This window comes from Polyangium jinanense (assembly GCF_028435265.1).
GTDB classification, from domain to species: domain Bacteria; phylum Myxococcota_A; class Polyangia; order Polyangiales; family Polyangiaceae; genus Polyangium; species Polyangium jinanense.
On sequence record NZ_JAGTJK010000004.1, the window covers coordinates 57672 to 115342 of the forward strand.

Below are 57671 nucleotides of genomic sequence, written 5' to 3' on the forward strand. Positions count from 1 at the left end.
GGAACCACTTTGCATCGAGCAGAAGCGTGCTCGTCGCAGGCCGCGCGCGGCGATTGCCGGCCGTGAGGCATTGGATGGTTTGCCGTTTGGCAAGCGCGCCGGGGAAGGACGCGCATTCGGAGACGCGGGACACAAGGCTGATCCTGGCATATTCCTGCACCATGGACGGATGCTTCGTGTGCATGATCCAATGAATGCTCGCTTGACCCGGACCCCGGACCCGTGCGTATTTTTCGATACATGCATGAGCCGCCGCCCCCGAAAGTGCTCGTCGTGGACGACAACGAGCCGAACCGCGTCCTGGCCGAGGAGACGCTGCGCCTCGAGGGCTACGATGTCGTGATCGCGACGACGGGGGAGCAGGCGCTCGAAGTGTTCGTCCGCGAAGCGCCCGATCTCGTGCTGCTCGACATACGTATGCCCGGGCTCGACGGGTTCGCGACGTGCGCGCGGCTGCGCGCCCTGCCGCGCGGGACGGAGACGCCCGTCGTGTTTTTGACGGCCCTCCGAGACCTCGAGACGTTCGACCGCGCGAGCCGCGCCGGCGCCGACGATTTTCTCACGAAGCCGGTGCGCCCCGCGGAGCTGCTCTCGCGCGTGCAGACGCTGCTCCGCATCCGGCGGCTCAGCGTGGAGCTGCACGATCACTTCCGCGTGATCCGAAAGCAACGCGACGACCTCGTGCGGCTGCAGCTCCAGAAGGAGCAGCTCGTGTCGTTCGTCGTGCACGACCTCAAGAACCCCGTGAGCTCGATCGAGCTGCACGCGCAGCTTCTCACGCGCGACGCGTCGCTGTCCGAGGACGCGAAGGAGAGCGCGGTGTGGATCATGCGCGAGGTGCAGATGATGAAGCGGCTCGTGCTGAACCTGCTCGATATCGGCAAGGCCGACGACGGCAAGCTCGCTCTGCGCCGGAGCTCCGTCGACGTCGGTGCGATGGCCGTCGCGGTGGCGAACGCGGCCGGCGTGCGAGCCGCCGAGCGCGACCAGCGGATCCTCGTGCAGGTGGCGAGTGGGCTGCCCGCGATCGAGGCCGATGCCGATCTCGTGCGCCGCGTCTTCGAGAACCTGATCGACAACGCGCTCCGCTACGCGCCGCGCGGCGCGCCGGTCTCGATCGACGTGTCAGCCGGCGAGGGGCCGTTCGTGGTCGTGCGTGTGGCCGATACGGGGCCAGGGATTCCGGAGTCGATGCGCGAGCGGATCTTCGATCGGTACGTGCAGCTCGACGCGCATACGGCGAGCGATTCGCGCCTGGGTCGTGGGCTCGGGCTCGCGTTCTGTCGGCTCGCGGTGGAGGCGCACGGCGGGTCGATCTGGATCGATCCTTCCGCGCAAGGCACGGTCTTCTGCTTCCAGTTGCCTCATGGACGTTGACGCGCTGCTCGCCCGCGTGCTCCGGCAGAGCGCGGTACTGCTCGTCGCGGACGCGCGCGGCGTGGTGCTCTACGCGAGCGAACGTTCGTCCGAGGTGATGAGCAACGCGCTCGTCGGAGAGTCGCTCGAAGCGCTGTTCGCCGGGGAAGGCGGCATGATGGACGAGCTCTGGCCGACGCTGCGCGCCGGCGGGACGTGGACCGGGGCCATCGCGCGCAAGGATCCGAGCGGAGGCCTTTCGTGGCTTCGTGGCGCGGTGTTCCCCGTGCGTGACGAGGCCGGCGAGCTCCGGTTCGTCGCGACCGCGACGCCGGTCTCGCGGGCGGCGCATCTGGAGGGCGATCTGCGCGACGCCGCGAGTTTTTACGAGCAGGCGCCGTATGCGCTGCAGTCGCTCGACGAGGGCGGGCGCATCCTGAGGGTGAACACGACGTGGCTCACGTGGATGGGGTACACGCGGGACGAGGTCGAGGGCGTGCTCTCGTTCAAGGACGTGATCACGAGCGAGTCGTACGCGCTGTTCCTCGAGGCGTTTCCGGTGTTCAAGGAGCGCGGCTCGGCGCGGGACATCGAGTTCACGTTCCGGCGCAAGGACGGCTCGACGTTCCCGGGGCTGCTGAGCTCGACGGCGATCAAGGACGCCTCGGGGCGCTTCGTGCGCAGCCGCGCGGTCATCCTCGACCTCTCGGCGAGGAAACGCGCCGAGTCCGAGCTCGCCGAGGCGAAGCGCATCGCCGACGCGGCGAACAAGGCGAAGAGCGAGTTCTTGTCGTCGATGAGCCACGAGCTGCGCACGCCGCTCAACGCGATCCTGGGCTTCGCGCAGCTCCTCGGGCGCGACAAGAGCCCACAGCTCACGGCGCGGCAGCTCGGGTACCTGAAGCACGTGCTGCGCGGCGGCGAGCATCTCTTGCGGCTGATCGACGAGGTGCTCGATCTCGCGCGGATCGAATCCGGTCACGTGCCGATCTCGGTCGAGCCCGTGGACGTCGAGGCGGTGCTGCGCGAGGTGTCCGTGACGCTCGACCCGATGGCGCAGAGCCGCGGCGTGACGCTCGCGCTCATGCCGCTGCCGCCCGATCTGCCGCAGATCTGCGTGGATCGGACGAGGTTTTCCCAGATCCTCCTGAACCTCGGATCGAACGCGATCAAGTACAACCGCGCGGGCGGACAGGTGTCGTTCGTCGCGAGCGTGACGGCGTCCGGCGAGGTGCGCGTGACGGTGTCGGACACGGGCATCGGGATCCCCGCGGAGCGGCAGGCCGAGCTGTTTCAGCCGTTCCATCGGCTCGGGCAGGAGACAGGTTCGATCGAGGGGACGGGGATCGGGCTCGCGATCGTGAAGCGGCTCGTCGAGCTGATGGGCGGTCGGGTCGGGGTGCACAGCACGATGGACAAAGGTTCGGAGTTCTGGGTGGAGTTTCCCGCGGCCGCGATCACGCCCGAGGAGCGCGTGTCGTCCGTGCCGCGCACGCCCGCGCACCGTGAGCTCGCATCGTCCGAGGGGCGCAGATACAAGGCGCTCTACATCGAGGACAACCCCGCGAACCTCGCGCTGATGCAGGAGCTGCTCGCGACGCTGGAGTCGTTCGAGCTCCTGACGGCGCCGACGGCGGAGATCGGGATCGAGCTCGCCCGCGCGCATCGGCCCGACATCGTGGTGCTCGACATCAACCTGCCCGGGATGAACGGGTTCGAGGCGATCGAGCACCTGAAGAGCTCGCCCGAGACACGCGCGATCCCGGTGGTCGCGCTGAGCGCGTCGGCGATGGAGCGAGATCTCAGGCGCGCCGAGCAGGCGGGTTTTTCCCGGTACCTGACGAAGCCGGTGAAGATCGAGGAGCTCGAAGGGGCGCTGTCGGAACTCGTGGCGAGGCCGCGGGCGTGATCGGGAGGATCCACGGCAAAAGGAGGGGATGGCCCGAGGAGGGCCCCGGCTGGTAGGCTGCGGACGCACGCATGAACATTCGCGCCTCCAGGATCGTTTTGGTCGTCGCTGCTTGCCTGCTCCCCGCCTGTGGCGGCGAGAGCGCATCGTCCCCGCCGCCGGAGATGCCGCCATCGAGCGGCGCCGCGGAGCGCGAGGAAGCGCCGCCCCCGCCGCCCGAGGCCGATCACGGGCCGGAGCCCGGGGAGGGTCCTGCGGCGAGCGAGGACACGAAGAGCCCCAAGCCGTCCGCGACGAGCGAGGACAAACCCGCGACGGCGGCGTCGGACGTGCCGGGCGCGAATCTGTCGATCGGGCAGCTCGAGGCGGACGGGCTCATGGCGAAGGACATTCAGTGCAAGACCGAGGGCGGCGGAATGGCGCTGCTCGGGGCGGTGCTGGTGACGGCGTGGATGTCGCCGCAAAAAAAGGCGCTCGACGCATGCGCGCCGGCCGGGACGGAGACGCGCGTGGTGTGGAAGGCGCGCGGCGGGAAGGTGACCGATGTGCAGGCGGCAGGGAGCCCCAAGGTGAAGGCGTGCGTCGAGCGAGCGCTCTCCGGGGGAAAACCCGTGCTCGAAGGGCATTGCGCCGCGACGGTCGTGCACGGAAAGTGAAGGGGAGGACGAAACGATGACCCGCCGCGCATTTTCCGTTGCCGTGTATCCGCGATATGAAGGGCGCATTCTCTTGATTCGTCATCGGCGGCTCGGCATCTGGCTGCCGCCGGGCGGGGAGATGCTGCCGGACGAGTCGCCGCTCGAAGCGGCCGCGCGCGAGCTGCGGGAAGAGACGGGGCTCGTCGGTCGGTTCCCCGTGGTGAGCGATATCGACGGGACGCCGCCCGGGTTCATCGGGTACGAGGAGCACCCGGCCGGGAGCAAGGGGATTCACCTCAATTTCGTGTTCGTCGCCGATGTGGACACCGACGTCGTGCAGCCGAACGACGAATTCGAGGAGTGGCGCTGGGTGACGCATTTCAACGACGTCGGCGGGCCGCCGAACGTGGCCCAGCTCGGGCGGATCGCGCTCGCGGCGCGGGCGCGCGGGTGAAAGGCGCGCGGGGCGGCGATTGCGCGCCCCGCGCGTCGGTTCGGTGGAAAGGGGGGAGCGTCAGTACACGGACTGGATCCAGTCCTTCATGGCGCTCGGGCTGCAGCCGTGCTTCTTGTGGCCGGCGCCGAGGCTGAGCTCCTGGATGATCTGCGTGCAGGAGCAGCCAGCGGTGTCCTTCATGGTGAAGGAGAGCTTGGGGCTCTTCGACTCGCCGACCGTGAACGACGCGCCGCCTTCCCAGATGGAGTGATTCGGGTTCAGGCCCTCGGTGGCATCGTCGTACGTCGAGTACTTGCACTCGTCGACGTTGTCGCAGACGCCGTCGTAATCGCTGTCGCCCGTGCAATCGTACTCGCAGGCGTTCCCCATGCCGTCGTAGTCTGCGTCCTTCTGGGCGGGGTTCGCCACGTAGACGCAGTTGTCGCAGACGTCGCCGACCTTGTCGTAATCAGCGTCTTCCTGGTAGGAGTTCGGCTTGTCCTTGCAGTTGTCGCAGACGTCGCCGACCTTGTCGTAATCAGCGTCTTCCTGGTAGGGGTTCGGCTTGTCCTTGCAGTTGTCGCAGACGTCGCCGACCTTGTCGTAATCAGCGTCTTCCTGGTAGGGGTTCGGCTTGTCCTTGCAGTTGTCGCAGACGTCGCCGACCTTGTCGTAATCGGCGTCTTCCTGGTAAGGGTTCGGCTTGTCCTTGCAGTTGTCGCAGACGTCGCCGACCTTGTCGTAATCGGCGTCTTCCTGGTAAGGGTTCGCCTTGGAAGGGCAGTTGTCGTAAGCATCGCACACGTAATCGTAGTCGGCGTCCACGCAATCCAGACGACCCTCGGTCGTCCCGAGCTCCTGCTCCTCGTCCTCGGGGGTCGCGGCTTCCATGCAGCCCACTGCGATGAGCGTCGTCAAGACGGCGGTCAAGGAGTAGAAGGCATTCTTTCGTTTCATGCGAAACACACCCCTCTTTGTGCGAAATCGACATGCAAGTGCGCTGTTTGCCCCGACGCACGGGACAGACGCGCAGCGCAGGTCCGGTGACGGCAAAACCCCTCCGTGTGCGGCATTCGTTGCCCACACGAGGGCCGGGCATCGTGAAGGACCCGACCCGCGTCGAATTCGTGCGGACACTATTCACCACGACGGGGTGACCATCAAGGTGAATTCGAGAGGTGAAGGCGAGGGAGGGGAAGCCCTTCTCGATGGAGGGATTTCCTGGAGGGGGACGCTGGACGATTCCCATTGATTCGTCGAATCGCGGGACGATGAGGGCGACCGCTCGCCGTGGCGGCAGTTTGTCGGCGGAGGCGGTGGCCGCGTTATCGGCGAATCACTTGTTCACGAGATTGATCCAGTGCTGCATGACGCCGGGGGGGCAGCCGAATTTGTCGAGGCCTTTGCCGTTGATGCCGAGCTCATCGCGGATCTGCTTGCAGGTACACCCAGCGGTGTCCTCCAAGGTGAACGAGAACTTGGAGTCGTCGCCGTTCCCCAGCTTGCCGACGTCGAATGCCGTACCGTTCTTCCCCGTGAAGATGGCGTGATTCGGCTTGAGGCCGCCGGGCGCCGTGTCGAGCTCCTTGTCCGTGTTGTCACATCTGTCGTCGTCGTTGCAGATCGTGTCGTGGTCTTCGTCCTTGCAGGGACCGCTGCCGCCGCCGCCGACAACGTCGCACGCGTCCCCCTTGCCGTCGCCGTCCGAATCCGTTTGACCGGGGTTCGGGTCGTTCGGACAGTTGTCGCAGACGTCGCCTCTGCCGTCGCCATCCTTGTCCCCCTGCCCGGGGTTCGGGTCGTTGGGACAGTTGTCGACGTTATTGCATACGCCGTCTTTATCCGAGTCTGCGCAGGAGACGATTTCACACGCGTTCCCGACGCCATCGTTGTCGTCGTCCGCCTGGCCGGAGTTCGCCGTGTTCCGACAGTTGTCGCAGGCGTTGCCGACGCCGTCGTTGTCGGCGTCCGCCTGATCCTCATTGTAGTCGTTCCGGCAGTTGTCATCGGAGTTGCAGACGCCGTCATTGTCGTTGTCCGCGCAACCTGCGATGAGCTGCTCCTCCGCGGTCTCGACGATTTCGTCCTCGCGACGCGAAGAATCCATGCAGCCTACGGCGACGAGCGTGGCGAAGAAAGCAGTCACGTAGTGGAAGCCATTGGTTCGTTTCATGTTGAGACACACCCCTCTTGTTCGTACAGGAACGCTCATGGCCGAGCCCGGCGCCTCGCTTCGGATGAAGGCGTTCGCTCGACCCTCGAAATCGCCATTGCGCTGTTCCCCCCGATGCTCATGGGCGGAACGCACGACGCGTGGGGACGGTGGCGGCAGAACCCCCTCCATGCGCGGCTTTCCCCACCCGCACGGAGGCCGGAACAATCAGGAGCACCGCTCCCGCGCCGAATTCGTGCCGCACTATTCACCACGGATCGGCGGTCATCAAGGAGAAATCGGGAGGCCAGGGCGAGGAGGGAACACGCCGCTGGATTGACGGATCACCCGAACCAGAGCGCAAAGTCGCGACGAACCCGCTCCGTCGGCGAAAAGCCGCGGTCGTCGGGAACGCCGGGGTTTTTCCCGTTGCTTTGGTGATTGTCTGGAGGATCGGGAAGGGGGCCCGCGATATGGAGCGGGCGGTGGTCACTGGAGTGACCAGGCGAGCGCACGGGGCATTGCAGCGATTACTTGTTCACTTGGGAAATCCAGAATTCCATCGTGGTGATGCTGCAGCCGTGGTTGATCATCCCCTGGCCGAGGCCGAGCGCCTGAATGATCTGCTCGCAGGAACAGCCGCGCGTGTCCTCGAGCGTGTAAATGCGCGGCGCCGGCTGGCCCTTCATGCCGCCCGTGTCGAAGATGGGGTCGCCGTCGACGAGAGCATAGCGGTTGTACCAGAGCGAGATGGCCGGCACGGACACCTCCGGGATGACCGTGAACTTGCAGAAGTCGTCCTGGTCGCAGATGTAGTCCCGGTCCTTGTCGACGCATTCGCACGTGGGGCTCGGGTTCTCCGGGCAAGCGTCCTCGAGGTCGCAGATGCCGTCGTCGTCGATGTCCGAGCAAGGAGGCGGGGGCGGCGGTGGAGGCGGCGGAGGCGGAGGCGGCGGCGGAGGCGGAGGCGGCGGCGGAGGCGCGTCGCAGGCGTCGCCGAGCCCGTCGCCATCGCTGTCGAGTTGATCGGGGTTGAAGACGCCCGGGCAGTTGTCCTGGTAGTCGCAGAGGGAATCGACGTCCGCGTCGGCGCAGGCGTCACAGGCGTCGCCGAGGCCGTCGTGGTCCACGTCTTCCTGGCCCAGATTCGCGTGGTGGGGGCAGTTGTCGTCCGGGTCGCAAATCGTGTCCTTGTCGGCGTCGGCGCATTCGCAGACGTCACCAATGCCGTCGCCGTCGGTGTCCTTCTGGTCGGGATTGCCCCACGCCGGGCAGTTGTCGTCCTCGTTGCAGATCTTATCGCCGTCAATGTCGGGACACGCCGCGTCGCAGACGTCACCAATGCCGTCGCCGTCGGTGTCCTTCTGGTCGGGGTTTTTCCAGGCGGGGCAGTTGTCGACGGCGTTGCAGATGAAATCGCCATCGATGTCCGGACAATCGCAGACGTCGCCGACGCCGTTGCCGTCGCTGTCCTTCTGATCCGGGTTCTCGTGATCGGGACAGTTGTCGACGCCGTCGCAGATTCCATCGAAATCGCGATCGGGGCAAGTCACGGGCGGCGCGACGAGGTTGTCCCGGGAAGTCTCCACGTCCTCGCCGTGGCCGAAATCCATGCAGCCGGCGAGGATCATCACCGAGACGAGGCCCGTCGCATACTTGAAGCCATTCCTTGGATTCATGGAAAGTATCCCTCGCTTCCGTGGGGCGATTGCCATGGGCGGGACGGAGTCGCGCCGTATGCGACGGCGCGCTCCGATGCACGAGCGGTAAGCGACGCGGAAGCTCGCGCGGCCCTTCGCGATCGATGGAGAGGCTCGGCCACGCGCGCGCCGATGCGGGAGCACACGCGTGTCCGCGACGCACCGGGCCACCTGCCCCCGCGTCAATTCATACCGATACTATCTAGCCGGGGAAGTTTGGCTTTCAAGCCGATTCCGCGATGAGCAAGGCCGCGTCATTGCGGCGAATATCCAGGCGACGAGGAGACCTGGAGACCTGGCGGCGGCGCGAAAGGAGGGGAGGGGAGCGTGATTCTACGCCCAGGACGTGTCTTCAGGAATGCGGCGTCGAGGAGGAGGCGGAGTCGGCCGTGCGCAAGGAAGGCACAGGCCCGTCGGGCGCGGCGGCGAGCAGGAGTTTCGGCTCGACGCCCGTATGCGTGGTGATGAGCCGCGCGCCGCGCTTCCACGTGAAATATTGCCAGATCCAGTTGAACATGACGAGGAAGCGGTTCTTGAAGCCGATCAGGAAGAAGACGTGGACGGCCATCCACGCGAGCCAGGCGAGGAAGCCCGCGAGCTCGAGTTTTCCCATCATCGCAATGGCGCGCTTGCGGCCGACCGTGGCCATCGTGCCCTTGTCGAGGTAGGCAAAAGGCTCGCGCGGTTTTCCCCGGAGCTCGGCGCGAATCGCGCGCGCGACGTATTTGCCCTGCTGAATGGCCGCAGGGCAGAGGCCGGGGACGTCGACGCCGTTCTTGTCGCGACAAGCGGCCATGTCGCCAATCGCGAAGACCTCGGGGTGGCCAGGGACAGCGCAATCCGCGCCGACCTTGACCCGGCCGCCGCGATCGAGCTCGATGCCGAGCGCGCGCGAGAGCTTGGTGCCGCGGACCCCCGCAGCCCAGACGACGGTGGCCGCGTCGATGCGCTCGCCATCCCCGAACGCAATGCCATTGTCATCGATGCGCGCGACGGGTCTCCCTTTTTCGACGGCGACGCCGAGGGAGGCGAGCTGGGCCTCGGCGCGTTTTCCGAGGTCCTCGGGGAACGCGGCGAGAATGCGCGGGCCAGCCTCGACGAGGACGACACGGGTCGACGACGGGTCGATGGCGCGAAAATCCTTGGAGAGGACGTGCGTCGCGAGCTCGGAGAAGGCGCCGGCCATTTCAACGCCGGTGGGGCCGCCGCCAATGACGACGAAGGTGAGTAGACGTTTGCGCGCCTCGGGGTCGGTCGTGCGTTCGGCGCCCTCGAAGGCGAGGAGCATGCGCTCGCGAATGCGCAGCGCCTCGTCGAGGGTTTTCAAGCCGAGCGCGTGCGTGCCCCACTCGTCGTGGCCAAAGAAGTTGTGCGTCGCGCCGACGGCGAGGACGAGGTAATCGTAGCGGAGCTCGCCCTTGTCGAGCAAAAGCCGCTTGCCCGGGAGGTCTATGCCGGTCGCCTCGGCGAGCAGGACGCGCACGTTCCGCTGGCGAGAGAAGACCGAGCGGATGGGGACGGCGATGTCGGCCGGCGAGAGGCCCGCGGTCGCGACCTGGTAGAGCAAGGGCTGGAAGAGGTGGTGGTTCGTGCGGTCGACGAGCGTGACGCGGACGGGCGCGCCCGCGAGCGACATGGCGGCGTTGAGCCCGCCGAATCCTCCCCCGACGATCACCACATGAGGCATGTCCTTGCGATCGGCCATGCGGCACCTCCCAGGCGGCCCGGGTTCGAGTAGACCCCGGGCACGCCGCGAAACGGAAGTCTTTTCGACGGCTCCGTAGGGAAGGGGACACGTGAAGGCGAGAGGGTACGCGTCGCGCGCGGAGGTGATGGGCGTCGTCCCGATTCATGACTTACCATTTCCCTCTTGGGGGGCGGCGCGCCCGCTCGCGAGCGCCCGATCGTGCATGATCAAGAAAACACGAAACGAACGTCGCGTGTCGGGGGGCACGGCGAGGGCGCGGCCTTCGCGTCGCCGCGCGGCCTCGTCCGAAGAGCCTTCGGGGTGGACGTTCCTGACGAACCACGCGCACGTGCTGTTCTGTCTGGCCGAGGATCCCGAGGTGCGGCTGCGCGACGTGGCCGAACGGGTGGGGATCACGGAGCGCGCGGTGCAGCGGATCGTGACGGACCTGGAAGGAGAGGGGTTCGTGACGCGATCGCGGGTGGGGCGGCGGAATTTGTACGAGGTGCATCCCGACAAGCCGCTGCGGCACCCGATCGAGGCGCACCGCGACGTCAAGTCGCTCCTCACGTTGATCCTCCGCGGCCGGGCGCCGAGGGCCGCGCGCTGACCGGGAAACCCCATCCAGGACAAAAAGCACCGGAAACGCAGGGCCCTGCCCGTTTGGGGTTGGCTCGGGACGAGGAGCCGTGCTACCTCGGTGGCGCTTTGGGCGCGCGTCCAAGGCCGTCCGACCAAACGGTCGCGGCCGATGGGCACGTCGTCTGGAGGCTGGAGAGATGGCCGAGTGGCTTAAGGCACACGCTTGCTAAGCGTGCGATCGGGAAACTGATCCGAGGGTTCGAATCCCTCTCTCTCCGCCAGCCACGAACGAACAGGAACGAAGAGCGCGTCAGGGCGCGCGCCGTCCCTGGATCAGGTACACGAGCTCCGCCAGCGCGTGGACGTCGAGGCACAAGCGCACGGCGTCGCCACGCACGATCGCGCCGTTGTACGGGCCCGCGAGCGCCACGAGCGGCGGCGCCGGATGCAGCGAGGCGTCCTCGATCTCGCCGACGGACGTGACCGAGATGAAGAAGGAAGGTTCGTCCTCGCGGCCCGGATCAAGCTCGAGGAGGTAGGAAGGTCCATCGTCGGGGCCGAGCGCTTCGCCGGTCTCGAGGGCGCCGAGGCCACGCACGCACGCCGCGAGGGGGAAGGCGAGCGTGTTCGGGAGGTCGACGCCGAAGGAGATGCGGCGGACGAGGCGCGCAGGGATCGCATAAACGGCCTCGCCCGCGCGGACCCAGAGGACACGCACGAGGCCTCGTTCGAGCGGGACGTCGAGGGTAGCCGTGAGGCCCTCGGAAGGGCGGCTCGCGAGGCGCACGGTGCCGCCAAGGCGCCGCACGGACTCACGCACGAGGCCAAGGCCAAGGCCACGGCCCGCGAGGAGGTCGACGTTCTCGCGCAAGGTGAAGCCCGGGACGAAGAGGAGGCCGAGGAGCGCTTTGTGATCGGCCGAGACAGCACGCGCTGACGCGATGGCGCCACGCGTGACGGCGCGCGAGCGGACACGCTCGATGTCGACGCCAGAGCCGTCGTCACGCACGACGATGCGGAGCGAGGCGCCGCGTTGCTCGGCGGAGATTTCGACGCGGCCGGCGAGAGGTTTGCCGAGGTGCGCGCGCGTGGTCTCGGGCTCGATGCCGTGGACGATGGAGTTCTGGACGAGCTGCAGGAGCGGGTCGAAGAGGCCCTCGGCGACGCGGCGATCGACGAGGGTCTCGCCGCCACGCGCGAGGACGCGGACGTCACGACCGAGCCTGCGCGCCTGCGCGATCGCCGCGGAGACGACACGATCGAAGAGGGTGGCGACGGGCGTGGTGCGCATGAGCGCGATGTCGGCGTGCGCGGACGCCGCCTCGAAGCGCGAGCGCTCGGCGATGCCGAGGAGCGTGGCGGCCTCGGCGTCGAGGGCGTCGGAGAGGGCCGCGACGGCGGCGGTGGCCTTGCGGAGGCGTCTTTCGCGGCGAGGGAAGGCGTCGTGCGGGCCGCGGGTCTCCGCGAGCGAGCTGCGGACACGACGGGCGCGGGTGGCGAGGACGCCGAGCTCGCGGCCGGCCGCAGCGATGGCGGATTCGGCGCGTTCGAGGGAGCGGACACGATCGAGGAGGCGATCGAGAGCCGCGGTGGAGACGCGGAGGGTTTCGCCGGAGAGGCGCGCAGCGTGAGGATCGAGCGAGGGCTCAGGGGCGCTGTGCGGGGCCGGCTCGGGAGAGCTGTAGGAGGGCGGAGGTTGCGTGCTCGAACGAGCGCCGTACGCGAGGCGGCGGAGGACCTCGACAGCGCGATCGGGCGCGGCGACGAGCTCGCCGAGCAGGCCCCGCCAGCGCGCGATTTCGGCGATGGCACGGCGCGCCTCGACGTCGCTGCGGTTGGCGTCGCGCGCGCGATCTTCGAGGCCGTGGCAGAACCACGCGGTGGCGTCGTCACCGGCCGCGAGCGCGGCCGCCTTCATGGCGTGCACCTCGCGGAAGATGCCGGCGATGATGCGGGGCTCGGGGAGCTCGCCGGAGAGGAGCTCGTCGACGCGCGCGAGGCGATCGGTCATCTCCGCGGCGTAACGCGCGCGTTTCTCGGGCGGCGCAGGGCGGCCGCGGAGATCCCACGGAGGCTCGGGCCAGGCGGGCGCGGGGATGGCGCGGCCCGCAGCGAGAGCTTCGCCCGCGATGGAGAGGACGGCGCGCGCGTCGACGAGGGCCGTCGTGTCGCCGTCGACGAGGCGCCGCTCGATCCGCGCGAGCGATTCGAAGAGCGCGCGCTCGCCGGCTACGCCGGCCGAGCCTTTCAGCGCGTGGATCGCGCGGCGCGGGGCGTCGTCGAGCGTGTCGCCTTCGAGCAGAGGGGCGTGGCGCTGGATCTCTTCGAAGAGAAGGCGGGTGAGCTCGCGATCCGCCGTCACGGCGAGGCCCCACCGTCGTCGCCCTGCGGCGATCCGGGCGAGGCTTCCCCTGTGCGACCTTCGTCCCCGAGCTCGCCGAGCAGGCGCGAGAGAGGCGCGAGCACGGGACGAAGCGCGCCGAGCAGGAGCGGGCGCGCAGGGGTCGTGGCGCGGAGCGTGGAGAGCGCAGAGAGCAGGCCACGCGCATGTTCGGCCGCGAGCGTGACGGCCCGCGCGATCTCGGGATCGATGCCGGTGGCGCGGCGCAGGTGACGCTCGACGTCGGCGAGCGCGAGGCCCGCGCGTCCGGCCGCGTCGCCGAGCGCGCGCGCGGATCCGCCGGTCTCGTCGGCGGCCACGAGGACGTTCGCGAGCTCGCCGCGGATGAGGCTCGTCTCGGCGGCCATCTCCTCGACGACCGCGACGAGGTCGCGCGTGGCGTCGGCGCCGCGCACGGCGTGCGTGCGGATCTCCTCGGAGAGCAGGAGCAGCGCCTTGCCTTGTGGCTCGGGGGTGCGCGCGCCTTCGAGGCCCGCGTTGAGCGCGACCACGCTGAGGCGCTCGAACAGGTCGGCGACGCGCGTGGCCGCGAGCGTGAGGCCCTCGGCATGTGCGGCCATCGCGCCGGCGCGCTCGGAGACGCCCTCGATCGAGGCGCGTTGCCGCGTGACGGCTTCCATCAGGCGCGGCGTACCCTCGGCGGCCTCGGTCACTGCGCGTTGCGCCTCGCCGTGCGCCGACCAGAGCGCCGTGTCGATGTCCGCCGATGCCTCGGGCGCGCTCGCGGGCTCGGCTGCGCGCCGGAGCACGTCGATCCACCTGCGCCTGCGCGGCGCGCTCACGACGCGGCCTCCGGCGAGCGGAGCACCGCGGTGCGCGCCGTCCAGATCGCCTCCTCGGCCTCGCGACGGAGGGCCGCGACGTCGAGGATCGCGGCGTCCGTCTCGCCTGCACGCACGAACCCGGTGCGTGCTTCTTCGTAGAGCCCCGACGACTCGATGGCGCGTCCCACGATCGCGACGGGCTCGCCGCCGAGGTCGCAGAGGACGGCCGTGGTGCGTTCGTTCTGCGCCGACGGCGAGAGCCCTTCTTCGTCGATGCAGAGGACCGTGACGACCTCGCCGTTCGCGAGCGCGACGCCCGCGGCGGGCTTGCGTAGGCCCTCGACGGGCGTGATCGAGGGGAGCACGAAGACGCCGCGCACGACCTCCGCCGGCACGAGCACGAAGCGCCCATCCTTTGCGACCGAGACCCTCACGAGCACGCCTCCGCGTCGCACACGTCTCTCTCCCCTGCCGCGCGTCTACCTCGTGCGAAGGACGCGCGACTGCAAGAACTGGTAGATGATCTTCACCGCGTCGAACGAGCCGACGGTGCTCTCCTTGACGACCTCGCTCACGGTGCGCTGCCCGTTCACCGCGTCGAGCACGAGCCGCTCGGGCCGCGCGAGCTGGCCGGGCGAGAGTCCTTCGAGGGCAAACTGATCGATCACGAGCACCTGATCGAAGTGGATCGTGCCCTCCATGAGCCGCCACTCGTCGACGCGGCGGAAGCCTTCGAGCACGAGTGCGCTCACGCCGAGGGTGAGCTTCGCCATGTCGGCCTCGGGGCGGAACGGCTCCTTCGTGAAGGAGAAGCGCCCGTACGGCCAGCGGAGCATGTCGTAGATGAGCTCGCTCGATTGCTTCGTCAGGATGTCGACGAGCTCCTCGCGCGTGACGATGCCGCGGGCCACGACCTCCTCGCCGAGCAGCTTGTTCGAGCCGCGCAGATCGGCGAGCAGCGCGTCGAGCTGGTCACGCGTAAGCGCGCCTTTCTCGAGGAAGTACCGGCCGAGGCGGTACTCTTCGGTCGCGCCGCGCGACTGCACGAAGTCGATCTGCCCCTGCCGCATGGAGATCGTGATCGAGGTGCGATTGTTCGTGACGTGCAGGACGCCCGTTTGGCGCTGCATGCCGAGCACCTGGAGGATCTCGGCGAGCGCCACGACCGAGAGGTCGCCGCTCATCGCCTCGCGGACGCCGTCGCCCGGGTCGAGGTCCTTCACTGTGAGCGAGAGGGTGGCGAGGATGTCGGGCGTCATGGCGCGCGCGACGGCGGCCATGACCGCGGCCTCACTCGCGCGGTCCTGCGGCGAGATGGCGAGGATCGCGGGGACGACGGCGTTCGCGACCTGCTGGGCGAACTCGACGCTGGCGCGCTGCCGCGCGTGCCGGATGTGCATGCTCGGGCGCATGCTCTCGGCCGGCAGAGGCTCCTCCTCGGGCATCTTCTGGCCCTCGGGGACGGGGCGCGGCGAGCGGCCCTCGGCGGTCTTGGCGAGCGCGCCCTCGACCACGGTGACGAGCGCACGCGCGTCGAACGGCTTCGTGATCGCGTCGACCGCGCCCGTTTGCTGGACGAAGGTGCCGCGGATCTTGTCGCCCTTCGCGCTCATCAGCACGACGGGCAAGGTGCGGTGCGTCGCGTCCGAACGAAGCTCGCGGCAGAACTGGTAGCCGTTCATCCGCGGCATCACGAAGTCGAGCAAGACGAGGTCGAACTTCGGGCCTTTGCGGATGAGCTCGAGCCCCGCCACGCCGTCGCGGGCGGTGGTGGGCTCGTAGCCGTTGCGGGCCAGGATGGCGCTGACGACCTTCAGGATGGTCGGGCTGTCGTCGATGACCAGGACACGCGCCGCGCTTGCCATGTGGGCGGCGCAAGCCTAACTCGGGCTGCCGGAGATTCGCGCAGCGAAAAACCGTAAATCGTACCGCTCCGTCCAGCGGTCAGGCGAGGCGGGGCACGCCGGCCCGAAACTTGGCCGTCTCCGGTGGTCCCTGGCACGAGAGACGGCTGTGCCGAAGCCTCGTTCGTTCCCCGCGCCCGCCGAGACCCGCCTCGCATGGCACGAGCGCGCCTTGCGTTTCGTCGCCGTGGCGCTGCCGTTCGGACTCGCGCTCACGCGAGCCACGGGCAGCGGGCAGTGGAGAGACGATTTACCAGCGCTGCGCGATCTCGGCCTGCTCGCGGTGGGCGTCGGAGGCGGCGCGTCGACGCCGCTGACGCAAGCGCTCGGCCTTTTGCCGCTCGGGCCACGGACGTTTCGGGCCGCGCTCGGCGGGGCGATCGCGCTCGGGGTCGCGTCGATTCTGCTCTTTGGTCTCGCGCGGCGGCTGTTGCGGGCGCTTGGCGCCGGGCCGACGCTCGCATCGGGGCTCGCGGCCCTCGGGACGCTGACGGCCGCGCTCTCGCCGGTGTGGCAACGCGAGGCGACGGTGGGCGGCGGCGCGATGATCGCGGTCGCGCTCGCGCTGGGGACGCTGCTCGCGGGGACCTCGATGCTCCGGGCGGAAGGCACGGATGCAGCGCGCGGCGCCGCGCTTTTTGGCGCGCTCGCGGGGGCGACGCTCGCAGAGAGCCCGCCGTCTGCGTTCGCGGCGGTCTTCGCGGTGCTCGCGACGCCGATCGCCGAGCGGCTGCCGTTCGGCAAGTCAGCAGGGATCACGCCGTCGCCGATCCCGTCGCGTAAGGTCGTGGCCATCTCGTTCGCGTCGATGGCGGCCGTCGCGCTGCTTTTGCTCGTGCCGCTCGCTGTTCGGCCGCTCGCGCCGCGGGCGTTCGCCGACGTCGGCCGCGCGCTGTCGGCCGCGGATCTCACGGGCTTCGACGTGGCCGGGCCGCGGCTCTCGAGCCTCGCGGCGTGGGCGCGCGAGGTCGGCGTGGCGTCCTTGCTCATCGCGCTCGGCGGCGTGGTCGTCTCGCTGCTCGCGCCCCGCGCGCGTGGGCTCGTCGCGCCGCTCGTTGCGTTCGTCGCGTTCGACACGTTGATCCCTGCGCGCGCGTTCGCCGCACTTTACGCGGATCCGATGACGCCGGTCCGCGCGCTCGCCGTGGCCGCGCTCGCCGTGTGCTCGGCGCTCGGCGTCTGCTGGGTGACGCACAAGCTGCTCGAGCTGCGCCTGCCGATGGCGAAGAGCGGCGCGGTGCTTGTCGTGGTTTTTCACGTGACGCTCGTCGCGCTCTCCTCGGAGGAGGCGGGATACGTCGCGGATCGTGGCAAGCAGCTCGCGGCCGAGGAGTGGACGGACGGCGCGCTCGGCAGGCTCGAGCCGAGCTCGGCGATCCTCGTGCGCTCGCCGGCGCTCGCGTTCCGTCTCTGGGCGGCGCGGCTCCTCCGCGGCGAGCGGCCCGATGTGCTGATCGTGCCGGAGCGGCTTTTGCATCGCGGGCGCGTGGCGCTCAGCCTTCTCGCGGTGGAGCCGGAGATCGAGCCGCTCCTGCGGGATTACGCGATCTCGGGGCAGCCGAGCGAGTACGCGCTGTCGAAGCTCGCCGACATGCGGCCGCTGCACGCGGAGATCGAGCGGAGCTGGCCGCGGCGGCTCGTCTCGCACCTGACGGTCGACGGATGCTGGCTGGAGTATGCGCCGCAGCCGCTCGGGCCTTCGGACCGCAAGCTCTCGACCACGGCGTCGCTGCAGCCGATCCAGCGCGTGATGGCGGCGATCGCCGCGCCGATCGTGCCGGACACGGCGACGTCGACCGTGGTGGCGGGGACGCTCCGGGATCAGAGCGCGGTGCTCTCGATGCTCGGCGAGCACGACGCGGCGCAGGCGTTCCTCGACGAGGTCGGTCGTCTCGCGCCGGGCGAGGTGGGCCTGACGGGCGCCTCGGTCAAGCACGTGATCCTGGCGAAGGCGATGATGGTCGCCGCGAACGCGCGCGCCCCGCGCCGCCCGGGTCCTTCGGCGTCACGCGTGCCCTGACGGAACGATCGGCTCAGGACGCAGGCAACGTCATCACCTGCTGGCTCGGTCGTTCCGGCTGACGGATCGCCTTCACGCGCCGCTCGAAGCTCCGCCGATCCTCGTCGGAGATCGTCACGCCGCCGAACCGCGCCGCGAGGTAGATCTCGGTGAGCTCCAGGATCTCCTCCGCGAGCGGATGCGACATCGACACGAGCGCCTGCGCATGCCGGAGCGGCGGTACGCTCGGCGAACGGCCCACGCCGCGTGCGCCCATCGCCATGTCGAGCCCCTCGTAAAGCGACGTCGCCAGCACCGCGCTTGCCGAGCGAGGATCCGCCGCGCGTGAGGCCGCGGCCGCGCGTTGCTTCTTGCGCCGCAGCCAGAGCGCCGCGCCGCCGGCCGTCGCGACGATTGCCGCCACGACGAGCAGCCCCGCGCGACCTCGCGGCCCACCCGTTGTCTTCGATCCGCCGCGACGATACCGCGACGTCAGACTGTTCAAGAGCCCCACCTGCTGGCTCAGATCGTAGCTCACCACGTGCCGATCCCAGCGCTGGCTCGTGGCCTCGATGAGGTCGCGCAGGTAGGCCCACACGCCCACGATCTCGCTCTTCGGCGCGGCGTCGGCGGGCGGGGTCGGGTCGAAGGTGAGCCAGCCGTACTCGTCGATCCACGCCTCGACCCACGAGTGCGCGTCGCCCTGGCGCACGGCGTAGAACCGGCCGAAGCGGTTGTAGCTGCCGCCGACGAAGCCCGTCACGTTGCGCGTCGGCACGTCGAGCGTGCGCAGCATGATGGCCATCGCGGTCGAGTAGAACTCGCAGTGCCCGCGCTTCGACTCGAACAGGAAGTGATCGAGCGGCTGCGGATCCTTGCCGGACGGCGAGGCGAGGTCGTACCGATACTCGGTCCTCAAATGATTTTCGATCGAGCGGGCCCGGTCGAGCGGCGTCTTCGCGTCCTTCGTCCAGTCCGCGGCGAGGTTGCGGATCCGGTCCGACATGTTCCGCGGCAGCGTGAGGTATTTCCAGCGCTCACCGCTCGGGAGCTTGCGGAACGAGGGCGTCTTCTTGCGCGAGAGGAAGACGTCGTACTTGATGCCGCGGTCGTCGATGGGCTGGTAGCGAAGCTCGCCCTCGGGGCCTTTGAAGGCCATCGCCTGCGGCTCGGGCGCCACCGTCGCGCGCGTCCGCAGCCGGAGGCCCGAGGCGTACGGCGGCAGGAACATCACGGGCGGATCGATCGGCTCGAGGTCGACCCGCATCACCGGATCGAGCGCCGAGTCCGGCCAGTGATCGTCGATCGGGATGATCCCCGCCTCGGTCTCCGTCGCGCGCTTCCACGACTCGCTTTGCGTCCACGTGCGACCGTCGTACGCGTCGAGCGCCGCGCCGCGCAGGTGCAGCGGGATCCGCGCGGGCGGCGGATCGGGCAGGTTCGGCATCTCGATGCGCATCACGAGCGTCGGGTCGCTGCGCAGGACGCCCACCTCGCCGAGGTCGACGCGGCCCGAGAACCCGATCACGCGGCCCGAATGCCCGCGGTTCAGGAGCAGGAGCGAGAGCCCGACGCGCGGGAAGAGCACGAAGAGCAGCGCCGTGAACACGAAGATTGGCACCGAGAGCAGGCACGTCACGCCGAGGAACGTGCGACCCACGACGCGGCGCGAGCGCAGGATGCGCGGCACGTCGACGGGCAGGCCCGTGCGGTCACGCGCGCCTTGCCGGTAGTTGCCCTCGACCTCACGCCGGAGGTGGCTCAGCACGAGCGCGCCCGGCGCCACGATGATCACGCCGAGGAAGCAGAGCCCGTAGCCGAGGCCTCCGCCGAGCACCGTGCCCGAGATCAGGTGCAGGAGCGCGAGCACGATCACCTGCTGGTCGTGCGCCGCGCCCTTGCGCGTCGCGAGCCGGATGATCTGCAGCGCCGCGGCGAACTCGATCACCACGTCGAGCACGTTCGCGTTCGCGTCGAAGAGCAGCCGCCCGATCTGCAGCGCGAGCACGCCAATCAGCGTGATCGCGTCGAAGTGCTTGAGCGCCGGGTACTTCTCCCAGACGTCGCGGATCAGGAGCGCGATGACGAGCCCGCCGATGAGCGAGCCGCTCACCCAGGGCCCGAACTGCCCGCTCGCGAGGAGCGCGAGGATGCCGAGCACCGCGAGCGCGTCGGTCATCACCCGGTGAACGAGCCCGAACCTCATGCGTGCCCTCCGCTCGTCCGCCCAGGACCGCCTCGCGAAAGCCCGCGGCGCTCCTGGATCTCCTGCACCCGATCCTCGTCGACGGCGTCGAGCAGCGCGAGGAACCTGAGGATCCGGTCGGATCCGATGTTCCTGTCGCCGCGCGCCTCCTCGCCGAGGTTCGTCGCGACGACCACGCCGTCGCCGCGCTTGATGTGGGCCACGGCGCGCGAGGCCACCTCGCGGATGCGCTTCTCGAACTGCTGCGCGAACGCGTCACCCGAGCCCTTCGGCCGCACCACGTCGATCACGAGCCGCACGTCGGGCCGCGTCTCGCGCGCCCGCTCGCGCAAGACCATCTGGCTCGTGATCGCGCTCTTCCGCCAGTAGATGTCGCGCGGATCGTCGCCCTCGCGCATCGGCCGGAGCGCGTACGTCTCGTCGCTCGTGCCGCGCCCCGCGGTGCCCACGCCGCCGAGCGCGCGGCCTCGATCCTCGGGCGGCAAACGCACCGGATCGACGGCCGGATAAATCACGAGCTCGCCGTCCGCCATGACCTCGCGCGATTTCTCGAACAGCCCGAAGGGGAAACGCGTCGCGATGCGGAAGCCCGTGTGCCGATCGCGGCCGCGGCGCGCGGGCGTGCGCCGGTAGGCGGCCACCTGCGCGCTCGACGGGCTGATCTTCAGGAAGAAGCAGCGTTTGTCCGCGGGCTGCCCGGCGCGTAGATCCTCGACCTCGATCGCGTACGAGGGGATGCGCTTCTTGTGGTTGTAGACCTCGATCTCCACGAGGTGCGCCCGCCCCACCTGCGCCCGCGTCGGCAGCCTGCGCGTCACCGTCAGCGTCCGCAGCGACAGCTCGCTCATCACGCTCGACACGACCATCAGCGACAAGAGCATGCCGAGCAGCAGGTAGAGCAGGTTGTTGCCCGTGTTGATCGCCGCGAAGCCCACGCCGAGCGTGATGCCCACGAAGTATTTTCCTTCGCGGGTGAACTTCAGCCGCCGCGGCATCTTGAAGCTGAAGAACGAGCGCCAGAGCCGCGTGAGCGCGTTCTCCGGGCGCGGCGCCCCCGGGGTGCCAGGGAGCGGCGCGAGCGGGTGCGGCACGGGCAGCGGCGTGGCCTCCGGCCGCGTGACGCGACTGTCCCGGGGCGGTTTGTCGCCTCGAACGGCGAGCGACTCGGCCTGCCTCCGGTCCGCCACCATGCGCGCCTCGCTCAGAGCGGGACCGGCACCCGCGCGACGATGTCCCGCACCGCGTTCTCGCACTCGTCGCGGCTCGGCATGTAGCCCTCGGCGTGCGCGGCGAGGCGGATCCGGTGCGCGAGCACGGGCACCGCGAGGTCGTGGATGTCGTCGGCGATGCAGTAGGTTCGCCCGTGCAAGACGGCGCGGCTTCGCGCGGCGCGGGCGAGGTTCATCCCGGCGCGGGGCGAGGCGCCGAGCGAGAGCGTCGGGCTCGCGCGCGTCGCCGACAGCACGGCTTGCAGGTACGTCGCGAGCGACGCGTCGAGCTCCACCCGATCGACCTCGCGCTGCAGCGCGACGAGGGCCGACGGCTCGAGCACCTGCGGCACGGCCTTGATCCGGTCGCCGTCGCCGCCCTGCAGCAAGAGGCGCATCTCCACGTGCGGCGGCGGATACCCGAGCCGGATGCGCACCATGAACCGGTCGAGCTGCGACTCCGGCAGCGGGAACGTCCCTGCGAAGTCCTGTGGGTTTTGCGTGGCGAGCACGAAGAACGGGTCGGGCAGCGGCGTCGTCACGCCATCGACCGACACCTGCCCTTCGTTCATCGCTTCGAGCATCGCCGACTGCGTCCGCGGGCTCGCGCGGTTGATCTCGTCGGCGAGCAGGATGTTCGCGAAGATCGGCCCTTGCCGGAACACGAACTGCCCCGTGCGCTGATCGAAGACGCTCACGCCGAGCACGTCGCTCGGCAGGAGGTCGCTCGTGAACTGCACGCGCCGTAGCTCGCCGCCCACGGCCTTTGCGAGGGCGCGCGCCAGCGTCGTCTTGCCGACGCCGGGCACGTCCTCGATCAGCACATGGCCGCGCCCGAGCAGCGCGATGAGCGCGAGCTCCACGGCTTCGGGCTTTCCTTCGAGGGCCTGCTCCACCGCGGAGCGGAGCTCCTGGAGCACGGGCGTCGTTTCCCGCGCGATCGAGAGCGCCGACGTCATTGGGGCTGATGCTAGCACGATCATCGGAGGCGCCTCGGGTAACCTCCTGATTTCTGGAGCGTGGGGTACCGGGGCGCCGATCCTTCCCGGCTCTCGGCCCCTGCCGCCCTTCCTTTCGGCGAGGCGTGTGGCCCGACCCCCGGGCCGCATGTATGCTCCGCCGTCGTGGCCGTCCCCGGTCCTTCTCGGGCCCCTTCAAACGATGACGACGAGCGTCGGAACGCCTCCTCTGGAGAGGCCGACGCGCTCGCCTTGACCCCGTCTCCGGGCGGCGCTGCCCTGGAGTTACCCGGGACGAGCGCGCCGCTTTCGGAGCCGACACCGCTCATCCCGCCCTCCAAACAGGGCAGCCTCTTCTGGCGGATTCGCGGGATGATCCGCACGGTTCGGCCGAGCCAGTGGGTGAAGAACCTCTTCGTCCTGGCGCCGGTCGTCTTTGCCAAGCACCTGACCCACCCGTCGATCATCAAGAGCGCGATCGGCGCGTTCGGCGTGTTTTGCCTGCTCGCGGGCGCGGTCTACACGATGAACGACATCGTGGACGCGAAGGCCGACCGGGTGCATCCGGTGAAACGCTTCCGGCCGATCGCGAGCGGCCAGGTCCCGGTCTCGCTCGCCAAGACCATGGCGATCGCGCTCGTCCTCACCGCGCTCGGCGGCGCGCTCCTCGGGCCGATCAAGTTCTTCATCGTCGCGCTCGCGTACTTCGCGCAGAACGTCGCTTACTCCTTCGGCCTGAAGAAGATCGCGTACGTCGACGTCGGCCTCATCGCCCTCGGCTTCGTGCTGCGCGTCCTCGCCGGCGGCTTCGCGACGAACACGCCGATCTCGGGCTTCATGGTCGGGTGCACCGCGCTCCTCGCGCTCTTCCTCGGCTTCGGCAAGCGCCGCCACGAGCTCGCCTCGGCGGCGAACGCCGGCAAGCAGCGCGCCGCGCTCGAGGCGTATTCGCCCCGCGCGCTCACCTTCGCGCTCGCGGCCACGGGCATCGCGACGATCGCGACGTACCTCGCGTACACGCTCGACCACGACACCCAGCGCTTCTTCGAGAACCCCTGGCTCTGGGCGACCACGATTCACCCGCTTTTCGGCGTCGTCCGGTTCCTCCAGCTCGTCGTGAGCCGCCCCAAGGCCGAGAGCCCGACGCAGGAGATCCTGCGTGACGTCCCCTTCATGATGAACATCATGATCTGGGTCGCGGAGGTCGTGTTCATCGTCTACCGGCTGAGGCCCTCCTGATGGCGGACGAGGCGAAGGCGAAGGAAGAACCGGGGAAAGTCCCCGAGAAAAGCGACGCCTGGACCGACCTCGGCCTGACGCTCCCCATCTTTCTCCTCTACCACCTCGGCGTCGTCTTCCTCCCCGTGCGGAACGCTGCCGATCCCGTCACGGCCGAGCTCTCGGCCCTCGCGAAAAACAGCCTGCCCACGTACGCGGGGCTCACGGTCGCGATCGGCATCGCGTTCGTCGTGGTCCTCGCCGCCACGGGGCAGAAGCGCGCGCTCGAAGGGAAACGTTTCGCGCTGATCGCCCTCGAAGGCACGCTGTACGCGATCCTCATGCGGTTTGCCGCCTCGTACATCGTCGGATCGCTCACGCTGGGACCGAGTGTCGAGACGCGCGGCGTCTTCTCGGGCGTGGTCATGTCGATGGGCGCCGGTTTTTACGAAGAGATCGCCTTCCGCGCCGGGATCTTCGGCCTCGGCGCGCTCGTCGTGAAGGCGATCTTCGGCCCTGGGATCCGCCGCCTCGTGCTCACGCTCCTCTGGGCCGGCGTCGCGGCGGTCGCGTTCTCAGCCTGGCATTACGTGGGCGCGCTCGGCGACTCGTTTGACGTCCAATCGTTCGTCTTCCGCGCCGTCTGTGGCCTGGTCCTCACGGCGATCTACGTGTTCCGCGGCTTCGCGCCTGCGGTCTGGACGCACGCCCTCTACGACGTCTGGGCGATGGTGCTTCACGGATGAATCGAACAGCCCGCTCGCTCGCCCTCTTCTCGAGCTTCCTCCTCGCGGCGTGTGTCGCCGGCACACCGGAGACCCCGGCGCGGGGTCAGGGCGCGCCTCCGCCCTTGCCGGAGGTCAAGACGGCGCCGCCTGCGCCGGGCATGCTCTGGATCCCGGGCGCCTGGCATGACGACGGCGTCCAATACGTATGGATTCCAGGTCGATGGGAGTCCCCGCGGCGCTCGACGCAAAACCCTGACGGGTAACAGAGGCCACGACGGGTTGCTTCACCACCAGCGCCGTGCTTTCTCCGCTTATGTGACGCTCGCCGAGGAGATCGCTGCCCTGCCGCCGGCCCTGCTCGCTCGCCTTCGAGCGCGGGGCTTCGATCCCGACCGTCTCGCCGCCTGGGCCGCCATGATCGGCCAGGATCGCGACAAGCGAAACCGTTTCGCGGGTTCCGTTCTCCCACCCGCCGAAGGGGACGTCGTCGACGCACCGGCGCCGGGCGGCCCCGAGTACGCGCGTTTCGAGGCGCTCGGCCGCGAGGCGCTCGCGCGGGGCGAGGTCGCGCTTTGTGTGCTCGCGGGTGGCATGGCGACGCGCATGGGCGGCGTCGTCAAGGCGCTCGTCGAGGCTCTCCCTGGAAAAACATTCCTTGATCTCCGCCTCGCCGAGATGGAAGCCCTCGCGCGCGGGACGGGCGCGACCTGTCCGCTCTGGCTCATGACGAGCGAGGCCACCGAAGGCCCGATCCGCGCCGCGCTCGGCGCTCGTCTCGACACGGGCGACGTCGCCACGTTCGAGCAGTTCGTCTCGCTCCGCCTCACGCACGAGGGCAAGATCTTCCGGGACGAACACGGCGAGCCGAGCGTCTACGCCACGGGCCACGGCGATCTGCCCGACGCGCTTCGTGCGAGCGGACTTCTCGATCGGTTCATCCAACGAGGTGGCAAGACCGTGTGGATCGCGAACCTCGACAACCTTGGCGCCACCGTCGATCCGGTGATCCTCGGCCTCCATCTCGCGCACGGCGGCCCGCTGACCGTCGAGGTCGTGAACAAGGTCGGCAGCGACAAGGGTGGCGGCCCGATTCGCTGGAACGGCAAGAAGATCATCGCCGAGGAGATGCGCCTGCCGATCGGCTTCGATCCGGCGCAGATGCCTGTGTTCAGCACGAACACGTTTCTCGTATCGGCCGAGGCGCTCGCCTCGCTCGACCTCGCGTGGACGTACGTCGAGGTCGACAAGACGGTCGGCGAGGCGAAGGCGGTTCAGTTCGAGCGCATCGTCAACGAGATCACGACCGCGCTCGACCCGCAGTTCCTCCGCGTCCCGCGCGACGGGGCCGCGTCGCGCTTTTTGCCCGTGAAGGACGTGCCCGAGCTCGAGCGCCGCAGGCCCGAGATCGAGGAAGCGCTTCGGGCCCGAGGGATTCTTGCGTAGGTAGGATTCGTTCAGACCAGTACGGATCGCGCAAGGGAGCCACGGATTTGCACTTCGAGATCACGCACGAGTTCGACGTCCCCCTCGATGCCCTGGAGCTCGCTGTCCTCTCGCCCGACATCGGCTTGATGATGGCCCCCTTCCTCGCCGCGACGAGCGTCGCTTCGGTCGAGACGATCGAGCACGTGATCGCGAACGGCGAATTGCGCCGCGTCCTTCGCTACCAGGCGAACGCGCCGCTCGCGATGTTCCGCGGCTACGACGTCGCCCGCGAGGCGCTCTCCTGGGAAGAGCGCTGCGTCTATCGCCTCTCGAGTTACGTGGCCTCTTGGTCCGTCTTCCCGCGCGAGCAATTCCGCAAGTATTTCAGCGCTTCCGGCACCTGCCGCCTCGAAGCGGCGCCCGAGGGACGCGCGCGCAGAACCGTCGAGGGCGACATCGAGATCAAGGCTGGCGTACTCTCCTCGCTCGCCGGCCGCATGGCCTTGGTCGAGATCCGCAAGATCTACGACGCCGAGGCCGAGACGTTGCGCCGCCTCTCGACCTTATGAAGAAGCTCTCCGCCCTGGCCCTCGGGGGCCTCGCCCTCGCCGCGTTCACCACGTCCAGTGCTCCTCTCCACGCGCAGAGCGCGTATGTCCCCGCGCCGGGCCGTCCCGTCGCGGCCGGAGACGATGCGTCGAGCATTGCGTACAACCCGGCGAACCTCGGGTTTTTGCCCGGCGCGGAGCTGCGCTGGACCATGGCGCAGGCCGGCGCGGGCGCGGGCACGACGAACGGGCATGCCTTCGATCTCGGCCTGCCGCTCCTCGGTTTGTCCACGGGCCTGCGCGTCGACTTGCTCGACGTCGGCACGGCGGCCGGCGCATCGGCCTCGCAACGGTGGTTGCGCTGGGCGCTCGCGACGAACCTCAGCGACACGTTCGCGATCGGCACCACGTTCGGCTGGTCCTACGCCGAGCGTCGCGACCTCGACGAGCAGTTCGGCGTGACGACGGGCCTCACGATTCGCCCGTTCACCTGGCTCTCGGCCGCCGCCATCGCGCGCGACTGGACCACGAACGCCGATCGCCGATACGACGTGGGCCTCGCGCTCCGCCCGTTCTGGGGCCGCCGGTATGCCGAGCTTGGCCTCGAAGCCTCCATCCACGAGCGCACCGGCGACGTCACGCCACGCGCCACGCTCGGCCTCGACGTCCCGCATGTCGGCCGCCTGCGCGGCGAAGTCTCCGTGCGTGACCTCGCTGCGAGCCCCGACCTCACGGCGATGGTCGGCCTCGACCTGAACTTCGCGACGCTCCAGGCCGGCGGCGGCGCGATCTTCGGCGGCGGCGACGTCGGCTATTACGCCACCGCCGCGCTGCGCACCTACCGCGAGCCGGGTTTGCCCTCGCTCAAGCGCGTCGCGCGCATCCGCATCGACTCCACGCCCGGCGTCCGCAAGCACGTCCAGCTCCTCCGACGCCTCTGGCGGCTCGCCGAGGATCGCAACGTCGACGGCGTCGTCCTCCAGCTCCGCGCCGAGCCCGCGAGCTCGCTCGCGCATGCCGAGGAGGTCGGCGACGCGGTTCGCCTGCTCCGCGCGAGCGGCAAGAAGGTCCTTTGCCACCTCGAAGACGCGGGCGGCCGTTCGCTCCACGTCTGCGCGCAGGCCGATCGCATCGCCATGAATCCGGCCGGCGGCCTTCGCTTCGCGGGCCTCTCCTCGCAGTACATGTATTACGGCGGTGTCCTCGACAAACTCGGCGTCCGCGCCGACTTCGTCCGCGTCGCCGAGCACAAGCTCGCGGCCGAGCAGTACACGCGCAAGGACTCCTCCGAGATCGGGCGTCAGGACCACATGGACCTCCTGACGCAGCTCGAAGGCATCTACATGCACGACGTCGGCGGCGGCCGCAGGATGCCGCTTTCCACGCTGCGCAAGACCATCGCGAAGGGCCCTTTCATCGCGCCCGAGGCGCGCAGCGGCGGCCTCGTCGACGTCCTCGCGTACGACGACGAGATCGACGAGGTCGTCGAGGAGACGATGGGCGGACGCGCGCGCATCGTCGACGACGTCGCGCCCACGAACGCGCCCACCTGGTGGGGCACGCCTTCGAAGATCGCGATCGTCTACCTCTCGGGCGACATGGTCGACGGCGAGAGCCAGACGATCCCGCTCGTCGGCATTCGCCTCGCTGGCTCGTACACCATCGCGAAGGCCCTCAAGCGCGCGCGCGAGGACGCGAGCGTCAAGGCCGTCGTCTTCCGCATCGAGACCGGCGGCGGCTCCTCCCTCGCGGCCGACGTCATTCTTCGCGAGGCGATCCTCACCGCGAAGGCCAAACCCTTCGTCGTCTCCATGGGCACGGCCGCGGCGAGCGGCGGCTACTACGCCTCCGTCGCGGGTGGCCCGATCTACGCGAACCGCGCCACGATCACCGGCTCGATCGGCATCTTCTACGGCAAGGTCGACCTCGTTGGCCTCCTCGGCAAGCTCGGCGTCGGCCTCGAACAATTCCGCACAGCTCCCCGCGCGGACGCCGAGAGCCTCTATCGACCCTTCACCGAGGAAGAGCGCAAAGAGCTCGGCGTGAAGGTCAAACAGTTTTACGACCTCTTCATCGCGCGTGTCGCCGAAGGCCGCAAAATGAAGCCCGAGGACGTCGATGCCGTCGCGCGCGGCCGCGTCTGGACCGGCCAGCAGGCGCTCGAACGCAAGCTCGTCGATCACATCGGCGGCCTGCGCGAAGCGCTCGACGACGTCCGCTCTCGCGCCGATCTCCCGCACGACGCGCAGCTCGTCGAGTTCCCCGAGGACGACGACAGCCTCCTCATCGCGCTCGCCAAGCTCGCGGGCATCGCCGCGGTCTTCCCGCAAGCGGGCGCCGTGCCGATCGTCATTCCTCCGGCCTTGCTCGACCTCGCGCGAGGCCTCGCGCCCTTCATGGTCTACGACGGGACGAAGCCGCTCGCGCGCCTCGACCTCGTCGGCGACGTCTCCTTCGGCGGCGCTCCGGCGACCGTGGACAACGAACTGCCGTGACCGACGCCGCGCCTCTGCCCGTCCTCCATGCCGAGGACGCTCGCATCACGATCGACGACGTCGTCGCGATCGACCGCCTCACGGTCCGCGCGCGCGGCGATCGCATCCTCTGCACCGGCGAAGCCGAGGCGCTCTTCGCCGCGCTCACGGCCGTCCCGCTCCGCTCGCGCGCGCCCTCGCACGACGACGCGGCCATGCCGGGCGAAGCTTCGATCACCGCGGGCACCTTGCACGTCGCCGGCCTCGACGTCGCCACGCGCGCGCACCTCGACGCCGCGGGCATCGCCCCGCTCGATCCGCCCTTGCCCAAGGGCACGACCGCGCACGACTACGTCACCTGGAGCGCGCGCCTCGCCGGTTTCTCTCCCCGCGCGGCGCGTGACCTCGCCGCCTCTGCGCTCGAACGTGTCGGCCTCTCGTCCTTCCTGCGCCGCCCGGTCGACTCGCTCGAGCTCCCACCGCGCCGCGCGCTCGTCCTCGCGCATGCGCTCGTCGCCGATCCTGCGATCCTCGTCCTCGAAGCGCCGCTCGCCGGCCTCGACGGCCCGGCGGCGGCGTTCGTCATGAACGCCCTCTCGCGCGCGACTGACGGCCGCGGCGTCATTCTCTCGGCCGAGCGCCTCGACCCGGGCACGCCGGAGGGCGATCTTGCGCGCGCGGCGACCGACGTCCTCGTCTTCGCGGGCGGCGCGCTCGTCCTCGAAGGCGCGCCCGAGGCTCTTTTTGCGGGCGTTCGCGTGTATGGCGTCACGATCCGCAAGAACCCGGGCCCCTTCCGCGAGGAATTGCTGGCGCGCGGAATCGAGGTCACCGGGGGGCCATTACGGATGAGCGTACGGCTTTCACCGGATGCCTCGACGAAAGACATCGTCGCGGCGGCGAGCAAGGCGCGGGCTCCGCTCGTGGAGATGTTCCCGATCGTGGGCTAAGATCTGCCCTCGGGGGAGGGCGGATCCATGGATCGGGACGACATCGCGCTTTTTGCGGGGACGCTGCCGGGTGCGGCGGCGTCCGAGGAGCTTTCGCCGCTCGTGGAGCGGCTCTTGCCGGGGAACGAGGGCGCGCGGGAGCTCGAGGTCCTCTCCGACGAGCTCGTCCAGGCCTGGGCGCAGCGAGAGGGCTTCGACCCCCAAGCGCATTACATCGTCAAGGCGCACCCCACCCATTCCGACGTTTATTCCGTCTCGCTCTACGAGGTCGAGGCCATTCGCCACTGGTCGACGCCCGAGCTCGTCAAGCTCCTCCGCCTCGTCCCTGCCCTCTTCGCCCGGTATTACCCCGAATCCCCCGAGGCCCGCGCCCTCCTCCCCGGCTTCGACGGATTCGACTTTCACGCCTTCGCCCGCCTTTACCGCGAGAAAATCGCCCGCGGCTTCGAGCACGTCAGCCTGCTCGGTTTTCCCCCGGACGCCCTTCGCCAAAAAGACGCCCGCGGCGACATTCGCCTCGCCGATCTCTTCGTGCCCACGCGATTCATCACCGACGATCGCGACCAGAAAAAGCCCACACTCGCGCAGCTCCTCGATCGCGGCCGTTCGGCCCTCATCCTCGGCGATCCGGGCATGGGCAAGACCACGCTCCTTGCGTTCCTCTCGCTCCTGCATTCGGATCCCAGCGTCACCCTCGAAGGTTATCGCGCCTCGCCCCGACGTGTTCCTTTTTTCGTCTTTCTCCGCGAATACGCCCTCGAATCCCACAAGACCGAGCTCGCCCTGATCGATTTTCTCGCCGTGCGGGCCCGTTCGGACCATTCCCTCTCGAATGCCCACGCCGCGTTTTTCGAGGCCACCCTGCGCATGGGCGAAGCCATCGTCCTGCTCGACGGCCTCGACGAAGTCGGCTCCTCCACCACCCGGAGCCGTGTCGCCAAGGCCGTCCGCGAATTCCGCGCGGCATACCCCCGTTGCCCCGTCTGGGTCACCTCCCGCATTCACGGCTACACGGCCGACATCGCGCTGCCTCGCAACGAATTCGAGCACCTCCGCATCGGCCCGCTCGCCGACGAGGACATCGACCATTTCATCAAACGCTGGTATCGCATCCAGATCCCGGACAACGATCGCCGTCGCGAAGAACAACAAAACTCCCTCCGCCGCGCCGTCTTCCGCACCTCGCAGGTCCGCGCTCTCGCCACGAACCCGCTCCTCCTCACGCTGATGGCGTTCGTCCACCGCTTCCTCGGCCATTTGCCCCAGGAGCGCGGCGAGCTCTACGAAAAATGCGTCGACATGCTCCTCCGCACCTGGCTCGACGCCAAGGAGCGCCCGGAAAAACACGCCTTCGAGCGCCGCGCCCTCCCCACGGAGCTGCCGCGCGCGTACCTGGAAAAACTCGCCCTCCACGTCCAGTTCCGCGCGATCAGCGACGCCCACAGCGTCCGCGGCCTCTTCTCCCGGGACGACGCCCTCGATTTCCTCACCCAGCTCCACCGCGAGCGCGCCGAGGATGAAGAGCGCGACCTCTCCCACGACGTCGCCCACGCCGAAATGCGCGATTTCATCGATTTCGCCTGCGATCGCGTCGGCCTGCTCGTCGACCGCGGCGGCGGCAAGCTCTCCTTTTTGCACCTCACGCTCCAGGAATACCTCGCCGCGTATGCCGGCAGCTTCGACGTCGACCACGAGGACGAGGGCCGGTTCGTCCGGGAACACCTTGGCGACGGCGCCTGGGAAGAGGTGCTCCTCCTCCGTTGGTACGTCCTCGCGAGGAAACGCGGCGAACGCCGCCGCAAGCTCGTCCGTGATCTGCTCGGCGAAATCGTCGACGAGTTGACCAAAACGCCCGAGCATCCGGGCTGGCTCACCCTCGGCCGCGCCATTCGTGACGGCCTCGTCTCCCGCGAGCGCGACCGGCGCGTCATCCTTTCGGTGATCCTCTCCCGCTGGGCGCAAAAACCCGCTTTCTCGGGTGATATCTTCCTCGTCCTCGACGACATCTGCGAATTCGGCGATTCCGACCTCCGGAGCGAGCTCCGCGCCGCCTGCGCCGATCTCCAGGAAAAAGGCTCCACCGCGGAAGCCCTCGCCGCTCTCCACCTCGAAGGCAAGCTCCTCGGCGACCTCCCCGGCGCGGCCGATCGCATTCGCGCCCGCCCCGACCTCGCCGAGCTCTTACCCGACCTCGTCGTGTTCCGCGACGAACCCGCGCTCGGCACCATTCTCGACGAACGTTCCACCGTGGATCACTGGGCCACGGCGCTCGCCGCGCTCGGCGGCACGGCCGTTTATCGCACCACGCTCGGCTGGCTCACCGGCCTCTCCGAGGCCCCCGTCCCCTTCGAGGCCCCGTTCCTCGGCGCCGCGCGCTGGCTGCGCGAGCGCATTCGCTCCGAGATCAGCTCACGCCTCGCCTACACCGAGCATTACCCCGAGCGCGTCCATTTCCTCCTGCAATCCCCCTACGGCTGGCGCCTCTCCGACTGGACCCATACCCTCACGTCGCCGCTCGCCTTCCGCAAGATCCCGCAAGCCCTCTCCGCGCTCCCGCAACCCGCGCCGATCACCACGACCCTCCGCCACCCGAAGCTCGCCCGCGACCGCATGGGCGACGCCGACCTCGTCGAGGTCCCCATCATCGAGCGAATGGTCCGATTCAATCAGGACGCCCTCGCCGCCTTCCCCCAGGGCGAGCCCATTCCCGAGGACGCCGTCCACCGCATCGCCACAGCCTTCGTCCGCACCGTCGTGCGCACGTTCGCCTGGAGTTTTCCGCGCTCCTTCACCGGCAACCCCAAGCCCACGTTCGTCCGCGAATTCGTCCAGTCCCTCGGCCGCGACCTCCGCAGCGACATTCTCCGCTCCTTCGGCCGCGCGTTCGCGCAGAACTTCGTGCGTGATTTCTTCCGCACGCTCGGCCGCTCGTTCCTGCGCTCCTTCGGCACGGCGCTCGGCCGCGATTTCGTGCGCGACCTCGTCCCCGCGCAGGATCGCCGTCGTTATGTCAAGCTCCTCGGAAACCCCGACGCCTCGGCCGACGCGCTCGACTGGGAAGCCCGCTGGGATCAAGCGCTCGGCGAGGAGGCGCACGTCGCCCGCGTGATCGAACAGGACGATTTCTGGTGGCTCATCTACATCCACCGCCCGAGGCTCGGCATTCACGCCGAGGCTCGCCCGCCGAATTTGACGTTCGACTTGAAAAACCCGCTCGCCCTGCCCGTGCTGCTCGCCGACGTGGGCACCCTTGCGGCGAACGAATGGCTCTTTGCTTTGAGCCGGCACCTCCACGTCCACCCCTCCGACGAAAAATCCTCGGACGAGGCCTGGGAGACGTGGCTCGATCAGAATCCCGTCGATGCCTTCTGGGTCGCATTCGCCTGGGACGAGCACGCCAAGCTCATTCGCCGGCACCACGGCCGCCTCGACGGCCCGCTCGGCGCGCTCGCCCTCGCCCACGCCGATTACGCGTCCCTCATGACGGGCTTCGACCTCGTGGCCACCTGTCCCACGTGGAAATCGTTGCTCGAAGAGGCCGGCCCCGAAAAGGTCGCCGCCCTCCGCGTCCTCGGAGCCACACCCGCGCCCGCCGCCGCTTCCGCTCCCGCTTCCGCCGCCGCTTCCGCTCCCGCCTCCGCTTCCGCTTCCGTTTCCGTCTCCGCCTCCGCGTCCGAAGCCGCGCCGCTCTTCACGTGGCTCCACCTCTCCGACCTGCATTTTGGCCTCCCGGGCGCCGGCGACCGTCATAACCAATCGCAGATCCTCTCGATCCTCCGCGACGATCTCGCAGGCCTCGCCGGGAAAAACCTCCCGCGCCCCGACGCCATCCTCGTCACCGGCGACATCGCCTGGAGCGGCAAGCCCGATCAATACGCCGAGGCCTCGAAATGGCTGCTCGACGTCGCCCAGCGTCTCGGCCTCGCCAAGGACCGCATCTTCGTCGTCCCCGGCAACCACGACGTCGACCGCAGCATCGACGCCGACCGCAACGTAAAACGCCTCCTCCGTGGCCTCCGCGGCGGCGACGACGACCTCGACGACGCCCTCGAAAACCCCGACGACCTCGACCTCCTCCGCCGCCGCCAGGCCGCCTACCTCGAATTCGCCGCCGCCTTCGCGCCCGCCTGCCGTGATCTCTTCTGGTCGAGCACCGAGACCACCCGCGAAGGTTTGTCCCTCCGACTCATTGGTGCGAACACCTCGCTCCTCGCCGCCGGCGACGACGACGCGCGCAAGTTACGCCTCGGCCAGCGCCAGCGCGCCCTCCTCAATGACGCCGCCCGCGAACGCGAGCTCGTCCTCGTCCTCGGCCATCACCCGCTCGAAGACGATTGGCTCGCCGAGCAACGCGACCTCGCTCGATTCCTCGGCAGCCGCGCCCACGCCTATCTCGCCGGCCATGTCCACGACGCGAAGAGCGAGCGCATTGTCACCGGCGGCGGGGCCGACGCGCTCCGCATCATTGCGGGCGCGGTTTATGGCGGACGCGAGCGCGACATTCCCCACGGCCACGCTTACAGCGTCACGTCCATCCACCACGCCCCGAGCGGCGGCGCCGTCCTCCGCGTCCACCCGCGCCGTTTTTCCTTCAAGAACTACGACTTCCGGCAGGATATCGACAGCACGGACGAGGGCCGCTCCTATGCGGAGCACCCCCTCGCCCGATTGTCGCTCCCCCCCGCGGGACCGCGCTTCGTCCGTTGATCATCACCCACGCAGCCTTCGTTTCGTTGGCCTTCGCCGGGCTCGGCTGCGCGCCTTCCGTCTTGGCTTCCGCCGTCGTGTTCGGGGCCGAGGTCGCTGCGCCGCCGCCGCATCCGGCCGTGAAGGAGGTCCACAACGCCCTGTTGTCCGGGACGCGGAACCTTTGCACACAAAGGTGATCTTCCTCTGGCTTGCTGAGGCCAACGATCGTAAGCGACGGTCCGGATGACGCTCAAGGAGAACATCGGGAAGGACCACCTGCGTTACGACGCGGCCGCCGGGCTGGTCGTTTTTCTGGTCGCGCTTCCGCTTTGCCTCGGCATCGCGCTCGCGTCCGGCGCGCCGCTTCTCGCCGGCCTCGTCGCGGGTGTCGTCGGCGGCATCGTCGTCGGCTTCTTCTCGGGCTCGGACGTCAGCGTGAGCGGCCCGGCCGCGGGCCTCACGGTCATCGTCGCGACCGCGATCCACACCCTCGGCTACCCGTCCTTCCTCGCCGCCGTCATCGTCGCCGGCGTCCTGCAGATCGCCTTCGGCGCCCTCCGCCTCGGCGCGATCGCCGACTACGTCCCCACGGCCGTCATCAAGGGCATGCTCGCGGCCATCGGCATCGTCATCGTCTTGAAGCAGATCCCGCACGCGCTCGGCCGGGACCTCGACTTCGAGATGGACATGAGCTTCATCGAGCCCGACGGCAAAGAGAACACCCTCTCCGCCATCGTGAAGTCGCTGCTCAGCGCGAGCGGCGGCGCCGTGGTCATCTCGCTCGTCTCGCTCTTCATCCTGCTCACCTGGGACAAACTCGTCGTCCCGCGCGGAAAAATCTTCAAGTTGATCCCCGCGCCGCTCGTCGTCGTCGTCGTGGGCACCCTGATCAACGAGGCGTTTCGCCTCGGCACGAACGGGTATCACCTGAAGGGCGAGGACGGGCATCTGGTCTCGCTCCCGATCCTCGGCTCGCCCGTGGACATCGTCGGCGAGCTGTCGCGCCCGCTCTGGGCCGCCTTCAAGGATCAACGCATCTACATCACGGGCGTGACCCTCGCCGCGGTCGCGAGCCTCGAATCGCTCCTCGCTCTCGAAGCCGGGCAAAGGCTCGACCCGTACAAGCGGATCGCCCTGCCGAACCGCGAGCTCGTCGCGCAGGGCCTCGGCAACATCACCTCGGGCCTGCTCGGCGGCTTGCCCGTCACGTCCGTCGTCGTGCGCACGAGCGCGAACGTCTATGCCGGAGGCCGCACCCGCTGGTCGACGATCCTCCACGCCTGCCTCTTGCTCGCGGCGGTCCTCTTCCTCGGCCGCGTGCTCAATCACGTCCCGCTCGCCGCGCTCGCTGCGATCCTCATCGTCATCGGCTCGAAGCTCGCGCCGCGCTCGCTCTTCCAGCAGATGTGGCGCGAGGGCCTCGGCGCGTTCGTGCCGTTCACCGTGACGATCCTGGCGATCGTCTTCACGGACCTGCTCAAAGGCGTCCTCATCGGCCTTGCGATCGGCGTCTTCTTCGTCATCCGCACGAACTCGCACGCGGCGATGATCGTGGTCTCGCAGGACAACTACGCGCTTTTGCGCTTCAACAAGGACATCAGCTTCGTGCACAAGGCCGAGCTCAAGGAGAAGCTCGCGGCGATCCCCGAAGGCACGACGCTCATCATCGACGGCACGCGTGCCCTCCACGTCGATCGAGACGCGTTCGAGGTGCTTGACGATTTCGTCGAGAACGCGAAGTTCAAGGACATCAAAGTCGAATTCAAGAACCTGCGTGGGAAGCGCCCCGACGGGGAGCTCGCGTCGGGAAGGGAGTCGTGATGGACGCGTACAAAAAGCTCCTGCTCAGCAACAAGGCCTGGGTCGCCGAGAAGCTCGCCATTCGCCCCGACTACTTCGAGCGCACGGCGACGACCCAGACGCCCGCCTTCCTGTGGATCGGCTGCTCGGACAGCCGCGTCCCGGCCGAGTCCGTCACCAGCACCGAGCCTGGCGAGCTCTTCGTGCACAGGAACATCGCGAACCTCGTCGTCCACACCGACCTCAACATGCTCTCGGTGCTCCAGTACGCGGTCGAGGTGCTCGAGGTGAAGCACATCATCGTCTGCGGCCATTACGGTTGCGGCGGCGTCCGCAACGCGATGACGAACCGCTCCTTCGGCCTCATCGACAAGTGGCTGCGCCACATCAAGGACGTCTATCGCGCGCATCGCCGCGACCTCGAGACCCTCGCCGACACCGGAAAGCGCCTCGACCGCCTGGTCGAGTTCAACGTCGCCGAGCAGGTGCAGAACCTCGCCGAGACCAGCATCGTCCAGCACGCCTGGGCGCTCCACAACCGCCCCACGCTGCACGGCTGGGTCTACGATCTCCGTACCGGCTTCCTCAAGGAGCATGCCCGCATGGACCCGGGCACGCCGCTCGAAGACATTTATCGTTTCGATTTCGACGACGCGCCACCCAAGCGTTGACGTCCTCCCCCGAGGGGCGGGGCATGGCCATTTCCAGCCACCGCATGGCCGCCTGCGGCCATCGTGCCCCTCCTCGCGCGTGCTCTCCTCGCTCGTATGAGCACCGAGCACCCGCCGTCCTCCGCGACCTGGGTCGCGGGCAAGACGCTTTGCATCTTCTCGGCCTTCACGTACGGCCTCCTCACGGCGCTGATCGACGTCCTCGATCCGCACCACCTCCGCAATCCCGGTTGGCCGGGGCATGCGCGGTTTCACCTGTTATGGCTCATCAGCGGGGGAGCCCTGGGCGCGCTCACCTCCATGTACCTCTTCTGGACCGCGACGCCGCGTTCCCTTGCGCGCATCCGGACGGGCGCCCTCCTCGGCTCCCTCCACATCGGCGGATTCTTCCTGGCCGCCCTCTTCAAAAACGCGGCGGGCGCTGAATTCGACGCCGATGGCCGGGTCCTCTTCGGCTTCCTCCCGCCGGCCATGCTGCATTTGATGATCTCCGCGGCGCTGCTCCTCGCCGGCGTCTCGCTTTGCCACAAGAAAGGGGCTGCGACATGAGTGCTCGAACCGTCAGCACCCCTGTCCTTATCATCGGCGCTGGACCTTCGGGCATGGTGAGCGCCTTGTGCCTCGCGAAGCGCGGCATCGATTGCATCCTCATCGAGCGCCGGCAGGGGCTCGACACGCATCCCAAGGCCCACGAGCTTTCCGCGCGCTCGATCGAGATCCTCCACGAGCTCGGGCTCGGATACGACGAGCTCTCCGCGGAGGCATCGCCGGCGGAGGACGCGGCCAAAGTCCTCTTCTGCGACACGATCGGCGAGGAGTTCGGCTGCATCGATCTGCGCGCCGGCAGCATCGGGCGCAAATACCGCGAGCACCTCGAAGCGCCCATGCCTTACCTCAATCTCTCCCAGGTCGAGCTGGAGAAGATCCTGCACGAGCACGTCGCAGCCTCGCCGCGCATCCAGTCGTTTTACGACCACCAGTGGAATTCCTTCGAACAGGACGAGGAAGGCGTCACGAGCCGGATCGAAAACCGGGCGACCGGCGAGACGTTCACCATCCGGAGCCAGTACGTCCTCTGCGCCGACGGCGCGGGGAGCCGGGGCCGCAAGGCCCTCGGCATCGAAATGAGAGGCCCGGACAAGCTCCTCGACGTCGTCAATGCTTACTTCGAGGCCGATCTGCGCCACGTGGTCCGCACCCGCGGCAAGCTCTACTTCATCTTCTCGCCCAAGGCGCCGGGCAGCGTGTTCATCGCCCACCACGTCGAGAAACGATGGGTCTTTCATCACCCCGTGGCGACGCCGTACGAGAACATCGAGGAATACACGCCCGAGGTGATGCAGAAAAAAATCAAGGCGGCGCTCGGGTGCGACGACGTGGAGATCCGGATCACGTCGATGAGCCATTGGCGCATGACGGCGCAGGTGGCGGACCGCTTTCGGAGCGGGCGCGTTTTTCTCGTCGGCGACGCGGCCCATCGATTCCCGCCCACGGGCGGGCTCGGCATGAACTCCGGGATCGGCGACGCGCACAACCTCGCCTGGAAGCTCGCCATGGTGCTCGATCGACGCGCTCCGCCCGATCTGCTCGACAGCTACGAAGCCGAACGCCGCCCGGTGAGCCAGACGAACTGCGACGAGAGCCGGCTCAATTACGAGAGAATGGGCGAGGTCGCGGAGGCCTTCGGCATCAACGTGAAGGACGCTCGATGGCTGACCGAGACGCTTTCGAGCTCCACGATGCGCGCATTGCCCGAAAAGCTCCGCGCCTTCGCCGAACGACAGGCGCAGCGCTACGCCGAGAGCGTCCTCTCGCGGTACCATCGGGATCCCTCGGTGCGCGAGCGCGTCCTCTCGGCCATCGCGCACCAAAAATCCCATTTCGATCGGATCGGCCTCGACCTCGGCTACACCTACGAAGAGGGCGCGATCCTGCGCGACGGCACGCCGCCGCCGCCGTCCGACGACCGCGTGTCCTCGTACGTCCCCTCGACGCGGCCAGGCGCCCGATTCCCCCATTTCTGGCTCGATGGCAACGACCGCCGCCAGAGCAGCCGATCCCTCATCGATTACCGTGCTTCCACCCTGCTCGTCGGCGCGGCGGCCACGGCGCAGCCTTCGGACGTCGAGGCGCTCGACCAGGTCGAATCGCTCCACGGCGTCCGCCTCTTCAAGCTGGGCGCGGCGGAGATCCCCGCTTGTCACGTCGCCGCGGTGCACACGGCCTTGCAGATCGAGCCCGACGGCGCGCTCCTGATCCGGCCGGACGGACACGTCGCGTGGCGACAGCCGCGCGGCGTGACGTTGTCCGTCGCGCTGATCGCGTCAATCGTGCGGCAGGTGTACGGAGCCTAGGGCTTGCCCCTTTGCCGGCCGCTCGGGTACGGTCGGCTTCATGACGACCCCCGCCCCTGCCGTGCGCCCCCAGAGCCAGAGCACCGTCGCGGTTCCCACGGCGGCGCCCGCGCCCTCCGGCCGCCTCGCCGTGCTCTCCGCGGCGGCCATGGGTGCGCTCGCCATCCCGCTGCCGATCCTCCCGGATCGCATCGTCACGCGCCTGCGCGGCGCCCTCGCCCACGACACGGCCACCCGCCACGGGATCAGCCTCACCACGGACGCCCGCCTGATCCTCGCCAACGTCGACAGCGAGCAAAACGCCGCCCGCGCCCTCGGCCGCAAGGCCGCCGAGGCCATCGGCCTCGCCATCCTGAAGCGTGGTCTCGGCCCCCTCGGCGCCCTCACGAACCTCGCCCGCGCCCTCGAAGTCTTCGCCTTTGGCCACCTCTTCGACCGCTATGTCGCGCAGGTCCGCCGCTCCGGCGCCGTCCGCATCCATGCCGAAGAGGCCCGCAAGATCCGCGAGACCATCGACCGCGCCTTCCTGCACGCCTTCTCCCCGATGCTCCGCCCGACGCCGATCACCTTGCCGGACTCCATCGAGGATCTCCGCGACGAGTTCACCCGCTGGATCGACACGGCCATCCTCACGGGCGCCTCGCTGCCGAGTTACGTCGAGCGCCGCCTCGAAGCCGCCTTCGACGAGGTCGTGAGCCAGAATGGTTGAGCGAGACGCGGTCGATCTTTCCCACCCTCGCGCCGTCCTCGGAAAAACCCGGCGCGCCATCCTCAAGATCGGCTCGAAGAGCCTCACCGGCGACGCCTGGGACCGCCTCGCCCAGGACGTCGCCGCCTACCGCGGCCACCGCGCCGGACGCGGCGGCGGGCGCAGCGTCGTCATCGTCTCGAGCGGCGCGATTGCCCACGGCATCCAGAAGCTCGGCCTGAAGAGCCGCCCCAAGGACATCGCCTGGCTGCAAGCCGCGGCCGCCGCCGGCCAGAGCATCCTCATGCAGCGGTACGAGGAGGCCTTCGACAAGGTCGGCATCCCCGTCGCCCAGGTCCTGCTCACGCATGCCGACCTCGCCGACCGCGCCCGGACGAACAACGCCCGCGGCGCCCTCGGCGCCCTGCTCGAAGCCGGGTGCGTCCCGATCATCAACGAGAACGACGCCGTCGCGGTCGAGGAGATCAAGTTCGGCGACAACGACCAGCTCGCCAGCATGGTCGCGCCCCTCGTCGACGCCGACCTTTTGCTCCTGCTCTCCGACGTCGAGGGCCTGCTCGACGCCGAGGGCCGCCGTGTCCCGCTCGTCCGCAGCATCGCCGCCGAGGCGCGCCCGCTCGCGGGCGGCTCGACCTCGGGCGTCGGCACGGGCGGCATGACGAGCAAGGTCGAGGCGGCGCGCCGGGCGACGCTCGCCGGGGCCCACGTGGTCATCGCGCACGCCCGCGAGCCTGGGATCCTCGGTCGTGTCGTGTCCGGCGAGGACGTCGGCACCTTTTTCCCGGCCGTCCCCCAGCGCCTCAGCGCCCGCAAGCACTGGATCGCCTACACCCTCCGCCCGCGCGGCGTGATCCTCGTCGATCGTGGCGCGGCCGAGGCCATCTGCGCGAAGAACCGCAGCATCCTCGCGGTGGGCGTGCTCGGCGTCCGCGGCGTGTTCCAGCCGGGGGACGCCGTCTCCGTCGTCGACCCTGACGGCCGGGAGATCGCGCGTGGCCTCTGCCGCCTGTCGCCGTCCGACGCGGCGCGCGTGGCGGGGCAGAAGCGTGAGGAGGAAGGGGAGGAGATCGTGGTCATCCATCGGGACGACCTCGTCGTGCTTCCGATGGAGTGAGCTCAGGCTGGAGGGAGAGGGGAGGGGGCGGGGAATCGACCGCGGAGGCTCAGCCCTTGGCGGGCGCCTCGGTTCCGTCGACCTCGGCGGCCTTGGCGCTCTTCGTCCGCGTCTTGACGCCCTTCTTCGCGACTGCCGACCGGTAGGTCCGCGTCTTTTCGTATTTCGCGAGCAGGGCCTTGTCGCCCGTCGTCTTCGCGCGGCGCTCGATCGAATCGGCGAACGCGTTCACCTGCCGCTGCCTCTTGTCGTCTTCGAGCGCCCGCGTCTCTTCCATCATTTCGACGAGCTTCTTTATAGCGGGCAAGCGCGCGTCGAGCATCGCGACGCGCTCATTCGACTCCTGGAAGGCCTCGATATCGGATTTCGTGATGCCGGCCTTGTCGCCGAGGACGGCCTGGTTCGTGAGAATCTCGGTGACGACCTCGGCGAAACCTTCTTGTTCCGAGCACATACCCACCCGGGCGCGCGGCGGCAGGTCGACGAGGAAGTGCGCGAACGCGGTGCAATCGTGGACGAGCGTGTCGAGCGCGACGGCTCCAAGGGATTCGGCATGATGGGATCTCCTCCCCAAAGCGGGGGGAATGAATGGGGATTGCGACTCCACGCGCAACGGCGCGAGGAGGGTGGGGAGGATGCGTACGGCGGATTTGTTCGCAAGGGGCGGAATCCTGCTCTCGTGGAGGGAGATGCCGCGGGCGGGGTTGATCGATGCCGCGCGCGGGGTCGATCGATGCCGTCCGCGGCTTCCCCGAGGCTGCCCGCGACTCCCATGAAGCCGCGCGCGGGGTCGTCGATGCCGCGCGCGGCCTTTCCGAGGCTGCACGCAGGGACCACGAAGCCGCGCGCAGGGTCGAGGGACGCCGGCCGCGGCTTTGCAGGATGCCGCGCGCGAGGTCCGGGATGCCGCGCGCGGGGTCCGCGATGCCGTCTGCGGCTTCCATGATGCCGCGTGCGGGGTCCGCGATGTCGCGTGCGGCTTCCCTGAAGCCGCGTGCGGGGTCTGCGATGCCGCGCGCAGGGTGGCGCGATGCTGCTCGCGCCTTCGCCGATGCCGCGTGCGGCCCCTCCGACGCCGCCCTCGGACCATGTGTGCCGTAGCACGAATATCCCGTTGACAGCTCGTTCGGTCTCGGTAAGAGCCCGGCCGACAACGCACGAGGGGGGCTCGTGCGTGGAGGTTGTCGTCATGCGCTGGGCTGTCCTGGTCCTTTCCTTGCTGCTCGTCCTGTTTCCCTTCGCGCGCGCGAGCGACGAGCCCATGCCGTCGGAGCTCCCCGAACCGGCCCTCGCTTGTCCGACCTACGCCGGGCACCACGCATATCCGGCCATGAACCCGCTCGCCAAGGCGCCTGCGCAAGGCGCCCTGTCCCTCGACGGATCGTTTGCCGTGTCGGCCACGGGTTCGGCGACCCATACCATTCCGCTCATCGTGCCCCCGGGGCGGAGCGAGCCCGCCCTCTCGATCACGTACGACAGCAGCGTCGACATCGGCCTCCTTGGCAAGGGGTTTTCCTTCCAAGGGCTCTCGATGATCCACCGCTGCAGCGCGAACCTCGCGCAGGACGGCGCGATCCGCGGGGTCCGGCTCGACCTCGCGGACCACGTTTGCCTGGATGGACTGCGCCTGGTCCAGGTGGGCCAAGGGAAGGACACGATCGGCGCCTTCGCCGAGTACCGCACGTTCCCCGATACGCAGACGAAGATCCACGGGTATGGCGCGCCCTGGAAAGATGGCTTCGATTCGATCTATTTCGTCGCCTACCGGCGCGACGGTCGCATCGTCGAGTACGGCAAAAGCAATGCCGCGCGCGTCGTCTGGCGGCACGGCATCACGCGCGCCTGGAACATCGAGCGGGAGCGGGATCGGTTCGGCAATACGATCCGGTATCATTACACGACGGACGCGAACGCGGAGAGCGGCGCCACGCGCGAGCGCGTACCCGACCGGATCACGTACGCGGGTCACGTCGACGCGGACGGCGTCGAGACGCAGGGCAGCCGCGAGGTTCAATTCCGCTATACCGTCAACGACGGCGGCGCCATGTTTTACGAGGGGGAGCGCATCTCGCGGGACAAGCGGCTCGCCGGCGTCGACATGTTCGCCGACGGGGTGAAGGTCCGCTCCTACGAATTCGATTACGACCAGGATCCCATCACCGATCGCTCCTTGCTCGTGAAGGCCGAAGAATGCGCTGCGGGGGACCTCACGCAATGCAAGCCTGCCATGCGGTTCGGCTGGAGCGACGGCGGGGCCCAAGGCGGCTTCGAGGCGAGCCCGCTCTGGCCCCGCGTCCCCACGAGGAGCGAAGACCCTCAATATAGCTGGACCCTCGCCGACGTGACGGGAGACGGTCTCCCGGACATCGTCACGTCCACCACCCACCCCGAGACGGGAAGGAACCGCTGGTTCGTGTACGAGAGCCTCGGCGGCGGGAACATCGGTGTGCCCGTGGAGTGGGCGGACCTTTCCTATCCGACGGGCTTCCTCGGGCAGTGGCTCATCTCTCCTCTCGACTACAATGGCGATGGTCGCATCGACCTCCTCATCGATCAACCGACGGGCGTAGGCTGGAACTTCCACCACGTCCTCGTATCGAAGCCGGAGCCGTCGCCCCACTTCGAACTCGTCGCCACGAAGATCATGCGCCAGGCGCATTTCCTTGCATCGGAGTTCACGCTCGAGAGCGCTTCAGGCTGGACGCTCGCGGATCTCGATGCCGACGGCATGCTCGATTTCGTCGGATGCGACGACGAGCGGACGTGGTACGGGGGCGTGAATTACGTGGAGGACAATTGCCTCCCGGGCGAAGACTGCGAGCCATCGCTCGCGTACTGGCGCGCGCACCTGTGGAGACCGGGCGGATTCGAGGAAAAAGAGCGCCACATTCCGGCGCTCGACGGCGTGTCTTGCTGGACGATGAAGCGGTTCTTCGGGGCGGTCGACTGGGACGCGGACGGGCAGACGGAGCTCGTCACGGTCGACACGGACGGGACGTGGTGGGTGCATCGGCTCGATGTACCTTCCCTCGAGTGGGAGAGCCGGTCGACGGGTCTTCCCATGGCCAATGCCCTCGGCGTGAATGTGTGGGATGACCCGGTCGCGATCATGGTCTCCTATCCGCTCACGAAGGTGCACGCTGCGAGCATGAACGCGGAGTGGGATGGGCTCCGGGTGCTCTTCCCCGACGTCAATGCCGACGGTTATCCCGACCTCCTCCATGTAGGCAACCTCGGCACGAACATTGTCCCCTTCGTGTACGCCAACCACGGGCGCGACGAATTCGAGTTCTTCGGTGGGGTCTACGATCCCTTCCCGGGCGCCGACGCCTATGCGTTCGGATACTCGCCGTACGCGAGGGTCTTCGACTACAATCGTGACGGCCGCGACGACCTGTTCATGCCGGCGCCGGGATCCTGCGGAGATGATCCGTGTTACGTGGTGTACGAGAGCGGCAAGCTCGGGGAACAGGCGACGATCACGGCCACATCGATCCGGTTCGAGAATCCATACGGCGAGACCGTGCCCCCGCAATATCTGCTCCGCACGATCGATCTCGACGGGGACCAGGACACGGACATCGTGTATCCGTCCCACGACGCGCAGATGGTCGCGTACCGGAACCGGGCGCCGCGGCGCCTGCTCACGACCCTCACGACGGGAAGGAATCCCAAAGACCCGGGCGATACCGGGTTCGTGCCGGATGTCGAGATCACGTATGGTGATCTGCTCGATCACGGTGAGCCCACCTATGCGCCGCGCTCGGATCCGGCGAACGGTTGCACCTATCCGCGTGTCTGCGTCGTGGGTGGCGCCCCCATCGTCTCGTCGTACCGGATGAACAATGGCAAGAACGAGGCACGAAGGTTTGAGGTAGAGTATCGCGATGGCCGCGCGCACCGGCACGGTCGCGGGTTCCTCGGGTTTGGCGAGCGTATCTTGCGTGACCTCGACACGGGCACCGAGATTCACGAGCGCTCCGACAACGTGACGTTCGATTCCGTGCGGAAAACGTTTCCGTTCGCCGGAATGGTGATCGAGTCCGAGACGCGGATCTCCGCCGCGAAGGAGGAAGTGAGCACGTACCTCGTGGAGCCGGAGGTCATCCCGACGAACGGCGGCCTCACCTATTTCGTCACGACGCGGAGGACGGAGAAGCGCCGCGAGCAGGACGGCGACCTCCTCGAACGCACGTTTACCGTCGTCGATGACGTCGACACGTTCGGGAACGTGCTCGAGATGCGATCGTTTACCGATGGCGTCGACCTCCTGAACAAGACGACGCGCACGGTGACGAATGATCCCGCGCTGTGGCTGCTCGGCCTCGTGGAGAAGGAGAAGACGTGCAGCTCGGCGCTTGGCGAGACCCAGTGTCGGGAGATCGAGCAGGCGTTCGACCTCCGGGGCGCGCTTTGGCGGAGCACGCGCGCGTCGAACGACCCCGCCGCGCGGCGCGTGGTACACTTTCTGCGCGATGACTTCGGGAACGTCACGAGCGTGCTCGCGGACGATGCCTTCGGGCATCACCGGGAGGCATGCGTGACGTACGAGCCCTCGGGTACGTACCCGTGGGCGATGCGGAATGCTGCGGGGCACACGTCGTATCACGTGTTCGACACGGGTCTCGGCGTGGAGCTCTCGATGCGCGATCCGAACGCGCTCGTCACGAAATGGCGCGTGGACGGGTTCGGCCGCGTCGTCGAGGAGCACAGGCCGGATGGGGTCGTCAGCACGCGGAGCTTGACGCGCGCCAAGGATGGCGGGCCGCTCGCGAATGAATGGGCGCTGCACGTGCACGAGGCGACGCCGGGGCACGGCGCGCGGGAGACGGTGCTCGATTCGCTCGGGCGCCCGGTGCGGCAGCGATCGAAGGGGCCGGATGTGCTCATGTCCGGGATCTCGGAGTTCGGGGTCGGGAAGTGGATCGTTGCGGAGAGGTCGTACGATTTCCACGGGCGAATGGTGTGGGAGAGCAATCCGCACATCGAGGGCGACTCTCCGGCGGCCGGGCTCGGCACGACGTGGGAGTACGACAACGCCGGGCGCGTGATCTCCACGAAGGCGCCCTGGGGCGCGATTTCGAAGCATACGTACGACCAGGACCAGGTCTTCACACAGGAGAGCAACCCCGATGGGGGCGTCCTGACGAAGAGGACCCTTCTCGACGCGCTCGGGAGGCCGCTCACCGTCGTTGACGCGAAGAGTGGCGAGACGACGTATACCTATGGGCCGTTCGGGCTCGTGCGCGGCGTCGAGCTGCCCGACGGGACGTCCCGGGAGACGGTACACGACGATTATGGCCGGGCCATCGAGGAGACGGATCCGGACCGGGGCAAGACGACGTCCGTTTTTGATGGATTCGATCAGGTCACGGATCTCGTCGACGCGCTGGGGCGGCATTACAAGTTCGAGCACGATGTGCTCGGCCGGCTCACGCGCCGCGAGCAGGGCGGCGGGGTCTCGACGTACGAGTTCGACATGGCGGACCATGGCGTCGGCTTCCCGTCGCGTGTGATCGGCGCGGACGGGCACCGGGTCGAATACAAGTACGATTCGCTCTCGCGGCCGTGGTATACGACGCTCCGGCTCGCGGATACACGCGCGTTCGCGGCGTGGCGCAGTTATGACACGTACGGTCGACTCTCGAAGATCGCGTATCCGGGCGCGGGTGGTTTCAGCGTCTTCCACGAGTACGACACGACAGGCACGCTGACGGCGGTTCGCCAAGGGGTCACGCGGGATCTCATCTGGCAGCTCGACATGGTCGACGGCGCGGGGCGCACCGTCATGGAGACGTTCGGGAACGGGGCGCTCACAGAGCGCGATGTTTCACCGCGGAGCGGCGCCGTGGAAAGCATCTTCACGCACCACGGCACGAACATGCTCCAGGGACTCGTGTATCGGCGCAACGTGCGGCTGAACGTCGATTCGAGGGAGGACAAGCGACAGCAGAAGATCGAGCGGTTCCAGCACGACGAGCTCGATCGGCTCACGTGCAGCCGGGTGGAGGACTGCGAAACCCCGCTCTCGTGCCTCGAATGGAGTGGGCCGTGCGATACGGTGATCGAGTATGACGCCGTCGGCGATATCACGTTCAAATCGGACGTCGGGAAATACGAGTACGACCCCGCGCATCCGCACGCGGTGCAGTTCGCGGGGAGCGCGGCGTTCGCGAACGACGCCGTGGGCAATCAGATCACGCGGCCGGACGTGACCATCACGTATACGGACTTCGACCTGCCGCGGTCGTACGTGCCAACGGCCGGCGGCCCCGCCACCACGTTCGAATACGACGGCCATGGGGCGCGGGTGCTCGGCCGGCGTGGGGAGCGGGAGACGATCTATTTCGGGGATCTCTTCGAGCAGGAGACGGGCCCCGAGGGGGTCGTCGAGCGATACTTCGTGAGCAATGGCGAGCGGGTGGTCGCGATCTTCGAGCGGCGCGGCGAGAACGAGGCGCGGCGGTTCGTGCACGTGGACCACCTCGGCTCGGTCGACGTGATCACGGACGAGGCCGGCGCGGAGGTGGATCGTCGGAGCTTCGACGCGTTCGGGGCGCCGCGGGATCCCGCGTGGGGTGGGAGTGCCGGGGCGTCTGCGAGCACGGGGATGCGGCGTGGGTTCACCTGGCACGAGCAAGACGAAGAGGTCGGGCTCGTCAATGCGAAGGGGAGGATCTACGACCCGAGGATCGGGAGGTTCTTGCAGACGGATCCCATCGTCTCGGATGTGCTGTCCGGGCAGGCGTGGAATCCGTATTCGTACACGTTCAACAATCCGCTCGCGTACGTGGATCCGAGCGGGTATCAGTCCATTCTACTCGGCCCAGCGACGCAGCCCTCATTGCCCGGGAACGTCCTCGACGTCCTCATCATCGGCCCGCCGCGGATACCGAAGGACCCGGAGGCGATGACCGGCATCGTGGCGGCGTTCCGCGCGCATCTGCCGGGCCCGCCGCCGGCGTCGTTGCCGGACTCGGCGGAGCCGGAGGCGAGCTTTAAGGAATTGCCCGCGGTGCAGTATGGCGGCGGCGTGGTGGCGGGGGCGATGATCGGCGCGGTGCCCGGCGGGAGTATCGGGGCGCAGATCGCGATCGATTCGGGCGCATTGGCGAAGGGGACGCCGGACGCGCGATTCGGGAAGGCGGTCGGGGAGATCGGCATCGGGCTCGTGCAGATGGTGCTCGGCGTGGGCGGGTCGTTCGTGGGTGGTGGGATGAGCACCACGGGCGGGGGCGCGCTCGTCGGGGTGCCGATCGCGGTGGCGTCGGCCGGGCTGATCGTGAATGGGTATGCGGCGGTGGGGGTGGGGATTGACGGGTTGACGCAGGCTTGGTCGGAGGGGTCGGGAGCGGGCTCTGGGGGGGCAGCGCCATCGACTCCGGCCGCAAAGGGTGGACTCACAGAAGCGGAGAGGGCCACTAGCGAGCTAGCGGACAAGTTGCAGTTCACCGGGACGACGGCCAAGCACATGGCAGAGGCTGGACGTCACGTTCCGCGCCATACGTTGGCGGAGGCGATTCAACACGGCACCCGGATGCCTGACCCGCAGGGCGCTTCCGGGGCGATCAAGATCCTCCAGCAGATCACCGTCAACGGCAAGTCGAGGACGCTCGAAATCATCTATCGCGAAGCTGACAACACCATTCTGCACTTTCTCTACAAATGAACCTCATGGTCGAGTTCCACCCTGAAGTCAGACTGGCAGCGCGAGCTGCGTACCGCCGAAGCGAGCTAGCCTTGGAGTACGCTCTAGAGCCAACGCCAGCCGCGCCCGAGCGTAGTGGTATCCAGGCTAACGTGGATGCCGCGCTCGGCATTACCTCGCCGAAGTGGCTGGCCATCGCAGACACGCTCGTCATGGTGTTTTCGGGTCGCGATGCCTCTCTTACTGCGTTTGATGCGTACACGAACATCGACCTCTGGACACGCACAACGGAGTTGGCCACGCCAGAGGTGGTCGGCGAGGGGACAGTGCGTCTCTCTCTACCGCCCTCCGACACGGACCGCATCGACATGGGTGTCGTGCCTAGCTTCCAATACTCTGAGCGACAAGCTCGGCTTCGTATCGGCTTCGGGCGACAGCGACACGGAATTCGTCACTACGCGGTATCCGATTGTTTGATCGTTGGCATCGACGATGACGGCCTTGCGACCCTGGAACTGAGTCATCTTCGAGTCGAGTAGGCCTGGCTCGGAGAGCTCCACCGAACCAGCTCGCCAGCATGGTCGCGCTCCTCGTCGACGCGACCTCTTGCTCCTCCTCTCCGACGTCGAGTGCCGAGGGCCGCCGCGTCCCGCTCGTCCGCAGCATCGCCGCCGAGGCGCGCCCGCTCGCGGGCGGCTCGACCTCGGGGGTCGGCACGGGCGGCATGACGAGCAACGTCGTCATCCATCGGGACGACCTCGTCGTGCTTCCGTCCGAATAGACACCTGAGTTACAGTACTGGGACTATTTCGAAGTCCTGGCCGATGTCCTTCTTCCGTCACCCTCCCTTGTGGTTCCCTGCGGTTTGGCTCGTCGCGCTCGCGGCGCCGGGGGTTTTTGCTCAGACTGCCGCCGAATCTGCACCTTCGGCGTCACCCCCCAGCTCCGGAACGTCATCCCCCAGCCCCGAGACGTCACCCCCCAGCTCCGAGACGTCATCCCCCGCGGGGACTCCGCCCGCGGCCGAGGGGACTCCGCCCGCGCCCTCGGCGACCCCGCCCGCGCCCATCGCCCCCACGCCCACGCCGGCCCCGGGGCTCTCGAAATTCCAGGTGCAATCGCATGCTTACAGCGGCCTGCGCTGGGTGGGGTACACCGTGGGCGCCAGCATCCGCGGCGGCGGCGGCTTGTACGGCTCCTCGCTCGGCCAGGGCAACCCGCTCGTCACCGGCTACCGGTTCGTCGAGCGTGGCGGCTTCATCTCTGGCCTCGTGGTCGGCGGCATCTTCTACCTGCTCGGCGCGACCGTCGCGAGCATGCCCGACTCCGCCAGCATGACGACCACCACCGACACCCGCACGAACCAGTACGGCCAGCGCGAAGTCGTCACCACGAATCACTACACCGCGACCTACGATCGGAGCCCCGAGGCACGGCAGGCCGCGCTCGACGCCGCCGAAGCGAGCGCCAAGGGCCTCGTTGCTTATCGCCAGCAATCCTTCGAGCTCGACGTCTACACCCGCGACTGGTTCGGCTCGCAGCTCGGCGACGCCCGCGGCTACCGCATGAACTTCCTCTTCACCGTGTACACGGCCAAGCGCTTCATCATCGAGGGGGGCTTCGGCTTTGGTGACGTGAGCGCGATCATCCCGGGCAAGGACATCCTCGTCGAAGAGAAATACGTCGGCATTCCGATCCGGTTCATCGTCCCCTGGGGCCCGCTCTACGCGCAGGCCGCGCTCGATTTGAACTTCCGCGGCCTCGATTTCGGAGCGCTCTCGGAGGAGGGCGAGGTACGCAACGTCGACGGCCGGTCCATGACCGTCGACCCGGTGCGCCCCATTCCGCTGACCCTCTCGGTGCACGCGATGCTTTGGCGGCTCAACCTGTCGGTCGGCGTCGAGACGGCGCGACCGTGGACGGGCCAGTTCGGGTATGTCGCGACGGCGGGGGCGAGGTTTTAGCCATGGGACTCCGCATGCGACCGCTCGCCGCCGCCTCGATTCTCTTCGCGGCCCTTTCCTTCGCGCCCGACGCGGCGCGCGCCGACGACTGGAGCCCGCGGGACGAGTATTCGAGCGACGATCTCGCCTCGCAGCGCTACGGCCTGGGCACGACCCATTTCGCGAGCGTGGGCATCGTCTACATGCCCGGCTCCATCGTCGATTTCGAGGAAGACGAGCAGAACCCGCCGATCTCGGGCACCGGGTCTTTCACGGTGGCGGCGGCCGTCCTCCCGCTCCCCACGCTCTTCGGAGGCATGGGCGGCATGGAGGCGGATTTCTCCATTGGCTTTCCGGCCTTCAAGTCGTACTTCGGCGGCTTCGGCGCGAACCTCGGCCTCGTCGTGCAGCCGATCTCGTTCCAGCACCTGCGCGTGAGCCTCGCCGTGGGCGGCGGCTTCAATGCTCACGGCTATGGCTACGTGAAGCCGCGCATCGCCTTCACGATCGTGCCCGGCTACGTCGACGCCGAGGCCACGTACCGCTGGATCCCCGAGACCGCGAGCAACATCTTCGGCGGCCGGGAGGATGGGCTCGAGGACGAGGGTTTTGGCGAGCACAAGCTGCGCGCGTCCTTGTTCGTCTCGTTTCGACCGAAGACGGGCAACCTCGAAGAAGATTTCGGCAAGGTCGGCGTGCACCTCTTCTACGAATACACCCGCGTCAGCGGCGATGAAGAGGAGCTCGCCCGCGTCCGCATCCGCCCCGGCGACTACATGAGCTTCGGCCTCGCCGCCGCCCTCTGAGCCGACGGCGCCCCGGACATCCGCCACGCATCGTTCGAAATCCGGGAACCCACCGCCAGGAGCGCTGTCGGTCACACCATGCGCTCGGGCCTCCTCTTCACGAACGGCATCCTCCTCGCGGGCATCTTTGCGGTCCTGACCATCGGCCCCGGGACCCAGTCGAAGCGCCTCCTGCCCGCCGACTCCACCCAGGCCACCGAGACCCCCGTCGACATGGCCGCCCTCGAATCGGCCGCTGCGCTCGCGCCCACCGTCGATTCCGTCGTGGCCCTCGCCTCGGCGTACGTCGACCGCGGCCAGCCTGGCCTCGCGAGCGCCGTCATCGAAAAGGCCCCCCGCGCCATTCAGCTCGATCCCCGCGTCGCCGACGTCGCCGCCCGCGCCCTCTTCCACCGCGGGCGGGCGCGCCAGGCCCTCGCGACCGTCGAGGACGCGCTCGACGCCTGCGACGCCGAGGCCGTCGCGTGCCGCTCCTGGCAGGTCGCCAAGGCCCGGCGCCAGGCCGCGTTCCTCCACGAGGTCGTGGCCGCGGGCATCGACGACCCCATGACGGACCCCGCCGCCGTCCGGGCTGCCTACGAGCGTTCGACGCAGAAGGTCGGTCTTATCGCAATGCGTTAACGCCGCCGGGGGGTGTCCGCGTCACGTGACGTAAGACGCACCCAAGGAAAATCTGGCAGCGTTGTCGGATGCCCCATCGGCGCTGCCATGTCACGATTCTTCTTTTGGTTCGTCTCAGGGAGCGATGTTCGTGAGCCTTCGTCGCTGCGTACTCGGGAGGCGATTGCCAGCGTGTTGAACCGACGCGAACCCCGGTCCTCCCCACCTTCCTCGCTCGGCGCCCGCCTTTCGAGTGGTCTGCCCTGGGCGACGGTCTTCGTGTCCACCTCTCTCCTCGTCGGCTGCAGCCAGCCCACCAAGCGCCCGATTGCGACCCCCGCGTCGCACCGTCAGGCCGAGGAGCGTCCCTTCATCTTCCAGCCGCCCGTCGATCTCGACGTCGAGAACAAGATCAACGCGGTCGTGCGCATCGTGGGCGACGTGACGTGCACCGGCACGCTCATCGCCGAGGACCTCGTGCTCACGGCGCACCACTGCGTCTCGGAGCGCGACGCGGACGGGCAGGTGCAAAACCGCGACAAGGATCCGGAGAGCCTCACCATCGAGCTCGGCGGCGACGACCTGCCCTGGGGCGAGGTGAAGGTGCGCGCGATCGTGAGCCCGGATTGCGGCTACGTGTCCGGCGAAGGCGACATCGCGATCCTCGTGCTCTCGCGCAAGCTCGTCGGTGTCCCCACGCTGAGCCCGCGCATCGAGGAGGCGCCCGCGGCAAACGAGTCGATTTACCCGATCGGGTTCGGCAGGTGCGCGCTCTCGCGCACGCCCATCCACCGCATCGAGCGCGTCGGCGGGCCGATCGGCAAGGTGCGCAGCGGCGACTTCATCGCGGTCGCCTCGGTTTGCCCCGGCGATTCGGGCGGACCGGCGTACAGCCCGAAGCGGCAAGACGTGGTCGGCGTGGTCTCGGCCTCGGTGATGGATGGCGACGACGCCACGGCGGCGCCCTCGATCTTCGTGCGTCTCGACGCATGGCGCGAGCTCTTCAGCGCGGCCAAGGAGATCGCGAACGGGACGAGCCCGAGCGAGCTGCCCCCGTTCCGGAGCTGCCAGCGCTGAGGGTGCATCGCAGGCTGCTGCGCGGCTCGATGCGTCGGTCGACCTCGCTCGACGTACGGAGTACGCCTCGCTCGGCCTCCCTAGCCTCGAGCCGCTCGCGACGCCTGCGATACACCCTCAGAGGCGCCGGATGCTCGCCCGCCGGGGCGCGCTTGCGATACGATCCGCGCTTCGATGCAGAAATTCGGCAAAGCGCTCGGCTACACCGTCCTTGCCCTCGTGGTGGTCTTCGGGCTCCTCCGGGTGCTGCTTTTCAAGACCTGGACCGTGCCGACGACGCTCCGGCTTTCGGCGTCGGTCGCCCCCACGCTCGACGGCGGGGACTTCGTGGTGCTCTTGACCCGAGGCACGCCGGGCTTCGGCGACCTCGTCCGCTGCAAGGACCCCGAAGACCCGACCCAGTACGTGGTCGGCCGCATCGTCGGCGTCGAGGGCGACAAGATCGAGATCACCGGCCGCAACGTGGAGATCAACGGCAAGCGCTACAACCCCGTGCAAGCTTGCCCGCCGCGCGACTACAAGACCTTGCACCCCAACACCGAGGCCGAGGTCGAGCTCGAGTGTGGCGTCGTGGAGATGGGCGGGGGGTGGCATTACCGCGGGCAGACGAAGTCCAGGACGAGCCCCCTGATCTTCAAGGCCGAAGTGGGCGAGGGCATGGTTTTTCTGCTCAGCGACAACATCGACCTCTACGACGATTCTCGTGAGTTCGGTACGCTGGAGCGCGCTTCGTGCAAGGAGCGTGTCGTCTTCCGGTTCGTCGGCAAGAACGGCTGGGGCGACGAGGATGCCCGGATGAGGGTGATCCACTGAGCCGCCACGGACGATCCTTGTTTGCTTGACCCTCCTCGCGATCGCCGTCTAGAACCGGGTGTCCCCGAGGAACGACGTTGGGCAACGAGCAGCACGAGATAGGCATCGTTTGCGGACAGTGCGACACGTGGAGCCCCATGGGCGCCGCGAGCTGCACTGCGTGCGACAACGATCTGGCCCTGTTCGGGAGCCGGCAATCCGTGCTGCCGACGCCGCCTCCGCCTGCGCCCGTGCGCCCGGCGGTCTCGGCACGCCCCGCAACGACGCCCGCGCCGCCGCTCAATCGGCCCGTCGCGCCGTTGCCCGCGCCCTCCCTGGGACCTCGCCGCGCCCCCGCGGCCGGCGCCGTTCCCGCGCAGAAAACCCCAGCACGAAGCGAGTTCGCGGACCTATCGCAGGAGGAGCTCATGGAGCAAGCCCGTAACTACGTCTGCCGTTCCTGCTCGAGCGGTGTCCCCTCGGGCCACAAGTTCTGCGGGAGGTGTGGGGCTGCGGTTCCCCTCGAGATCCTCAACGCGCAGACGCTCTTCTTCGGGGACATGCAAAACCCGGCGAAGGCGAAGCTCATCCTGATCCGCGGCGAAGGCATGGATGGCCTGAGCTTCCACCTGAAGGCCGAGCAGCACATCGTCGGCAGGAACGGGCAGCTCGTCTTCCCGGACGATCCGTTCGTCTCTCCGAAACACGCGAACTTCTTCTACCGAGACGGCAAGCTCGTCGTGCGCGACGAGGGCTCGCTGAACGGCGTCTACATCCGCGTGCGTGGCACCGTCGACATCGTCCCGAGCGACACGTTCCTCGCAGGCGAGCAGCTCTTCCGCCTCGATGCGAGCCCCAAGCCCTCCGACGGGCAAGACCCGGACGGCACGTATTTCTATTCGTCGCCGAAGCATCCGAGCCCGTTCCGACTCACGCAGATCCTCCAGGGCGGCGCCGTCGGCATGACGGTGTGCGCGCGTGGTTCGTCCTTGCAGATCGGGCGCGAGGGTGGCGATCTGAACTTCCCCGGTGACCTCTACATGTCCGGCTCGCACTGCCGGATCGAGGAGAGCGGCGGGAAGTTCTCGCTGACCGATCTGAACAGCCGCAACGGCACGTACGTGCGCATCAAGAGCGAGCGCGAGCTCGGGCACGGCGACTATCTCTTCATCGGCCGCAAGCTCCTGCGCGTCGAGCTCAACACGAACTGAACGGGGCCGTCTTGACCACGAAGACCCATCGGCCGCTGTGCTTCGCCGACGCATCCGGCGGCGCGCTCGCGGCCCTCGGCGCCGCCGTCGCGCGCGCGCTCGGGCACACGGACGCGGTGGCGGCGACCCTCAGTGAGGCGTCGCCGCTGCCCGCCGAGGTGCCGGCCGTGCTCGCGGAAATCGGGCTGGAAGCGCCGGCGATCTTGAAGCTCGAAGCGGCGCTGTCGAATCCGCACACGGTCGTGTGGCTCGCGGAGGGAGCAGCGCCGGTGGCAGGTGCGCGGGCGCTTCCGTGCAAGCTCTTGCCGGCGGACGCGGGCGAGCTCGAACGGCTTTCGACGGCGCGAATCGTGCGGGACCGGATCGAGCGGATGCTCGAGACCGAGCACGCCGCGAGCTGAACGACGCCCTCACCCCCGGCCCCTCTCCCTCGCGGGAGAGGGGAGAAGACGCGCGTGCGAAGTGGGTCAGCGCTTGCGGTTCGCGCGGCGCGCGATGTCGTCGCGGGTCGCGGCGATCGTATCGGCGACGTCGAACGCGGCTTTCACGGCGGTCGTGAGCGCGCGGAGCACCGGCTCGGGGATGAGTTCGATGAGCCGTTCGAGGTCCACCGGGCCGTCCGTGTTCGGGACGTAGCGGTCCATCAGCTCGGCGAAGAGGTCGTACTTGCGCGAGAGGTCGTCGAGCCGCTTGCGGAGCGCGTTCGCCTCGTCGCCCTGCGCGTCGCCGAGCAGGCCGAGGGCGCGGCGCGAGAGAGCGCGTTTGTCCTGCACGACGCGGCGCAGGCGCGCGAGGTAGGCGCCGATGATCACGTCGGGGTACTTGCCCCGCAGCGTGTACGAGTCGTGCCGCGCGCCGGACTCGCGTCGGCGCTCGATGATGCCCGCCGCTTCGAGGCCGCGCAGGTTCGCGAAGATGTTGCTCTTCGAACGACCGAGCTCCATCGAGAGCTCGTCCATCGAGCGCGGGCTGTCGGCGAGGTAGAGCGCGGCGACGACCTGGCCGCCGAGCCGCGTGATGCCGGGGAACGAGGCGGCGATCTCCGCGCCCACGCCTTCGAGCAGCGCCTTTCGTGCGGCGACGACACGTTCGTCGGGCGTGCTCGGTTCTCCGTCCGGGTCTGGCCTGCGAGAGGTCATCGCGGGCGCCAATGTAGCGTCAGGAGTCGTCCATGCACAGGGACGCGTGTTTGCCGCGGGGCACGCCCTGGATGAACTCGACGGGGCATGCGAAATCGAGGACCGGGCCCGAGGGCTTCTTCAGCATCTCGCCGATCTCGATGGCGCTCGCCTCGGACCAGTCGCGCGCGCCGTCGAAGCGAGCGCGGATGATGCCGTTCTTGTCGATGACCCAGGTCTCGGGGAAGAGCTTCGTGCCGTAGCGGCCTCCGACGATCTCCGAGTCCGCGTCGAAGAGCACGGGGAAGGGCGGATCGCCGTCGAGCAGCACGCGCAAAAGGTCACGTACCTTCGTGCGGTCCTCGTCGATCGTCACGGTCACGAGGACCATGTCCTTGCGGCCGTGGAGCACGCGCGCGAGCGTGGCGAGCGAGGGCATCTCCTCTTTGCAGGGGCCGCACGTCTCGGTCCAGAAGTTGAGGAAGACGATCTTGCCGCGGAACGACGAGAGCCGGACGGGTTTGCCGTCGAGGTCGGGCAGCTCGAAGTCGGGCGCGAGACGATCGCGGCCGGCGTACGCGGGGCCGAGGCCACACATCGCGGTGCAGCTCGCGCGGACCTGATCGTTCTTCGCGGCGGTGACGAAGCCGAAGACGGCGACGGCCGCGGCCACGATGAAGAAGATCTGCAGGAGCGTGGACGACTTCATGCCTCGACCTCCATAGCGCACGGGCGCCCCTCCGCCCACATGCTCAAGGCGTCTCCTCGCGGAGCAGCCGCAAGAGCCGCGCCTCGTCGACGCGGTGCTTCATGATTTTACGCCCATCGAGCTCCACGACGGGCACGTCCCAATCGTAGGCGGCGCGCTTCTCGGCTGGGGCCTCGTGGTCGAGGTCCAGGACCACGAGCTCGAAGGGCTCCGTGCGGCGCACGCGTTCGAGGGCCTCTTCGGCCACGTCGCAGAGGTGACATCGCACCCGCGTGTACAGGGTGATCGTCTTCATGCGCTGGCGACGATGGAGAGGCTCTTCTTCGGCTTCTTCGGGGTGAGCGCCTCGAACGCGCGCTTGTAAGCGGCGAAGGCGCCGCCGCCATGCACGGCTTCGAGCACCGCGCGGCCCTCGGCCTCGCCGCCTTGCGCGAGCACGGCCTCGACCCAGGCCCACTTCGCGCTCGTCGAGCGCACGTCCGCGCGGCCCTTGAGGCCGCGGCGCAGCCGTTCGAGCCGCGCGTTCACCACGTCGATGCCCGCGAACGGCGCGTGCGCGAGCGGCGTGTTGCGCTTCGGGCAGAAGGGCGCGATGCCGAGCGCGATGGGGACCTTTTGCGAGAGCTCCGTGACGAAGCGGACGCACTCGTCCACGTCCTCGTCCTCTTCGCCGGGCACGCCGATCATCAGGTAGAGCTTCATGCGCGGCATGCCGTGCTTGCGCGCCATCTCGGCCGCGCGCTCGAGGTGGCGGATGCGCGCGCGCCGATCGAGGATCTCGCGCACGCGCTCGCTCGTGCCGTCCATCGCGGTCGTGAGCGTTCGGTAGCCGGCCAGCTTGAGCGCGCCGACGAACTCGTCGGAAAGCTTGTCCGGGCGCAGGCTGGAGAGGCCGACCTCGCAGCCGCGTTCGGCGAGGGGGCGGACGATCTCCACGATCTTCGGGTGATCGCTGACGGCGGCGCCGACGAGGCCGATGCGACGCGCGTCTTCGGGGATGAGGCCGAGAATTTTTTCCTTCGGGACGATGCGCATGCCGCCGTTCGTCGAGCGGCGCATCACGCAGTAGGCGCAGCCGCGCGAGCAGCCGCGCTCGGTCTCGATCAAGAACATGTTCGAGAGCTCGGTGTCGGGCGTGCGGATCGGCGCCCACGCGGGGAGGAGCTCGTCGTCGCACTGCGCGATG

General features: G+C 68.5%; 46 protein-coding genes and 1 tRNA gene (1 of these 47 only partly in view). 31 read left to right on the forward strand and 16 right to left on the reverse strand.

Annotation, left to right across the window (positions count from 1 at the left end; translation table 11 throughout):
* Window positions 1-240: 240 nt before the first annotated feature.
* The 4 genes from KEG38_RS11165 to KEG38_RS11180 all read left to right on the forward strand — a co-directional run bounded on the left by KEG38_RS11165 (window position 241) and on the right by KEG38_RS11180 (window position 4357).
* On the forward strand, window positions 241-1377 hold the full coding sequence (locus tag KEG38_RS11165) for a hybrid sensor histidine kinase/response regulator (protein WP_272419319.1): 1137 nt from the start codon (window positions 241-243) through the stop codon (window positions 1375-1377).
* Window positions 1367-3265 carry a PAS domain-containing hybrid sensor histidine kinase/response regulator gene (locus KEG38_RS11170; RefSeq protein WP_272419320.1) on the forward strand — a complete coding sequence of 633 codons (1899 nt, stop codon included), beginning with the start codon at window positions 1367-1369 and terminating at the stop codon, window positions 3263-3265. Before KEG38_RS11165 ends, KEG38_RS11170 begins: the two co-directional genes overlap by 11 nt.
* Before the next feature lie 71 nt (window positions 3266-3336).
* Entirely contained in the window at window positions 3337-3921 is a 585-nt protein-coding gene (locus KEG38_RS11175) for a hypothetical protein (protein ID WP_272419322.1), read from the forward strand.
* A 16-nt stretch (window positions 3922-3937) separates the two neighbouring features.
* A complete protein-coding gene (locus KEG38_RS11180) occupies window positions 3938-4357 on the forward strand; it encodes an NUDIX domain-containing protein (protein ID WP_272419323.1) in 420 nt (139 codons plus the stop codon).
* Between the two features lie 60 nt (window positions 4358-4417).
* Here the strand turns inward: KEG38_RS11180 and KEG38_RS11185 are convergent, their stop codons facing one another.
* The 4 genes from KEG38_RS11185 to KEG38_RS11200 all read right to left on the reverse strand — a co-directional run bounded on the left by KEG38_RS11185 (window position 4418) and on the right by KEG38_RS11200 (window position 9896).
* Entirely contained in the window at window positions 4418-5296 is an 879-nt protein-coding gene (locus KEG38_RS11185) for a thrombospondin type 3 repeat-containing protein (RefSeq protein WP_272419324.1), read from the reverse strand.
* Between the two features lie 379 nt (window positions 5297-5675).
* Window positions 5676-6512 carry a thrombospondin type 3 repeat-containing protein gene (locus KEG38_RS11190; RefSeq protein ID WP_272419325.1) on the reverse strand — a complete coding sequence of 279 codons (837 nt, stop codon included), beginning with the start codon at window positions 6510-6512 and terminating at the stop codon, window positions 5676-5678.
* 509 nt (window positions 6513-7021) lie between these two features.
* The gene (locus KEG38_RS11195; protein WP_272419326.1) at window positions 7022-8170 is read right to left on the reverse strand and encodes a thrombospondin type 3 repeat-containing protein; all 1149 of its coding nucleotides are present in this window, start codon (window positions 8168-8170) and stop codon (window positions 7022-7024) included.
* 373 nt (window positions 8171-8543) lie between these two features.
* On the reverse strand, window positions 8544-9896 hold the full coding sequence (locus KEG38_RS11200) for an NAD(P)/FAD-dependent oxidoreductase (RefSeq protein ID WP_272419327.1): 1353 nt from the start codon (window positions 9894-9896) through the stop codon (window positions 8544-8546).
* A 235-nt stretch (window positions 9897-10131) separates the two neighbouring features.
* On the opposite strand from KEG38_RS11200, the gene KEG38_RS11205 reads away from it, so the two are divergent.
* Together KEG38_RS11205 and KEG38_RS11210 are read left to right on the forward strand one after the other, a co-directional pair.
* Window positions 10132-10488 (forward strand): helix-turn-helix transcriptional regulator, encoded by a 357-nt coding sequence (locus tag KEG38_RS11205; RefSeq protein ID WP_272419328.1) that lies wholly within the window; start codon window positions 10132-10134, stop codon window positions 10486-10488.
* Between the two features lie 163 nt (window positions 10489-10651).
* A tRNA-Ser gene (locus KEG38_RS11210) sits at window positions 10652-10741 on the forward strand.
* A gap of 29 nt (window positions 10742-10770) precedes the next feature.
* Here KEG38_RS11210 and KEG38_RS55470 read toward each other — a convergent pair.
* Genes KEG38_RS55470 through KEG38_RS11230 form a run of 4 tightly spaced genes read right to left on the reverse strand, consistent with a single transcriptional unit; the run spans window position 10771 to window position 15490 of the window.
* Window positions 10771-12822 (reverse strand): ATP-binding protein, encoded by a 2052-nt coding sequence (locus KEG38_RS55470; protein WP_272419329.1) that lies wholly within the window; start codon window positions 12820-12822, stop codon window positions 10771-10773.
* Entirely contained in the window at window positions 12819-13643 is an 825-nt protein-coding gene (locus KEG38_RS55475; protein WP_272419330.1) for a methyl-accepting chemotaxis protein, read from the reverse strand. The genes KEG38_RS55470 and KEG38_RS55475 overlap by 4 nt, the downstream gene beginning before the upstream one ends.
* A complete protein-coding gene (locus tag KEG38_RS55480; protein ID WP_272419331.1) occupies window positions 13640-14080 on the reverse strand; it encodes a chemotaxis protein CheW in 441 nt (146 codons plus the stop codon). The genes KEG38_RS55475 and KEG38_RS55480 overlap by 4 nt, the downstream gene beginning before the upstream one ends.
* Before the next feature lie 24 nt (window positions 14081-14104).
* Window positions 14105-15490: a DUF4388 domain-containing protein gene (locus KEG38_RS11230; protein WP_272419332.1), complete on the reverse strand. Its 1386-nt coding sequence runs from the start codon at window positions 15488-15490 to the stop codon at window positions 14105-14107.
* Between the two features lie 148 nt (window positions 15491-15638).
* Here KEG38_RS11230 and KEG38_RS11235 point away from each other — a divergent pair, with 148 nt between their 5' ends.
* Window positions 15639-17549: a hypothetical protein gene (locus KEG38_RS11235; protein ID WP_272419333.1), complete on the forward strand. Its 1911-nt coding sequence runs from the start codon at window positions 15639-15641 to the stop codon at window positions 17547-17549.
* Between the two features lie 13 nt (window positions 17550-17562).
* Here KEG38_RS11235 and KEG38_RS11240 read toward each other — a convergent pair whose 3' ends face one another.
* Genes KEG38_RS11240 through KEG38_RS11250 form a run of 3 tightly spaced genes read right to left on the reverse strand, consistent with a single transcriptional unit; the run spans window position 17563 to window position 21901 of the window.
* Window positions 17563-19734, reverse strand: a complete 2172-nt coding sequence (locus KEG38_RS11240; protein ID WP_272419335.1) for a transglutaminase TgpA family protein — start codon at window positions 19732-19734, stop codon at window positions 17563-17565.
* Entirely contained in the window at window positions 19731-20924 is a 1194-nt protein-coding gene (locus tag KEG38_RS11245) for a DUF58 domain-containing protein (RefSeq protein ID WP_272419336.1), read from the reverse strand. Before KEG38_RS11245 ends, KEG38_RS11240 begins: the two co-directional genes overlap by 4 nt.
* A gap of 11 nt (window positions 20925-20935) precedes the next feature.
* On the reverse strand, window positions 20936-21901 hold the full coding sequence (locus KEG38_RS11250; protein WP_272419337.1) for an AAA family ATPase: 966 nt from the start codon (window positions 21899-21901) through the stop codon (window positions 20936-20938).
* 252 nt (window positions 21902-22153) lie between these two features.
* Here KEG38_RS11250 and KEG38_RS11255 point away from each other — a divergent pair, with 252 nt between their 5' ends.
* From KEG38_RS11255 to proB, 14 genes are all read left to right on the forward strand, one after another.
* On the forward strand, window positions 22154-23140 hold the full coding sequence (locus tag KEG38_RS11255) for a decaprenyl-phosphate phosphoribosyltransferase (RefSeq protein WP_272419338.1): 987 nt from the start codon (window positions 22154-22156) through the stop codon (window positions 23138-23140).
* Entirely contained in the window at window positions 23140-23865 is a 726-nt protein-coding gene (locus KEG38_RS11260) for a CPBP family intramembrane glutamic endopeptidase (protein WP_272419339.1), read from the forward strand. Before KEG38_RS11255 ends, KEG38_RS11260 begins: the two co-directional genes overlap by 1 nt.
* Window positions 23862-24110 carry a YXWGXW repeat-containing protein gene (locus KEG38_RS11265; protein ID WP_272419340.1) on the forward strand — a complete coding sequence of 83 codons (249 nt, stop codon included), beginning with the start codon at window positions 23862-23864 and terminating at the stop codon, window positions 24108-24110. The genes KEG38_RS11260 and KEG38_RS11265 overlap by 4 nt, the downstream gene beginning before the upstream one ends.
* 52 nt (window positions 24111-24162) lie before the next feature.
* Entirely contained in the window at window positions 24163-25290 is a 1128-nt protein-coding gene (locus KEG38_RS11270) for a UTP--glucose-1-phosphate uridylyltransferase (protein ID WP_272419341.1), read from the forward strand.
* A 47-nt stretch (window positions 25291-25337) separates the two neighbouring features.
* On the forward strand, window positions 25338-25841 hold the full coding sequence (locus tag KEG38_RS11275; RefSeq protein WP_272419342.1) for a DUF2505 domain-containing protein: 504 nt from the start codon (window positions 25338-25340) through the stop codon (window positions 25839-25841).
* Window positions 25838-28315, forward strand: a complete 2478-nt coding sequence (gene sppA, locus KEG38_RS11280) for a signal peptide peptidase SppA (RefSeq protein WP_272419343.1) — start codon at window positions 25838-25840, stop codon at window positions 28313-28315. Before KEG38_RS11275 ends, sppA begins: the two co-directional genes overlap by 4 nt.
* On the forward strand, window positions 28312-29244 hold the full coding sequence (locus tag KEG38_RS11285) for an ABC transporter ATP-binding protein (RefSeq protein ID WP_272419344.1): 933 nt from the start codon (window positions 28312-28314) through the stop codon (window positions 29242-29244). Before sppA ends, KEG38_RS11285 begins: the two co-directional genes overlap by 4 nt.
* Window positions 29245-29271: 27 nt before the next feature.
* Entirely contained in the window at window positions 29272-33951 is a 4680-nt protein-coding gene (locus KEG38_RS11290; RefSeq protein WP_272419346.1) for a metallophosphoesterase, read from the forward strand.
* 225 nt (window positions 33952-34176) lie between these two features.
* A complete protein-coding gene (locus tag KEG38_RS11295) occupies window positions 34177-35754 on the forward strand; it encodes a SulP family inorganic anion transporter (protein ID WP_272419347.1) in 1578 nt (525 codons plus the stop codon).
* Entirely contained in the window at window positions 35754-36404 is a 651-nt protein-coding gene (can, locus tag KEG38_RS11300) for a carbonate dehydratase (protein ID WP_272419348.1), read from the forward strand. Before KEG38_RS11295 ends, can begins: the two co-directional genes overlap by 1 nt.
* Before the next feature lie 96 nt (window positions 36405-36500).
* Window positions 36501-36953, forward strand: a complete 453-nt coding sequence (locus KEG38_RS11305; protein ID WP_272419349.1) for a hypothetical protein — start codon at window positions 36501-36503, stop codon at window positions 36951-36953.
* Window positions 36950-38758: an FAD-dependent monooxygenase gene (locus tag KEG38_RS11310; protein ID WP_272419350.1), complete on the forward strand. Its 1809-nt coding sequence runs from the start codon at window positions 36950-36952 to the stop codon at window positions 38756-38758. Before KEG38_RS11305 ends, KEG38_RS11310 begins: the two co-directional genes overlap by 4 nt.
* Before the next feature lie 40 nt (window positions 38759-38798).
* Window positions 38799-39467 (forward strand): hypothetical protein, encoded by a 669-nt coding sequence (locus KEG38_RS11315; protein WP_272419352.1) that lies wholly within the window; start codon window positions 38799-38801, stop codon window positions 39465-39467.
* Window positions 39460-40581, forward strand: a complete 1122-nt coding sequence (gene proB / locus KEG38_RS11320; RefSeq protein WP_272419353.1) for a glutamate 5-kinase — start codon at window positions 39460-39462, stop codon at window positions 40579-40581. Before KEG38_RS11315 ends, proB begins: the two co-directional genes overlap by 8 nt.
* Before the next feature lie 49 nt (window positions 40582-40630).
* Here proB and KEG38_RS11325 read toward each other — a convergent pair whose 3' ends face one another.
* Entirely contained in the window at window positions 40631-41194 is a 564-nt protein-coding gene (locus KEG38_RS11325; protein WP_272419354.1) for a hypothetical protein, read from the reverse strand.
* Between the two features lie 576 nt (window positions 41195-41770).
* Between KEG38_RS11325 and KEG38_RS11330 the strand changes: the two genes are divergently transcribed.
* The 10 genes from KEG38_RS11330 to KEG38_RS11375 all read left to right on the forward strand — a co-directional run bounded on the left by KEG38_RS11330 (window position 41771) and on the right by KEG38_RS11375 (window position 55059).
* Window positions 41771-48250, forward strand: a complete 6480-nt coding sequence (locus KEG38_RS11330) for an FG-GAP-like repeat-containing protein (protein ID WP_272419355.1) — start codon at window positions 41771-41773, stop codon at window positions 48248-48250.
* Between the two features lie 131 nt (window positions 48251-48381).
* Window positions 48382-48768 (forward strand): hypothetical protein, encoded by a 387-nt coding sequence (locus KEG38_RS11335; RefSeq protein ID WP_272419356.1) that lies wholly within the window; start codon window positions 48382-48384, stop codon window positions 48766-48768.
* A gap of 38 nt (window positions 48769-48806) precedes the next feature.
* Window positions 48807-49010: a hypothetical protein gene (locus KEG38_RS11340; protein WP_272419357.1), complete on the forward strand. Its 204-nt coding sequence runs from the start codon at window positions 48807-48809 to the stop codon at window positions 49008-49010.
* A 331-nt stretch (window positions 49011-49341) separates the two neighbouring features.
* A complete protein-coding gene (locus KEG38_RS11345) occupies window positions 49342-50193 on the forward strand; it encodes a hypothetical protein (RefSeq protein ID WP_272419358.1) in 852 nt (283 codons plus the stop codon).
* A gap of 2 nt (window positions 50194-50195) precedes the next feature.
* Complete coding sequence (locus KEG38_RS11350) at window positions 50196-50978, forward strand: hypothetical protein (protein WP_272419359.1); 783 nt, start codon at window positions 50196-50198, stop codon at window positions 50976-50978.
* Between the two features lie 78 nt (window positions 50979-51056).
* The gene (locus tag KEG38_RS11355) at window positions 51057-51599 is read left to right on the forward strand and encodes a hypothetical protein (protein ID WP_272419360.1); all 543 of its coding nucleotides are present in this window, start codon (window positions 51057-51059) and stop codon (window positions 51597-51599) included.
* Window positions 51600-51857: 258 nt separating this feature from the next.
* Window positions 51858-52655: a trypsin-like serine peptidase gene (locus tag KEG38_RS11360; protein ID WP_272419361.1), complete on the forward strand. Its 798-nt coding sequence runs from the start codon at window positions 51858-51860 to the stop codon at window positions 52653-52655.
* A gap of 174 nt (window positions 52656-52829) precedes the next feature.
* Window positions 52830-53468, forward strand: a complete 639-nt coding sequence (lepB, locus tag KEG38_RS11365; RefSeq protein ID WP_272419362.1) for a signal peptidase I — start codon at window positions 52830-52832, stop codon at window positions 53466-53468.
* A 77-nt stretch (window positions 53469-53545) separates the two neighbouring features.
* Entirely contained in the window at window positions 53546-54658 is a 1113-nt protein-coding gene (locus KEG38_RS11370) for an FHA domain-containing protein (protein WP_272419363.1), read from the forward strand.
* Window positions 54659-54669: 11 nt separating this feature from the next.
* Entirely contained in the window at window positions 54670-55059 is a 390-nt protein-coding gene (locus KEG38_RS11375) for a hypothetical protein (RefSeq protein WP_272419364.1), read from the forward strand.
* A 66-nt stretch (window positions 55060-55125) separates the two neighbouring features.
* Here the strand turns inward: KEG38_RS11375 and KEG38_RS11380 are convergent, their stop codons facing one another.
* The 4 genes in view from KEG38_RS11380 to KEG38_RS11395 are tightly spaced (at most 43 nt apart) and all read right to left on the reverse strand, a layout consistent with a single transcriptional unit that may run on beyond the window.
* Complete coding sequence (locus KEG38_RS11380) at window positions 55126-55797, reverse strand: GbsR/MarR family transcriptional regulator (RefSeq protein WP_272419365.1); 672 nt, start codon at window positions 55795-55797, stop codon at window positions 55126-55128.
* 19 nt (window positions 55798-55816) lie between these two features.
* Window positions 55817-56485, reverse strand: coding sequence for a TlpA family protein disulfide reductase (locus tag KEG38_RS11385; RefSeq protein WP_272419366.1), 669 nt, complete (start codon window positions 56483-56485; stop codon window positions 55817-55819).
* A gap of 43 nt (window positions 56486-56528) precedes the next feature.
* Entirely contained in the window at window positions 56529-56780 is a 252-nt protein-coding gene (locus tag KEG38_RS11390) for a glutaredoxin family protein (protein WP_272419367.1), read from the reverse strand.
* Window positions 56777-57671, reverse strand: the 3' portion of a protein-coding gene (locus KEG38_RS11395; protein ID WP_272419368.1) for a B12-binding domain-containing radical SAM protein. It continues 587 nt past the right edge of the window; 895 of the gene's 1482 nt are visible here — the last part of the coding sequence; the start codon falls outside the window, past its right edge — the gene reads right to left on this strand; the stop codon is at window positions 56777-56779. Before KEG38_RS11395 ends, KEG38_RS11390 begins: the two co-directional genes overlap by 4 nt.

Coding starts and splice junctions, on each gene's coding strand:
- KEG38_RS11165 (WP_272419319.1), top strand. CDS start 241: ATGCATGAGCCGCCGCCCCCGAAAGTGCTCGTCGTGGACGACAACGAG.
- KEG38_RS11170 (WP_272419320.1), top strand. CDS start 1,367: ATGGACGTTGACGCGCTGCTCGCCCGCGTGCTCCGGCAGAGCGCGGTA.
- KEG38_RS11175 (WP_272419322.1), top strand. CDS start 3,337: ATGAACATTCGCGCCTCCAGGATCGTTTTGGTCGTCGCTGCTTGCCTG.
- KEG38_RS11180 (WP_272419323.1), top strand. CDS start 3,938: ATGACCCGCCGCGCATTTTCCGTTGCCGTGTATCCGCGATATGAAGGG.
- KEG38_RS11185 (WP_272419324.1), bottom strand. CDS start 5,296: ATGAAACGAAAGAATGCCTTCTACTCCTTGACCGCCGTCTTGACGACG.
- KEG38_RS11190 (WP_272419325.1), bottom strand. CDS start 6,512: ATGAAACGAACCAATGGCTTCCACTACGTGACTGCTTTCTTCGCCACG.
- KEG38_RS11195 (WP_272419326.1), bottom strand. CDS start 8,170: ATGAATCCAAGGAATGGCTTCAAGTATGCGACGGGCCTCGTCTCGGTG.
- KEG38_RS11200 (WP_272419327.1), bottom strand. CDS start 9,896: ATGGCCGATCGCAAGGACATGCCTCATGTGGTGATCGTCGGGGGAGGA.
- KEG38_RS11230 (WP_272419332.1), bottom strand. CDS start 15,490: ATGGCAAGCGCGGCGCGTGTCCTGGTCATCGACGACAGCCCGACCATC.
- KEG38_RS11240 (WP_272419335.1), bottom strand. CDS start 19,734: ATGAGGTTCGGGCTCGTTCACCGGGTGATGACCGACGCGCTCGCGGTG.
- KEG38_RS11245 (WP_272419336.1), bottom strand. CDS start 20,924: ATGGTGGCGGACCGGAGGCAGGCCGAGTCGCTCGCCGTTCGAGGCGAC.
- KEG38_RS11250 (WP_272419337.1), bottom strand. CDS start 21,901: ATGACGTCGGCGCTCTCGATCGCGCGGGAAACGACGCCCGTGCTCCAG.
- KEG38_RS11260 (WP_272419339.1), top strand. CDS start 23,140: ATGGCGGACGAGGCGAAGGCGAAGGAAGAACCGGGGAAAGTCCCCGAG.
- KEG38_RS11265 (WP_272419340.1), top strand. CDS start 23,862: ATGAATCGAACAGCCCGCTCGCTCGCCCTCTTCTCGAGCTTCCTCCTC.
- sppA (WP_272419343.1), top strand. CDS start 25,838: ATGAAGAAGCTCTCCGCCCTGGCCCTCGGGGGCCTCGCCCTCGCCGCG.
- KEG38_RS11290 (WP_272419346.1), top strand. CDS start 29,272: ATGGATCGGGACGACATCGCGCTTTTTGCGGGGACGCTGCCGGGTGCG.
- KEG38_RS11295 (WP_272419347.1), top strand. CDS start 34,177: ATGACGCTCAAGGAGAACATCGGGAAGGACCACCTGCGTTACGACGCG.
- can (WP_272419348.1), top strand. CDS start 35,754: ATGGACGCGTACAAAAAGCTCCTGCTCAGCAACAAGGCCTGGGTCGCC.
- KEG38_RS11305 (WP_272419349.1), top strand. CDS start 36,501: ATGAGCACCGAGCACCCGCCGTCCTCCGCGACCTGGGTCGCGGGCAAG.
- KEG38_RS11310 (WP_272419350.1), top strand. CDS start 36,950: ATGAGTGCTCGAACCGTCAGCACCCCTGTCCTTATCATCGGCGCTGGA.
- KEG38_RS11315 (WP_272419352.1), top strand. CDS start 38,799: ATGACGACCCCCGCCCCTGCCGTGCGCCCCCAGAGCCAGAGCACCGTC.
- proB (WP_272419353.1), top strand. CDS start 39,460: ATGGTTGAGCGAGACGCGGTCGATCTTTCCCACCCTCGCGCCGTCCTC.
- KEG38_RS11330 (WP_272419355.1), top strand. CDS start 41,771: ATGCGCTGGGCTGTCCTGGTCCTTTCCTTGCTGCTCGTCCTGTTTCCC.
- KEG38_RS11340 (WP_272419357.1), top strand. CDS start 48,807: ATGGTCGCGCTCCTCGTCGACGCGACCTCTTGCTCCTCCTCTCCGACG.
- KEG38_RS11350 (WP_272419359.1), top strand. CDS start 50,196: ATGGGACTCCGCATGCGACCGCTCGCCGCCGCCTCGATTCTCTTCGCG.
- KEG38_RS11355 (WP_272419360.1), top strand. CDS start 51,057: ATGCGCTCGGGCCTCCTCTTCACGAACGGCATCCTCCTCGCGGGCATC.
- lepB (WP_272419362.1), top strand. CDS start 52,830: ATGCAGAAATTCGGCAAAGCGCTCGGCTACACCGTCCTTGCCCTCGTG.
- KEG38_RS11380 (WP_272419365.1), bottom strand. CDS start 55,797: ATGACCTCTCGCAGGCCAGACCCGGACGGAGAACCGAGCACGCCCGAC.
- KEG38_RS11385 (WP_272419366.1), bottom strand. CDS start 56,485: ATGAAGTCGTCCACGCTCCTGCAGATCTTCTTCATCGTGGCCGCGGCC.
- KEG38_RS11390 (WP_272419367.1), bottom strand. CDS start 56,780: ATGAAGACGATCACCCTGTACACGCGGGTGCGATGTCACCTCTGCGAC.